The organism is Gordonia sp. (in: high G+C Gram-positive bacteria), from assembly GCF_047606305.1.
GTDB lineage: Bacteria > Actinomycetota > Actinomycetes > Mycobacteriales > Mycobacteriaceae > Gordonia.
The window spans coordinates 1-50,893 of sequence record NZ_JASGER010000048.1 but is presented as its reverse complement, the minus strand read 5'-3'; the positions used below and the strand labels follow the sequence as shown (position 1 = coordinate 50,893).

53 protein-coding genes and 1 pseudogene are annotated in these 50,893 nt (G+C 69.1%); 27 read left to right on the top strand and 27 right to left on the bottom strand.

The window, feature by feature from the left end:
- The 5 genes and pseudogenes from QM634_RS07725 to QM634_RS07705 all read right to left on the bottom strand — a co-directional run.
- Positions 1 to 225 (bottom strand): annotated as a pseudogene (locus tag QM634_RS07725) (phosphatidylserine decarboxylase family protein); the annotation flags it as partial.
- Between the two features lie 2 nt (positions 226 to 227).
- Complete coding sequence (locus tag QM634_RS07720; RefSeq protein WP_415042193.1) at positions 228 to 692, bottom strand: SRPBCC family protein; 465 nt, start codon at positions 690 to 692, stop codon at positions 228 to 230.
- A 44-nt stretch (positions 693 to 736) separates the two neighbouring features.
- A complete protein-coding gene (locus QM634_RS07715) occupies positions 737 to 1,162 on the bottom strand; it encodes a DUF350 domain-containing protein (protein WP_415042192.1) in 426 nt (141 codons plus the stop codon).
- A 4-nt stretch (positions 1,163 to 1,166) separates the two neighbouring features.
- A complete protein-coding gene (locus QM634_RS07710) occupies positions 1,167 to 2,282 on the bottom strand; it encodes an acyl-CoA dehydrogenase family protein (RefSeq protein ID WP_415042191.1) in 1,116 nt (371 codons plus the stop codon).
- Positions 2,283 to 2,294: 12 nt separating this feature from the next.
- Positions 2,295 to 3,494 carry an acyl-CoA dehydrogenase family protein gene (locus QM634_RS07705; RefSeq protein ID WP_415042190.1) on the bottom strand — a complete coding sequence of 400 codons (1,200 nt, stop codon included), beginning with the start codon at positions 3,492 to 3,494 and terminating at the stop codon, positions 2,295 to 2,297.
- A gap of 83 nt (positions 3,495 to 3,577) precedes the next feature.
- On the opposite strand from QM634_RS07705, the gene QM634_RS07700 reads away from it, so the two are divergent.
- The 7 genes from QM634_RS07700 to QM634_RS07670 all read left to right on the top strand — a co-directional run bounded on the left by QM634_RS07700 (position 3,578) and on the right by QM634_RS07670 (position 10,241).
- Positions 3,578 to 4,987, top strand: a complete 1,410-nt coding sequence (locus QM634_RS07700) for an amidase (RefSeq protein ID WP_415042189.1) — start codon at positions 3,578 to 3,580, stop codon at positions 4,985 to 4,987.
- A gap of 86 nt (positions 4,988 to 5,073) precedes the next feature.
- The gene (locus QM634_RS07695) at positions 5,074 to 5,679 is read left to right on the top strand and encodes a hypothetical protein (protein WP_415042188.1); all 606 of its coding nucleotides are present in this window, start codon (positions 5,074 to 5,076) and stop codon (positions 5,677 to 5,679) included.
- 184 nt (positions 5,680 to 5,863) lie between these two features.
- On the top strand, positions 5,864 to 7,489 hold the full coding sequence (gene groL / locus QM634_RS07690; protein WP_415042187.1) for a chaperonin GroEL: 1,626 nt from the start codon (positions 5,864 to 5,866) through the stop codon (positions 7,487 to 7,489).
- Between the two features lie 114 nt (positions 7,490 to 7,603).
- Positions 7,604 to 8,044, top strand: coding sequence for an SRPBCC family protein (locus tag QM634_RS07685; RefSeq protein ID WP_415042186.1), 441 nt, complete (start codon positions 7,604 to 7,606; stop codon positions 8,042 to 8,044).
- The gene (locus QM634_RS07680; RefSeq protein ID WP_415042185.1) at positions 8,041 to 8,550 is read left to right on the top strand and encodes a DUF6764 family protein; all 510 of its coding nucleotides are present in this window, start codon (positions 8,041 to 8,043) and stop codon (positions 8,548 to 8,550) included. The genes QM634_RS07685 and QM634_RS07680 overlap by 4 nt, the downstream gene beginning before the upstream one ends.
- A gap of 4 nt (positions 8,551 to 8,554) precedes the next feature.
- Complete coding sequence (locus tag QM634_RS07675) at positions 8,555 to 9,373, top strand: hypothetical protein (protein WP_415042184.1); 819 nt, start codon at positions 8,555 to 8,557, stop codon at positions 9,371 to 9,373.
- A gap of 52 nt (positions 9,374 to 9,425) precedes the next feature.
- A complete protein-coding gene (locus tag QM634_RS07670; RefSeq protein WP_415042183.1) occupies positions 9,426 to 10,241 on the top strand; it encodes a hypothetical protein in 816 nt (271 codons plus the stop codon).
- Here QM634_RS07670 and QM634_RS07665 read toward each other — a convergent pair.
- Positions 10,212 to 11,519: a PucR family transcriptional regulator gene (locus QM634_RS07665; protein ID WP_415042182.1), complete on the bottom strand. Its 1,308-nt coding sequence runs from the start codon at positions 11,517 to 11,519 to the stop codon at positions 10,212 to 10,214. The two genes, QM634_RS07670 and QM634_RS07665, sit on opposite strands and share 30 nt — an antisense overlap.
- A 40-nt stretch (positions 11,520 to 11,559) precedes the next feature.
- Positions 11,560 to 12,645: a hypothetical protein gene (locus QM634_RS07660; RefSeq protein ID WP_415042181.1), complete on the bottom strand. Its 1,086-nt coding sequence runs from the start codon at positions 12,643 to 12,645 to the stop codon at positions 11,560 to 11,562.
- 148 nt (positions 12,646 to 12,793) lie between these two features.
- On the opposite strand from QM634_RS07660, the gene QM634_RS07655 reads away from it, so the two are divergent.
- Positions 12,794 to 13,642 (top strand): SGNH/GDSL hydrolase family protein, encoded by an 849-nt coding sequence (locus tag QM634_RS07655; protein ID WP_415042180.1) that lies wholly within the window; start codon positions 12,794 to 12,796, stop codon positions 13,640 to 13,642.
- On the opposite strand, the gene QM634_RS07650 is transcribed toward QM634_RS07655, so the two are convergent.
- The 4 genes from QM634_RS07650 to QM634_RS07635 are packed head-to-tail and all read right to left on the bottom strand — an operon-like array spanning position 13,639 to position 18,678.
- Positions 13,639 to 15,690, bottom strand: a complete 2,052-nt coding sequence (locus tag QM634_RS07650) for a prolyl oligopeptidase family serine peptidase (RefSeq protein ID WP_415042179.1) — start codon at positions 15,688 to 15,690, stop codon at positions 13,639 to 13,641. The two genes, QM634_RS07655 and QM634_RS07650, sit on opposite strands and share 4 nt — an antisense overlap.
- A 34-nt stretch (positions 15,691 to 15,724) precedes the next feature.
- A complete protein-coding gene (locus QM634_RS07645) occupies positions 15,725 to 16,822 on the bottom strand; it encodes a linear amide C-N hydrolase (protein WP_415042178.1) in 1,098 nt (365 codons plus the stop codon).
- 46 nt (positions 16,823 to 16,868) lie between these two features.
- Positions 16,869 to 18,074 carry an NADH:flavin oxidoreductase gene (locus tag QM634_RS07640; protein WP_415042177.1) on the bottom strand — a complete coding sequence of 402 codons (1,206 nt, stop codon included), beginning with the start codon at positions 18,072 to 18,074 and terminating at the stop codon, positions 16,869 to 16,871.
- Positions 18,075 to 18,117: 43 nt separating this feature from the next.
- A complete protein-coding gene (locus tag QM634_RS07635) occupies positions 18,118 to 18,678 on the bottom strand; it encodes a TetR/AcrR family transcriptional regulator (protein WP_415042176.1) in 561 nt (186 codons plus the stop codon).
- Between the two features lie 109 nt (positions 18,679 to 18,787).
- Between QM634_RS07635 and lpdA the strand changes: the two genes are divergently transcribed.
- The 3 genes from lpdA to QM634_RS07620 all read left to right on the top strand — a co-directional run bounded on the left by lpdA (position 18,788) and on the right by QM634_RS07620 (position 21,345).
- The gene (gene lpdA, locus QM634_RS07630) at positions 18,788 to 20,173 is read left to right on the top strand and encodes a dihydrolipoyl dehydrogenase (RefSeq protein ID WP_415042175.1); all 1,386 of its coding nucleotides are present in this window, start codon (positions 18,788 to 18,790) and stop codon (positions 20,171 to 20,173) included.
- A gap of 7 nt (positions 20,174 to 20,180) precedes the next feature.
- A complete protein-coding gene (locus QM634_RS07625; protein WP_415042174.1) occupies positions 20,181 to 20,945 on the top strand; it encodes a PIG-L deacetylase family protein in 765 nt (254 codons plus the stop codon).
- 88 nt (positions 20,946 to 21,033) lie between these two features.
- A complete protein-coding gene (locus tag QM634_RS07620; RefSeq protein WP_415042173.1) occupies positions 21,034 to 21,345 on the top strand; it encodes a TMEM254 family protein in 312 nt (103 codons plus the stop codon).
- Positions 21,346 to 21,403: 58 nt separating this feature from the next.
- Here the strand turns inward: QM634_RS07620 and QM634_RS07615 are convergent, their stop codons facing one another.
- From QM634_RS07615 to QM634_RS07580, 8 genes are all read right to left on the bottom strand, one after another.
- Positions 21,404 to 22,036 carry a transcriptional regulator gene (locus tag QM634_RS07615; protein ID WP_415042172.1) on the bottom strand — a complete coding sequence of 211 codons (633 nt, stop codon included), beginning with the start codon at positions 22,034 to 22,036 and terminating at the stop codon, positions 21,404 to 21,406.
- A gap of 9 nt (positions 22,037 to 22,045) precedes the next feature.
- Complete coding sequence (locus QM634_RS07610) at positions 22,046 to 22,834, bottom strand: ABC transporter permease (protein WP_415042171.1); 789 nt, start codon at positions 22,832 to 22,834, stop codon at positions 22,046 to 22,048.
- On the bottom strand, positions 22,831 to 23,562 hold the full coding sequence (locus tag QM634_RS07605; protein WP_415042170.1) for an ABC transporter ATP-binding protein: 732 nt from the start codon (positions 23,560 to 23,562) through the stop codon (positions 22,831 to 22,833). Before QM634_RS07605 ends, QM634_RS07610 begins: the two co-directional genes overlap by 4 nt.
- A gap of 3 nt (positions 23,563 to 23,565) precedes the next feature.
- Complete coding sequence (locus QM634_RS07600) at positions 23,566 to 24,036, bottom strand: hypothetical protein (protein WP_415042169.1); 471 nt, start codon at positions 24,034 to 24,036, stop codon at positions 23,566 to 23,568.
- Positions 24,037 to 24,052: 16 nt separating this feature from the next.
- Positions 24,053 to 24,397, bottom strand: coding sequence for a cupin domain-containing protein (locus QM634_RS07595; RefSeq protein ID WP_415042168.1), 345 nt, complete (start codon positions 24,395 to 24,397; stop codon positions 24,053 to 24,055).
- A 63-nt stretch (positions 24,398 to 24,460) separates the two neighbouring features.
- The gene (locus tag QM634_RS07590) at positions 24,461 to 25,255 is read right to left on the bottom strand and encodes a class I SAM-dependent methyltransferase (protein WP_415042167.1); all 795 of its coding nucleotides are present in this window, start codon (positions 25,253 to 25,255) and stop codon (positions 24,461 to 24,463) included.
- 71 nt (positions 25,256 to 25,326) lie between these two features.
- Positions 25,327 to 25,968, bottom strand: coding sequence for a class I SAM-dependent methyltransferase (locus QM634_RS07585; protein ID WP_415042166.1), 642 nt, complete (start codon positions 25,966 to 25,968; stop codon positions 25,327 to 25,329).
- Positions 25,969 to 25,991: 23 nt separating this feature from the next.
- A complete protein-coding gene (locus QM634_RS07580; protein WP_415042165.1) occupies positions 25,992 to 26,522 on the bottom strand; it encodes a carboxymuconolactone decarboxylase family protein in 531 nt (176 codons plus the stop codon).
- 81 nt (positions 26,523 to 26,603) lie between these two features.
- Between QM634_RS07580 and QM634_RS07575 the strand changes: the two genes are divergently transcribed.
- Entirely contained in the window at positions 26,604 to 27,266 is a 663-nt protein-coding gene (locus QM634_RS07575; protein WP_415042164.1) for a hypothetical protein, read from the top strand.
- A 10-nt stretch (positions 27,267 to 27,276) separates the two neighbouring features.
- Here QM634_RS07575 and QM634_RS07570 read toward each other — a convergent pair whose 3' ends face one another.
- The 3 genes from QM634_RS07570 to QM634_RS07560 are packed head-to-tail and all read right to left on the bottom strand — an operon-like array spanning position 27,277 to position 30,628.
- Positions 27,277 to 27,630 carry a hypothetical protein gene (locus tag QM634_RS07570; protein ID WP_415042163.1) on the bottom strand — a complete coding sequence of 118 codons (354 nt, stop codon included), beginning with the start codon at positions 27,628 to 27,630 and terminating at the stop codon, positions 27,277 to 27,279.
- Between the two features lie 3 nt (positions 27,631 to 27,633).
- Positions 27,634 to 29,676: an MDR family MFS transporter gene (locus QM634_RS07565; protein WP_415042162.1), complete on the bottom strand. Its 2,043-nt coding sequence runs from the start codon at positions 29,674 to 29,676 to the stop codon at positions 27,634 to 27,636.
- Between the two features lie 37 nt (positions 29,677 to 29,713).
- Positions 29,714 to 30,628, bottom strand: coding sequence for a hypothetical protein (locus QM634_RS07560; protein WP_415042161.1), 915 nt, complete (start codon positions 30,626 to 30,628; stop codon positions 29,714 to 29,716).
- 41 nt (positions 30,629 to 30,669) lie between these two features.
- Between QM634_RS07560 and QM634_RS07555 the strand changes: the two genes are divergently transcribed.
- Positions 30,670 to 31,617 carry an alpha/beta hydrolase gene (locus QM634_RS07555; RefSeq protein ID WP_415042160.1) on the top strand — a complete coding sequence of 316 codons (948 nt, stop codon included), beginning with the start codon at positions 30,670 to 30,672 and terminating at the stop codon, positions 31,615 to 31,617.
- 10 nt (positions 31,618 to 31,627) lie between these two features.
- Here the strand turns inward: QM634_RS07555 and QM634_RS07550 are convergent, their stop codons facing one another.
- Both QM634_RS07550 and ramB read right to left on the bottom strand, forming a co-directional pair.
- Positions 31,628 to 33,031 (bottom strand): lipase family protein, encoded by a 1,404-nt coding sequence (locus QM634_RS07550; RefSeq protein WP_415042159.1) that lies wholly within the window; start codon positions 33,029 to 33,031, stop codon positions 31,628 to 31,630.
- Positions 33,032 to 33,173: 142 nt separating this feature from the next.
- The gene (gene ramB / locus QM634_RS07545; protein ID WP_415042158.1) at positions 33,174 to 34,637 is read right to left on the bottom strand and encodes an acetate metabolism transcriptional regulator RamB; all 1,464 of its coding nucleotides are present in this window, start codon (positions 34,635 to 34,637) and stop codon (positions 33,174 to 33,176) included.
- Positions 34,638 to 34,661: 24 nt separating this feature from the next.
- Between ramB and QM634_RS07540 the strand changes: the two genes are divergently transcribed.
- From QM634_RS07540 to metE, 4 genes are all read left to right on the top strand, one after another.
- Complete coding sequence (locus QM634_RS07540) at positions 34,662 to 35,444, top strand: hypothetical protein (protein WP_415042157.1); 783 nt, start codon at positions 34,662 to 34,664, stop codon at positions 35,442 to 35,444.
- 349 nt (positions 35,445 to 35,793) lie between these two features.
- Positions 35,794 to 37,086: an isocitrate lyase gene (gene aceA, locus QM634_RS07535; RefSeq protein WP_415042156.1), complete on the top strand. Its 1,293-nt coding sequence runs from the start codon at positions 35,794 to 35,796 to the stop codon at positions 37,084 to 37,086.
- Between the two features lie 158 nt (positions 37,087 to 37,244).
- Positions 37,245 to 38,126: a 3-hydroxybutyryl-CoA dehydrogenase gene (locus QM634_RS07530; RefSeq protein WP_415042155.1), complete on the top strand. Its 882-nt coding sequence runs from the start codon at positions 37,245 to 37,247 to the stop codon at positions 38,124 to 38,126.
- A gap of 10 nt (positions 38,127 to 38,136) precedes the next feature.
- The gene (gene metE, locus QM634_RS07525) at positions 38,137 to 40,437 is read left to right on the top strand and encodes a 5-methyltetrahydropteroyltriglutamate--homocysteine S-methyltransferase (protein WP_415042154.1); all 2,301 of its coding nucleotides are present in this window, start codon (positions 38,137 to 38,139) and stop codon (positions 40,435 to 40,437) included.
- 520 nt (positions 40,438 to 40,957) lie between these two features.
- Here the strand turns inward: metE and QM634_RS07520 are convergent.
- Together QM634_RS07520 and QM634_RS07515 are read right to left on the bottom strand one after the other, a co-directional pair.
- The gene (locus tag QM634_RS07520; protein ID WP_415042153.1) at positions 40,958 to 41,809 is read right to left on the bottom strand and encodes a PPK2 family polyphosphate kinase; all 852 of its coding nucleotides are present in this window, start codon (positions 41,807 to 41,809) and stop codon (positions 40,958 to 40,960) included.
- 18 nt (positions 41,810 to 41,827) lie between these two features.
- Positions 41,828 to 42,634 carry an SDR family NAD(P)-dependent oxidoreductase gene (locus tag QM634_RS07515; RefSeq protein WP_415042152.1) on the bottom strand — a complete coding sequence of 269 codons (807 nt, stop codon included), beginning with the start codon at positions 42,632 to 42,634 and terminating at the stop codon, positions 41,828 to 41,830.
- A gap of 72 nt (positions 42,635 to 42,706) precedes the next feature.
- On the opposite strand from QM634_RS07515, the gene QM634_RS07510 reads away from it, so the two are divergent.
- The 6 genes from QM634_RS07510 to QM634_RS07485 all read left to right on the top strand — a co-directional run bounded on the left by QM634_RS07510 (position 42,707) and on the right by QM634_RS07485 (position 47,714).
- Positions 42,707 to 44,047, top strand: a complete 1,341-nt coding sequence (locus QM634_RS07510) for a DUF445 domain-containing protein (RefSeq protein WP_415042151.1) — start codon at positions 42,707 to 42,709, stop codon at positions 44,045 to 44,047.
- Positions 44,048 to 44,161: 114 nt separating this feature from the next.
- Positions 44,162 to 44,602, top strand: a complete 441-nt coding sequence (locus tag QM634_RS07505) for a helix-turn-helix domain-containing protein (protein WP_415042150.1) — start codon at positions 44,162 to 44,164, stop codon at positions 44,600 to 44,602.
- Positions 44,603 to 44,638: 36 nt separating this feature from the next.
- Positions 44,639 to 45,307: a heparin-binding hemagglutinin gene (locus tag QM634_RS07500; RefSeq protein WP_415042149.1), complete on the top strand. Its 669-nt coding sequence runs from the start codon at positions 44,639 to 44,641 to the stop codon at positions 45,305 to 45,307.
- 56 nt (positions 45,308 to 45,363) lie between these two features.
- Positions 45,364 to 45,699: a DUF2516 family protein gene (locus tag QM634_RS07495; RefSeq protein WP_415042148.1), complete on the top strand. Its 336-nt coding sequence runs from the start codon at positions 45,364 to 45,366 to the stop codon at positions 45,697 to 45,699.
- Positions 45,700 to 45,714: 15 nt separating this feature from the next.
- On the top strand, positions 45,715 to 46,482 hold the full coding sequence (locus QM634_RS07490) for a MerR family transcriptional regulator (protein ID WP_415042147.1): 768 nt from the start codon (positions 45,715 to 45,717) through the stop codon (positions 46,480 to 46,482).
- Positions 46,479 to 47,714 (top strand): alpha/beta fold hydrolase, encoded by a 1,236-nt coding sequence (locus QM634_RS07485; RefSeq protein ID WP_415042146.1) that lies wholly within the window; start codon positions 46,479 to 46,481, stop codon positions 47,712 to 47,714. The genes QM634_RS07490 and QM634_RS07485 overlap by 4 nt, the downstream gene beginning before the upstream one ends.
- On the opposite strand, the gene QM634_RS07480 is transcribed toward QM634_RS07485, so the two are convergent.
- A complete protein-coding gene (locus QM634_RS07480; RefSeq protein ID WP_415042145.1) occupies positions 47,698 to 48,762 on the bottom strand; it encodes a UDP-N-acetylmuramate dehydrogenase in 1,065 nt (354 codons plus the stop codon). The two genes, QM634_RS07485 and QM634_RS07480, sit on opposite strands and share 17 nt — an antisense overlap.
- Positions 48,763 to 48,800: 38 nt before the next feature.
- On the opposite strand from QM634_RS07480, the gene QM634_RS07475 reads away from it, so the two are divergent.
- The 4 genes from QM634_RS07475 to QM634_RS07460 form a co-directional block, all read left to right on the top strand.
- Complete coding sequence (locus QM634_RS07475) at positions 48,801 to 49,295, top strand: DUF2505 domain-containing protein (RefSeq protein WP_415042144.1); 495 nt, start codon at positions 48,801 to 48,803, stop codon at positions 49,293 to 49,295.
- Between the two features lie 16 nt (positions 49,296 to 49,311).
- Positions 49,312 to 49,827, top strand: a complete 516-nt coding sequence (locus QM634_RS07470; protein ID WP_415042143.1) for a DUF2505 domain-containing protein — start codon at positions 49,312 to 49,314, stop codon at positions 49,825 to 49,827.
- 18 nt (positions 49,828 to 49,845) lie between these two features.
- A complete protein-coding gene (locus QM634_RS07465; protein ID WP_415042142.1) occupies positions 49,846 to 50,682 on the top strand; it encodes a carbon-nitrogen hydrolase family protein in 837 nt (278 codons plus the stop codon).
- A gap of 16 nt (positions 50,683 to 50,698) precedes the next feature.
- Positions 50,699 to 50,893, top strand: a 195-nt coding sequence (locus tag QM634_RS07460; protein WP_415042141.1) for a hypothetical protein, incomplete at its 3' end; no start/stop codon positions are given.

The following is a 50,893-nucleotide window of genomic DNA, read 5'->3' as shown; positions in this document are numbered from 1 at the left end:
GCGCCCGGGGTGGCGGAAGAAGGCCGCGCAGGCCGCCGTCAGCGCCCACGCGGGGCGCGCCACCCACTTGCGCCGCCGTGCCAGGACGGCAACGGCGGCGGGGGCGGCGACGAACGGGATGCCCGCCGGGTGCAGCGGTGGGATGGTCTGCTTGGCCAGGTCGGCCAGGTGCGCCAACCCGGTCGACGGGGGAGGGTCGGCGGGGTCGTGTGGACGCTTGGCCACGGTCAGGCTTCGGCGGCGCGCTTGATCTTGCCGAGGGACTCGGCCATGCCGACGCGCAGCTCGTTCTCGAAGCCCTCGCGGCCGCCCATCAGGGCGTTCACGAGGGTGCTCGAGACAGCGGTGGTCTTGCCGCCCGGCGCCTCGCGGCGCTCGGTGAGCACGACGCCCTTGCCCTTGGGCTCGATCTCGTAGGTCCACACCGTGTGGTTCTCGGCGACCCGCCAGGCGATCGCCTTGTTCGGCTCGTAACGCACGACCTTGGCCCGGGTCGGCCACACGAGAGCGCCGCGCCGGTTGATGTTGATCGTCGTGGTGCCCACGCCGATCGGGTTGCCGCGGACGATCATCTTGCGGCACTGCGGGCTCCACTCGCCCATCCGGCGCAGGTCGGACACGACCGCCCACACGGCTTCCGGGCTCGCCGAGATGTCGGTCGAGGCCTCGATCAGTTCAGTTGCTTCTGCCATGGCGGACACCCTACTAGCCGGGGCCGGGCCCGCGTGGTGCGTCGCTAGAGGACCGAACCCATCGACACGCCGAGCACGACGAACACGACGGTGGGCACCCACACGATTGCCGCGTTGCCGGTCGTGAGCAGTTCGCCCAGCTTGCCCGGGGTCAGCCAGTCGATCAGCACGAAGGTGAAGATCATCAGCGCGATGGCGACGAGTGAGTAGAGGAAGGCGAACAGGAGTCCCTGCCACAGGTACTCGGTCATCGCGCCGGCGCGCACGCTCGCCGCATAGACGACGCCCAGCGAGACCAGGAAGCCGGCGGTCAGGATCACCGCGTCGCGCTGGCTGTCGTGCCAGAGCAGGTCCCGCAGCTTGCCCGGGGTCACCACGTCCAGCGCGAGGTAACCCAGGATGAGGACGAGGATGCCGAGCAGTCCGTAGGAGGAGATCTCGGCCAGGTTGGTGAGCAGCAGACTCTTCATGTGCTCACCCTATCGACACCATGTCCCATTCGGTGATCGAGTCGGCGAGCCGGGACAAATGGGTCTGCGCGTCGCCGAGCGTGTGGGCGATCGCGGTGAGGCGGCTGACATAGTGGCCGACCGGGTACTCGGCGGTCATCCCGATGCCGCCGTGCATCTGGATCGCCTCCTGGCCGATCTGTCGCGCGGAACGGCACACCTGCAGTTTGGCGCGCGAGGCGACCGTCTGGTCGACGGTCCCGTCGGCAAGGGTGCCGGTGGCGAAGGCCGACAGGCTGCTCGCCAGCTCCAGCAGCACGTACATGTCGGCGGCACGGTGGGTGAGTGCCTCGAACGTCGACAGCGTGACGCCGAACTGCTTGCGGGTCTTGAGGTATTCGACGGTCAGCATCAGGGCGCGCTCCATGGCGCCGACGGCCTCGGCGCACAGGGCGGTCTGGGTGATCACGTCGACGCGGGTGATCACGTCGGCGGCGTCCCCGCCGCCCAGCTTCGTCGCGGTGGCGCCGTCGAATTCGATCTGCGCGCCGCGGCGCCGGTCGTGGGTGCGGAACGGGGTGCGCTTCACCCCGTCGGAGTCGGCGTCGACGAGGTAGAGCCCGATCGCCCCGGCGTCGTCGCGCGCGGACACGACGAGTTTGGCCGCGCTGTCGCCGGCCAGGACGGGGGTCTTGACGCCGGTGACCTTCCCGCCGGTCACCGTGGTGGTCACCGCCGCCGTCGGCCACCGGTCGCCCTCCTCGGTGTGGGCGAAGGCCATCAGGAGGTCGCCGGACGCCAGGCCGCCGAGCAGCTCCGAGCGCGTATCGCCATCGCCCGCGTCCGAGATGAGCGCGGCCGGTACGACGACGCCGTTCAGGTAGGGCTCGGGAGCCAGGCTGCGACCGATCTCGCCCATGACGGCGCCCAGTTCGACCGGGCCGGCGCCCATGCCGCCGTCGGCCTCGTCGATGGTGAGGCCGAGGATGCCGATGTCGGCGAGCGACTTCCACACCTTGGGGTCCCAGCCGCGTTCGGTGTCGGTGACCGTGCGCAGCGTCTCCACGTCGTAGGTCTTGGTCAGCACGTCGCGCACGGTGTCGCGCAGCATGACCTGTTCGTCGTTGAGTTCGAAGTCCATGTCGGTGTGCTCCTAGAGGCCGAGGACGGCTTTGTCGATGATCTGGCGCTGCACCTCGGAGCTGCCGCTGTAGATCGAGACCTTGCGGTAGTTGAGGTAGGTCGGCACGGCGCGCTGCGCCCACGCGGGAGCGGTGATGTCGGCGGTGCCGTTGGCGCTGTCGGGGGTGGGCGGTGCGACGGCGAGCGAGTCGGGGCCGGCGATGTCGGCGAGGATCTCGGTGGCCGCCTGCTGCAGTTCGCTGCCCCGGAGTTTGAGCAGTGACGACGCCGGGTTCGGCTTGCCGTCGGCCGAGGACGCGACGACCCGCAGCTGGGTGAGCTCCAGGGCGAACAGCTCGTTCTCAAGCTCGGCGAGGCGGGCGGCGAACAGCGGGTCGTCCAGGAGGGTGCCGGTGGCCGTCTTCGTCTGGGCGGCGAGCTTCTTGGCGCGCGAGAGCTGGACCTTGGTGTGCCCGACGCGGGCGACGCCGGTCCGCTCGTTGCCGAGCAGGAACTTGGCGTAGGACCAGCCGGCGTTCTCCTCGCCGACGAGCTGGTCGGCGGGGACGCGGACGTCGTTGAAGAAGACCTCGTTGACCTCGTAGCCGCCGTCGATCAGCTGGATCGGTCGGACCTCGATGCCCGGGGTGTTCATCTCGATGAGCAGGAAGCTGATGCCGGCCTGGCGCTTGGGGGCGTCGGGGTTGGTGCGGACCAGGGCGAAGATCCAGTCGGCGTATTGGCCGAGCGTCGTCCACGTCTTCTGTCCGTTGACGACCCAGTGGTCGCCGTCGCGCACCGCGCGCGTCTTGAGGGAGGCGAGGTCGGAACCGGCCTCGGGCTCGGAGAAGCCCTGGCACCACCAGATGTCGCAGTTGGCCGTCGGCGGCAGGAAGCGCTCCTTCTGCTCCGGCGAGCCGAACTCTGCGATGACCGGTCCGACCATCCCGGTGTTGAACGGCAGGGTGTCCGGGACCGAGGCGAGCGCGTACTCCTGGCGCCACAGGTGGTGCTGGATCGGCGTCCAGTCCCGCCCGCCCCATTCGACCGGCCAACCGGGCACGCAGAGGCCGCCCTCGTTGAGGATCTTCATGGTGGTGACGATGTCGTCGGGGTACTTCAGCTGCCCGGCGGCGGAGCGTTCGCGGATGTCGGCGGGGATCTTGGTGGTGAAGAAGGTCCGCATCTCGTCGCGGAAGGCGATTTCGTCCTCGGAGAGTTTCAGCTGCATGGCTTCCTTGATACCCCCCGAGGCTCCCGCCGGTGGGGTGAACCGTCCCGATCGCGGCGGGTTTGCCTGTAGCGTTCGCGGGCATGACCAAGGTGAGTGCGTTTACCGACGATTGTCTGGGCGAGTCGGACGCGGTGGGTGTGGCGCAGGGCATCCGGGCCGGTGACTTCTCCGCCGAGGAGGCCGCGCGGGCGGCACTGGCGCGGATCGACGCGGTGAACCCCGAGCTGAACGCCGTCGCGTTCGACGACCGCGAGCGCGGCCTGGCCCGTGCGGCGGCCGGCGACTTCCCGGCGGGCTCGCTGGCCGGCGTGCCGTCGATGATCAAGAACAACACCGGATTCGCGGGCATCCCGACGATGCACGGCTCGGCGGCGGTGCCGCCCACGCCGGCGACCGCGAACGAGAAGTTCACCGACCAGTTGCTGGCGTCGGGCATCAACATCCTGGGTGCCACGACGCTGCCGGCGTTCGGGTTGACCGCGACCACCGAATTCGTCGACCGGCCGCCCACGCGGAATCCGTGGCACACCGACTACTCGTGCGGTGCGTCGTCGGGCGGCTCGGCGGCGCTGGTCGCCGCGGGGGCGCTGCCCATCGCGCACGCCAACGACGGCGGCGGCTCCATCCGCATCCCGGCGGCCTGCTGCGGGCTCGTCGGGCTCAAGCCGACCCGCGATCGCGTCGTCGCGTCGGCGGAGGGCGAGGGCCTGCCGATCGACCTGATCTCCAACGGGGTCGTCACGCGCTCCGTGCGCGACACCGCGCACTTCCTCGCCGACATGCAGCGGTACGCGCCGGCCAAGGGCATGCCCGACCTCGGCCTCGTCGAGGGGCCGAGCGGGCGCAAGCTGCGGATCGCGCTGATCTCCGAGCCGATCACCGGCGGGCTGCTCGACCCGGAGACGTCGGTGGCGCTGGAGTCGGTCGCCGAACTGCTCGCCGCGCAGGGCCACATGATCGACCGGGTCCCGCTGCCGGTCGAGCGCAGCTACGTGCAGCAGTTCACCGACTACTGGTCGCTGTTGGCCTTCGGGCTCGACCGCTTCGGCAAGCGACTGATCGACAAGGGCTTCGACCGCTCGAAGCTCGACCCGTTCACCGCCGGCCTGTCCAAACAGTTCCTGCGGCGCTTCTGGGCGACGCCGGGCGTGCTGATGGGGCTGCGCAAGTCGACCAAGCAGTTCCGCGGACTGTTCGACAGCTTCGACGTCGTGTACTCGCCGACGCTGGGGCACGTGACCCCCAAGATCGGGTACCTCGACCCGGGCGGCGACTTCGACGAGATCTTCGAGCGCCTGGTCCAGTACGTGACGTTCACCCCGGCCAACAACACGTCGGGCACCCCCGCGATCAGCCTGCCGCTGGCGCAGACGAAGGCGGGCCTGCCGATCGGCCTGCACTTCGCCGCCGATCTCGGCCAGGAGCAGACGCTGCTCGAGTTGGCCTACGACCTGGAAGCGCAGCGCCACTTCGCCCGCATCCAGGACTAGACCCGACGATCCAACCCCGCGGGACAGATCCAACACGTTTCAGTGGTGGAAGTTGTCCCGCCGTGTTGGATCGGCATACTGGGCGGGTGGAAACCCAGTTGGAGCCGGCCGTCGAACCGGAGACCGTCCCCGCCGAGCACCCCGCACGACTGTGCACGGTCGCCGGCGTCGCGATCGGCCTGATCCTCGCCGCGGTGGCCGTCGCCGCCTACGCGGTCGCCGACGGTCCGTCGGCCGAGCAGTCCAAGCTCTTCGCCGACTGGGCCTGGCTGACGCTCGGCGTGGTCATCGGCGCCAGCGTCGCCCTGTTGGCCGCGATCATCCCCGCGATCGGTGGCTGGCACCGCATGCCGTGGCTGTTGGTCGTCGGGGCGATCGCGGCGATCGGCGTCGATGTCGTCGCGTGGAAGCACTCGTTGGTCGACGTCGACCTCGGCGTCAAGAACGCCCATCCGATCGGTGTGGTGCTCGCCGCCACGACCCTGATCGCCCTGGCCGCGGTGGTCGCCTACGCGGCCGTGCTGTGGGGCGGAATCCTGCGCGTGCGGGCCGGCGTCGACGCGCAGTCCCGCTTCCGCTGGGCCACGCTGCACCCGCAACGACTGATCCCGATCGCGCTCGCCACGGCCGTCGTCGCGGGCCTGCTCGCGGTGGGAGTCGCCTGGCTCGTCGTCGCGAACTGGGTGCACTGACCACCCACCCCACCCCGACCTTGCACTCGAAGGGGGAGAGTGCTAAAACGGTGTTGGCACTCTCCTACCCTGAGTGCTAGGTCGGGACGGTGAGATCGGTCGTTGACACGCCGGTCGTCCGTCGCGGGCACCGAGTCCGGCCATCGAAACCTAGTGTCACCCCCTATCGGAGGATCACTTACCCATGGCCAAGCAAATCGCGTTCGACGAAGAGGCCCGGCGCGGCCTCGAGCGGGGACTCAACAGCCTCGCCGACGCAGTGAAGGTGACGTTGGGACCCAAGGGTCGCAACGTCGTGTTGGAGAAGAAGTGGGGCGCCCCCACGATCACCAACGATGGTGTTTCCATCGCCAAGGAGATCGAGCTGGAGGACCCCTACGAGAAGATCGGCGCCGAGCTGGTCAAGGAAGTCGCCAAGAAGACCGACGACGTCGCCGGTGACGGCACCACCACCGCCACCGTGCTGGCCCAGGCGCTCGTCAGCGAGGGCCTGCGCAACGTTGCGGCCGGTGCGAACCCGCTGGGTCTCAAGCGCGGCATCGAGAAGGCCGTCGACACCGTCTCGGACGCTCTGCTGAAGAGCGCCAAGGAGGTCGAGACCAAGGAGCAGATCGCCCAGACCGCGGGCATCTCCGCCGGCGACCCCGCCATCGGCGAGCTCATCGCCGAGGCGATGGACAAGGTTGGCAAGGAAGGCGTCATCACCGTTGAGGAGTCGAACACCTTCGGCCTTCAGCTGGAGCTGACCGAGGGCATGCGCTTCGACAAGGGCTACATCTCGGGCTACTTCGTGACCGACCCCGACCGCCAGGAAGCCGTCCTCGAGGACCCGTACATCCTGCTCGTCTCGAGCAAGATCTCGACCGTCAAGGACCTGCTGCCCCTGCTGGAGAAGGTCATCCAGGCAGGCAAGCCGCTGCTGATCATCGCCGAGGACGTCGAGGGTGAAGCCCTCTCGACCCTGGTGGTCAACAAGATCCGCGGCACCTTCAAGTCCGTCGCCGTCAAGGCCCCGGGCTTCGGTGACCGCCGCAAGGCCATGCTCGCCGACATCGCCATCCTCACCGGTGGCGAGGTCATCAGCGAAGAGGTCGGCCTCTCCCTGGAGACCGCCGGACTCGAGCTGCTCGGCACCGCTCGCAAGGTCGTCGTCACCAAGGACGAGACCACCATCGTCGACGGTGCCGGCGACGCCGAGCAGATCGCCGGCCGCGTGGCCCAGATCCGCGGCGAGATCGAGAACAGCGACTCCGACTACGACCGCGAGAAGCTGCAGGAGCGCCTGGCCAAGCTGGCCGGCGGTGTTGCGGTCATCAAGGCGGGCGCGGCCACCGAGGTAGAGCTCAAGGAGCGCAAGCACCGCATCGAGGACGCCGTTCGCAACGCGAAGGCGGCCGTCGAAGAGGGCATCGTCCCCGGCGGTGGCACCGCGCTGCTGCAGTCCGAGGGTGCGATCGACAAGCTGAAGCTCGACGGGGACGAGGCCACCGGTGCCAACATCGTCCGCGTCGCGCTGGAGGCCCCGGCCAAGCAGATCGCCGTCAACGCGGGCCTCGAGCCCGGCGTCGTCGCCGACAAGATCCGCCACTCGAAGCAGGGCGTCGGCCTCAACGCCGCCACCGGCGAGTACGAGGACCTGCTCAAGGCCGGCATCAACGACCCGGTGAAGGTCACCCGCTCGGCGCTGCAGAACGCGGCTTCGATTGCGGCGCTGTTCCTCACCACCGAGGTCGTCGTCGCCGACAAGCCGGAGAAGAACCCGGCCCCGGCCATGCCGGGCGGCGACGAGATGGGCGGCATGGGCTTCTAAGTCCGCCGCTTCTTCGAAGCACCATCGGGGCCGGTCGTCCATCAGGACGGCCGGCCCCGATTCTTTGTGCGCGGGGACCCCACGCGCACGCGTCGGCAGGGTAGGTTGGGCCGCATGGGAGTCTCCGCGAAAACCGCCTTCGATATCGCCGTCCCACCCTCGGTGGTGATGGAAGTGCTGCAGGACGTCGAGGCCCTGCCCGAGTGGTCCGGGCCGCACAAGACGGCCGAGATCCTCGAGGAGTACGACGACGGTCTGCCCAAGCTGGTCAAGGTGAAGGTGTCGGTCGGTCCGATCACCGACGAGCAGACCCTCGCCTACACGTGGACCGACGATTCGTGCACCTGGGACCTCGTCGAGGGCACCCAGCTCTCCAAGCAGCACGGCGTCTACACGATCACCGCGAACGACAAGGGCTCGCACGTGGACTTCGTCCTCGACGTCGACCTCAAGGTGAAGCTGCCCGGCCTGATCGTGAAGCAGGGCCAGAAGACCGCCGTCGAGACCGCGAAGAAGGGCCTCACCAAGGAAGCGCTGAAGCGGGCGCAGGCATGATCGGGCGGGCCGTCGTGGCGGCCGCCCTCCTCGCCGCGGGTGCGTGGCTCTCGGTGCTCACCGGCGCCACCGCGCACGCCGCCCCCGGGGCGCTCTGCCAGGCGGCCAACGGCGGCCACCAGGAGCGGGCCCACGGTGACAGCGGCTGCGGCGCACGTGCCGGTCGCGGCAGTACCGCCCGCGCCCAGGACACCAGCGGTGCGGGCACCGCGATCGCCGTCGCCAGCAGCGGTGGACGCTCGGACGCCCGCAGCCTCGAGCCCAAGGCGGCCGCCCTCGCATCCGCCAAGCACGGTGGCAGTGCGAACTCCTTCGCCACCGGTCCCGGCGGCTTCTCCGTCGCCCAGGCCGACCGCAACGACACCGCACTCGCCATCGGCGGCTGGGGCGGCACCGCGATCTCGACGACGCACGGCGTCGCGTGTTCGGGGGGCTTCGCCCTCGCGTGGGAGTCGAACACCGGGCGCGTCTGCGTCCGGAGCGGGTCGATCGGCTACTCCAACTGATCCGATGACCGGACTGCTGACCGTCGCCGCCATCGTGGTCGCGATGGGTGCGACGATCCTGGCCCTTCCGCTGATGTGGGTGTCCCGGCGCGTCGTCGACGACCGCGGGTTCTCCGACACGGCCGCCGAGATGGCCGACCGCGACGTCGTCCGCGACTACATCGCCGACACCATCACCAAACAGATCGGCAAGGCCGCCGGATCCATCACCGGCAACCTGGCCCGCCCGCTCGCGGTGCGCTACACCCGGTCGGACGCCTTCGTCGAGGACTGCGTCGACCTGCTCGACGCCCAACACGACCGGCTGCTCGGACCGGTCCCCGCGGGAGCCGACCCGTCGGTCATGAACCTCGACCTGACCAAGATGGTCAGCCGGGTCGCTGGCCAGGTCAGCCCGCTGCTCGGCACGCAGATCAAGGGTCCGATCCTGGTCCCGGTCACGACGACGAGCCCGGCGCTGCAGGCCGGACGCTACGAGGTGCCCGGGCGGCGGATCCCCCAGTGGGCCACGATCAGCCTCATCGTCGGCGTCGTCGCCGCCCTCATCGCGCTGGTCTTCTCCGAGAGTCGCACCACGACGCTGGTCTGGCTCGGCCTGGGCGCGGTGCTCGCCGCCATCGCGGCCTGGGTGCTCGGCGGCTATGCGGGCACACGGGCCAAGGCCGCCGTCGGAGATCCCAACGCCCGACCACTCGTCTCCTCGACGGTCGACGGCCTCGTGGCGGACCTGCGCTCGTGGGCGGTCATCGTCGGGGGAGGCGGTGCTGCGCTGGCGGTCATCGGGGTGATCGGCCGGATCGCCGTCGCCGTCTTCGGCTCCTGACACGCGTCGCGCACACCGCGCCGCGGGGCGCCACGATGAGTACCCTGGCCGGATGCGCAGCTTCCTCGCCTTTCTCACCGGTCTGATCGCCATCGTCGCGATCGTCGCGGCCCTTCCCCTGACGTGGGTCAAGGAACGCGTCATCGAGGAGCGGGGCTTCCAGGCGACCGCCACCAAGATGGGCGAGAGCCCCCAAGTGCGCGAATACATGGCCAAGACCATCACCGACGAGATCACCAAGCGCACGGCCGGCGCCGCCGCCGTCGTCGTCCGACCGGCTGCCGACCGCTACACGCACTCGGCCGGATTCACCGCCGATTTCGTCGACCTGGCCAACCAGCAGCACGCGTGGTTGTTCAACGAGGCGCCGCCCGGCGCGGACACCACGGTCATGCGCCTGGACCTGACGAACATGGTGCGCCGCGTCGCGGGCCAGGTGAACCCGGTCCTCGCGCGCCAGGTGCCCGGTCCGATCCTCGTTCCGATCAGCCAGCGCGACCAGGCGCTGGAGGCCGGTCGCTATCACGTGCCCGGGCGGCAGATCTCGCAATGGGCCTATGCGAGCGTGGCCCTCGCGGCGCTGGCCGCGATGCTCGCCCTGTTCTTCGCGCGCCGCCGCAGCGGCATGCTGGCCTGGCTCGGTTTCGGCGGGCTGCTCTCGGCGGCCGTGTCCTACGCCGGTGGGTTCTTCTTCGCCGCCCGCGCCAAGGACGAGTTCACGGTGACCGACGCCGGCGTGCGCCAGGTGGCCGAGGTGACGATCGACGGACTCGTCGACAACCTGCACCAGTGGGCGATGGTCGTCGGCGGCGTCGGCGCGGCGCTGCTCGTGGTGGGCCTACTCGGCCGGGTGATCGTCGGCGACTGACCGACGGTGACCGGCCGCCAGCACGGCGCCGAGCGCGGCGACGATGTCGGCCGGCCGGTTCAGGTTGAGCCCGGTCGACTCGGACACCTTGCGCAACCGGTACTGCACCGTGTTCGGGTGCACGTGCAGCACCTCGGCGGTCATCGCCGTGCTGCAGTCGTTGTCGAGGTAGGCCTCCAACGTCTGCCACAGGACCTCGTCGTCGGCGATCGGATCGAGCCGGGCCGCGCTCAGGCGGCTCGCCCGCGTCGGGCGGCTGAGCTGGAATTCGACGGCCAGGTCGTCGAAGCGGACCACCCGCCGCCGCGGGGTGCGGCGCCGGGCGATGGTCAGCAGGTCGCGCAGTTGCGGGATGACGGTCGCGACCTCGTCGGGCGTCACCAGGTCGACCGCGCAGGTGGTCCGCGCATCCATCCGATCGGCCAGCCGTTCCAGGCGGGCGCGCAAGTCGGCGAACCGCGGGTCGTCGGCGGTGTCCGGGCCGTGCGGGGTCGGGCGGGCGGGGATCAGGGCGATGCCGCCCGACGCGGTGAGCGCGTGCATGGCCTCACCGCGGCTCGTGCTGTCCAGGAGCCGCTGGAGCCGACGCACCTTGCGGGTGGTCGCCACCGAGCGCGAGACGCGGGAGTCGGTCTCGTCGCCGCTGGTGTCGACGGCGATCGCGATTGCCCAATAGGCGGGTTCGACCTCGAGGCGGAACCGGTGGGCCACGGCGTCGTAGTCGGAGCCCTCGACGAGGGCGTCGAGGAGTTCGCGGTGGCCGGCGCGGGGGAAGTCGGGGGTCGGCGCCCCATCGGCGTCGTAGCCGGCGATCACCGCGCGGGTCGCGTCGCGCAACCACTCGAAGAGCGCCGAGCCGACGTCCACCAGGCTGCCCTCGACGAATCCGGCGCCCCGGTCGTCGAGGCCGGCCACGATGCGCCACCAGTGGCGCGCACCGTAGTGGTAGGCGTCGAGCACGTCGGAGATCGGGACCCCCTCGTCGGCGCGGTTGCGGGCCGAGGAGGTCAGCTCGGCCAGCTCGTCGGGTGAGGGTCGGGTGCCGGTGGCGAGGCTGCGCAGCAGCATCTCGTAGTTGCGGCGCACGATCCGGGTGACGTCGGTTTCCACCGTCTCGATGGGCAGCGACCGGTAGAAGTCGACTTCCGCGCAGATCTGGCGGACGGTGTCGGCGACGACGGCGGCGGTGCGTTGGGCGAGGTGGTCGACGAGGCGGATCGGGCTGCCCGCCTCCCCGTCGGACCCGCCGGTCGGCGCGGGGCCGTGCACTGCCGTCATGGGCTCAACGGTGCCACATCACCGCCGACCATGGACGACCTCACCGTTGCCGGGTGCGCACCGGCGCCGTCGGCGTCCCCTGCGGCAGTCGAGCGCGGGTTGCGGCGCGGTTGCGCAGGACCTCGTCGAAAGTCTTGTCGTGCTTGAGCGCCCAGTCGCGGCCCACGAAGACCTCGGCGGCCTGCCGGTCGCGGTAGGCCGTGTACAGGAGCCAGGCGGTGGTGACGCCGACGAACGGGTTGGTGGCCGCCGACCGCGCCACGTCGAGGTGGTGCGCCGACTTGGCGACCGCGTAGTACCCCGGAGCGGACTGCAGGTCGTTGTACTGCCACATCTTCTGCCACGCCCACGGCGGCACGACGATGTCCTTGCGGCCGCCCAGGATCAACGCCGGGACGTGCACCGTGGACCCGACCGCCAGTGGGCCGTTCTGGATGGTGAAGACGCCGACGACCCGGAAGTTCGGGATCACCGCGCGCCCGGCGTCCTGGTACACCGAGGCGGCCTGCAGCGCGCCCTGGCCGCCGGCCGAGTGGCCCGCATAGGTGACGCGGGAGAAGTCGACCTTGCGGTAGAGCGGGTCGCCGGGCCGGCCGTTGAGGTGTGCGAGCACCGCGGTGCCGAGGGTGGGCACCTCGATCATCGAGTTCCAGAAGGTGAACGGCAGCGCGACGACGAAGCCGTGACTGGCCCAGGTGCGGGCCAGCGTCGTGTACTGCCCGGCGTTGCCGGCGATACCGGGCACGAAGATCACCGGCGGGTACGGGCCCTTGGCCTTCGCGCCGACGGGTGCGAAGATCTGCACCCCCACCGGCGAGCCGAGGCCGTACGGGAAGGCGTCCGAGCACTGGGCGATCTCGAAGTTGCCCTCGGCATGCGCCTGCAGCCCCATGATCAGCCCCATGAGCGAGCGGTCGCACGGCCCCGTCGCGTAGTTGGTCCGGACCTTCAGCGGGCCGGGCTTGGCGAAATCGGCCAGCGCCGGATCGGCGGTGGCCCCGACCGGCGGAACCGGTGGGCGCGGTGCCGCCCCGGCGGTGGGCGCGGCCACGACCGTGGCGGACAGCGCGATGGATGCCGCGCAGGCGGCAGCGGCCAGCACCGGCCGCAATGTGATCCCCGTCATATGCTCATCCTCAACGGATACGACCGTTTTCCGATTGTGTCGGTACACAAAAATACGGCGTGTTCCTTGTGTCTATTCGCAATCGGTGTCGGTGGTCGGGAGCTAACCTCAGAGCCGAAATCGAACGATCACGAGAGGGGAGTGCGCGGTGCGCCTTTCACAACGGGTACTGGCGGTGGGCGCCGGAGTGCTGGCGATCGGCGGTCTCGGCCTCGCGCCGGCGCACGCCGCGCACGGGGACGAGTACGTCGCGCTCGGTGATTCCGCCGCCGCCGGGCCGCTGATCAGTCCGCAGGACCGCTCCGCGCCGGGCTGCCTGCGCTCCGAGCGCAACTATCCGGCCGTGGTCGCGGCTCGGCTCGGCCTGCACCTCGTCGATGCGACCTGTTCGTCGGCGAAGTCGCAGGACGTGTACCGGACGCAGCAGCGCACCACGTCGGGGGCGATGCCGGTGCAGACCTCGAAGCTGTCGGCGCGGACCAAGCTGGTGACCCTGACCGTCGGGCTCAACGACGTGGGCGCCTTCCCGATCGCGCTGTCCTGCGTCGACCTGCCCGGGTCCAAGCCGTGCAGTCAGCGCTACAAGCAGGGTGGGCGCGACGGATTGATGGCACGGATCGACGGCCACGGACCCAAGTGGGGCCGGATGCTCGACGCCATTCACCGGTCGGCGCCGAACGCGAAGGTCGCCGTCGTCGGCTACGGCAACTACATCCGCAAGGGCGGCTGCGCCTCACAGCCGGTCCGCCCGGCCGACGCCGACTACCTGCAGGGCGTCATCGACCGTGCCAACCGCGTCATGGCCGCCCAGGCCAAGCAGCGCGGCATGCAGTTCATCGACATCGTGCCGATCGGCCGCGGCCACGACATGTGCGCACCGGCAAACCGGCAGTACGAGTACGGGCTCGTCCCGTCGGGCGTGGGCGTGCCCATCCACCCGACCGCCCTCGGCATGGCCGCGATCGGGCGCTATGTGGCGGGATCGATCGGGCGCTAGCCGGTGAGCTGCTGCCAGAGGAACTCGTAGGCGAGGGCCGCGAGGAAGGCGGCCTGCTTGTTGTCGGCCGCGCCGCCGTGGCCGCCCTCGATGTTCTCGTAGTACCAGACGTCCCGGTGGCCGGTCTGCTCCAACCGGGCGGCGAACTTGCGCGCGTGACCGGGGTGGACGCGGTCGTCGCGCGTCGACGTCGTGATGAGGATCGGCGGGTAGGCGACGTCGGCGCAGACCTGGTGGTACGGCGAGTACGGCTCGATGAACTCCCACTCGGCGGGGTCGTCGGGGTTGCCGTACTCGGCCACCCAGGACGCGCCGGCGAGCAGGCGGTGGTAGCGGCGCATGTCGATCAACGGCACCTGACAGACGAGCGCACCGAACAGCTCCGGGTAGCGGGTCGCCATCACCCCCATCAGCAGTCCGCCGTTGGAGCCGCCCTGGGCGCCGAGCTGGGCGACGGTGGTCAACCCGTCGGCGACGAGCGCCTTGGCGACCGAGGAGAAGTCCTCGTACACCTTGTGGCGCCCGGCCTTCTGTGTCTGGGTGTGCCAGGTGGGCCCGTACTCGCCGCCGCCGCGGATGTTGGCGATGACGTAGATGCCGCCGTCGGAGATCCAGTTGCGGCCCGGTGACGCCGCATAGCCGGGCACCAGAGCGTTCTGAAAACCGCCGTAGCCGTAGAGCAGGGTCGGGCCGGATTCGACGTCGCGGCGCCGCACGACGAAATAGGGGATCCGGGTGCCGTCGTCGGAGGTGGTGAAGAACTGTTCGGCGACGACGTCGCTCGAGTCGTAGAAGGACGGCGAGTGTTTGATCGGCTCGACGCCGCCGGTGGTGGTGCCGTGCAGCAGCGTCGGCGGCGTGGTGAAGGTGCTGGTCGACAGGAAGACCTCGTCGCCGTCCTCGGGGTCCGTGTCGAGGATCGAGATGGTGGCCAGCTCGGGCAGGCCGTCGAGCGTCGCTTCGCGCCACTGTCCCAGCGTCAACAGCGACACCCGCGTCGCGACGTCGTGCAGGGTCGTCAGCACCAGGTGTGACTTCGTCAGCGAGTAGTCGGCCAGGCTCGTCGACGCATCGGGGGTGAACAGGACCGTCGCGTCCCGGCCACCGGCGAGGTAGGCGTCGTAGTCGAAGACCAGCAGCGACCCCGGCTCGTGGGTCGTCCCCTCCACCTCCCAGGGTGAGCGCGGGATGACGAAGAGCCACTGCCGGTACGGGGCGGCGTGCGCGTCGGTGGGGACGTCGATCAGCGTGAGCCGATCGTCGTCCGGGTCGAGCTGGTAGGTGAGCGAGTTGTAGAAGTCGGTGGACCGCGACGCGAAGTGCCGTTGGAATCCGGGCGTGCTGTCGTAGAAGGCGCCGGCGGACACGTCGGTGACCTCACCGGCGAACACCGTCGGCGCGTCGGCGAGATCGGTGCCGCGCGCCCAGCGCTTGGTGATGCGCGGGTAGCCGGACTCGGTGAGCGAGGGCTCGCCGTCGACCTCGCCGAAGTCGGTGCTGACGTAGACGGTGTCCGGGTCGAGCCAGCTCATCGTCGACTTCGCCTCCGGGAGGGTGAAGCCGTTCTCCTGCGGGGTCACCCAGGTGCGGGAGACGAGGTCGAACTCGCGGATCACCGTTGCGTCGGCGCCGCCGCGCGAGAGGGCCACCAGGACGTGCCGCCAGACGTCGGAGCCGTCGCGCGGGCGCAGCACCCGGGCGCTGCTCCACACCCAGTTCTCGTCCTCGTCGTCGGCCAGCCGATCGACGTCGATGAGCACGTCCCACTCGGGCTCGTCGGTCCGATAGGACTCCAGGGTGGTCCGCCGCCACAGACCGCGCGGGTTCGCCGCGTCCCGCCAGAAGTTGTAGAGGAATCCGCCGCGGCGCACGACGCCGGGGATCTTGTCGTCGTTGTCGAGGATTTGCAGGGTCTGTTCGCGGATCTTCTCGAAACGCGGCGTACCGGCGATCTCGTCGAGGGCGCGCTGATTCTGTTCGCGCACCCACGCGAGCTGGCGCTCGCCGTCGACGTCTTCGAGCCATTCGTTGGGGTCTGCGGCGGTCATCGGTCCATCATGCACGCCGGGGCGCGGCCCCTGCTCAGTCGGAGCCGACGAGGCCGGCGAACTTCTCGTCGACGACGTCCTGCACCTGCTGTGCGGCGCCCAGCGTCTTCTTGGCGGCGACGACGAGTTCGCCGAGCTTGGCCGCCTGGTCGATCGAGATGATCGGGAAGACGCGGCGCGGGGCGAACTTGCCGGTGACGTTGCCGGCCAGCCCGTTCTCGACGTCGAGCGCCTTGACCAGGTCGAGCTTGGCCGGGCCCGACCCCTCGGAGAAGTCGAGGTCCGCCAGGTCGACCCACACGATGTTCGGCCGGGTCGTCGACTCGAAGACGTAGCGCAGATTGGTCAGGTCGGTGACCGTCTGCCACAGGGTCTGGGACAGGTCCGGCTTGCCCGGTTCCGGGGCGCGGAACGGTTGGGCGGCGTTGCGGATGATGCTGAACATCGCGGCCACGGCCTGGGTCTGCGACGTCGGCGGCAGCTGCTTCTTGACGTAGTACAGGGCCCGCGCGAACCGGTCCTTGGCGTCACAGGTCCCCGGCAGGGGGTCGCTGCCACCGAGGCCCTCGACCTTCTTGACCAGCTCGATCTGCTGGTCGTAGGAGGGCGAATTGGTCATCACCAGGTAGTCCTTGGAGTGGTAGACGTCGAGTTTGCCGTCGATGTACTCGAAGACCACCGAGTCGCCCGAGGCGTCGTCGAGGGCGAGGTGGATGGCCGGGTGGCTGCCGCCGGTCGGATCGGCCATCGGGATGACCTGCGGGTTGTTGGCGCTCGTCCACTCCACGGCCTCGGCGACGGTCGCGAAGTTGTCGAGGTAGTACTGCAGCCACACCGACATCGCCAGTTGCGGTCGCGAGTCGTCGGGGTCGCCGTACTCCGACTCGGCCAGCCACAACACGTGCCCGGCCAGGCCCTTCTCGTTGACGCCGTCGGCCGAGAGCAGGTCGAAGACGCCGGCGACGACGCTGCCGTACTTGGCGGTCCAGGTGAGCTTGCCGTGGACGCGGTCGTCCCGCGCGACTCCCCGGGGGAGCTTCCACAGGTTCGTGTGCAGGTCCATGTGGAAGTCCATGTTCCGGCCGACGACGACTGCTCCGCCGGCGTCCGGCCACATCACGCGAGTGCACATGGGTGTCTGCTTTCGTTCGGGGGACGTCCGCCGACGGTACCCCGGTTCAGCGCACCACCTCACCGGTACGGATGGGGCAGCGGGTCTGCGAGTAGATGGTCGGCATGCAGAGGTTGCAGTGGATGCACCGGGACTGCACCGACGAGTCGGCGGCCATGCGCTTGGGCAGGTCCGGCTCGCGCAGGATCGCCCGACCCATCGCGACGAAGTCGAAGCCCTGCTCGAGTGCCCGGTCGATCGACGCGCGGTTGGTGATCCCGCCGAGCAGGATCAGCGGCATCGCCACCGCTTCGCGCAGCTGCCGGGCCAGCGGCAGTAGGTAAGTGTCGGTATACGGGTAGTGCTTGAGGAAGACCGGGCCGCCCGCCTTGAGTCCCATCCGCATCGCGCCGTGGAAGGCGTCGGCGAACTCCTTGCGCGGGGCCTCGCCGTGGAACAGGTACATCGGGTTCAGCAGCGAGCTGCCGGCGGTCGGCTCGATGGCGTCCAGGTGGCCGTCGGACTCGAAGAGCTGGGCGACCCGGCAGGCCTCGTCGACGTCGAAGCCGCGCAGCGGTCCGCGGCGGGGCGTGCCGTCGTACATGTTGAGCTTGGCCCAGATCGCGACGTCGGGTCCGACCGCCTCGCGCACCGCGGCGGCCACCTCGCGGGAGAAGCGCGCCCGGTTCTCCAGGGAGCCGCCGTACCGGTCCTTGCGGTGGTTCAGCAGCGGCGAGAGGAAACTCGACAACAGGTAGTTGTGGCCGTTGTGCAACTCGAGCGCGTCGAAGCCGGAGTCGACGGCGATCTTCGCGGCGGTCGCGAAGGTCCGCACGAGTTCGGCGATCTCGTCGGCGTCGGGCGAATGCGTCATCGACATCCCCATCGGCGCGGGGATGCGGCTCGCGGCCAGTGCGGGCGCGCGGTTGGAGACCGAGTTGGCCACCGGGCCGGCGTGGCCGATCTGCGCGGCGGCCAGGGCGCCTTCGTCGTGGATGGCGGCGGTGAGCCGCTGCAGGCCGTCGACGGCCTCCGGGCGCAGCCAGATCTGGTGGCGGTCGGTGCGCCCGCCCGGGGTGATCGCACAGTAGGCGACGGTGCTGATGCCCACGCCGCCGGCGGCGACCTCGCGGTGGAAGTCGATCAGGTCACCGGTGACCAGGGCGTCGGGCGTCATGCCCTCGAAGGTTGCGCACTTGATCAGGCGGTTGCGCGGTCGGAGCGGGCCGAGCCGGGCGGGTGCGAACGGGTCGGGGAGCGGTTGTGCGGTCACGGGGGCTGCTTTCGGGTGGGCTGTGGACTGTGGGCTGTCGCGGTTATGGGGAGGCGAGGCCGGCGATGACGAAGGCGCGCAGGGCGGCGATTTCGTCGGGTGAGAGCGGCCGGTGGTCGGCGCGGCCGAAGGTCGTGAGGATGAGGTCGAAGGCCAGCGCCCACCGCGCGCGGGCCGTCTTCGCGTCGAGGTGGGGCAGCGTGCCGCCCCACTGGCGCAGCGAGGTCCAGCCGCCGGGCCACTGCGTCTGCGGGGCGTCGGCGACGAGGCGGGACAGCAGCCGCAGATGGGTGCGACCCAGCTCCTCGGATTGGATCCGGGTGAACGGGTGCAGGACCGCATCGACGAGTTCGGGGACCGGTGCGCCGGGGGTGAGGGATTCCAGCGCGGTCGCCCAGCGGGGCACGAGACGGTCGCCCAGGAGCGCGACGACCAGGTCTTCCTTGGTGCCGAAGTGGTAGTGGACCGCGGCGACGTTGGCGTCGGCGGCGGCGCAGATGGCGCGCACCGAGACGGTGTCGTAGGGCGCCTTGGCGAAGAGTTCCTCGGCGCAGTCGAGGAGTCGCTCGCGTGTAGGCGTCGGGGTCGTGGCGTGCACCGGCATGCGACCAGTGCACCACATTTCAATCAATGATTCAATCAATGATTGAAAGCTACCCGCCAGTACGGATGGGGCCCTGCAGCGGCGAATCGCGGGCGCTAGGCTGAGGGTCGTGTCAGAACACTTTGAAACCGTTGTCCTGGGTGCAGGACCGGGTGGGTATGTGGCCGTGATCCGGTCAGCCCAGCTCGGCAAGTCCACCGCCGTCATCGAGGAGAAGTGGTGGGGGGGTGTCTGCCTGAACGTCGGGTGTATCCCGTCCAAGGCGCTGCTGCGCAACGCCGAGCTGGCCCACATCTTCAACCACCAGGCGAAGACCTTCGGGATGAGTGGCGACGTCAGTTTCGACTTCGGCTCGGCCTTCGACCGCAGCCGCCAGGTGTCCGACGGCATCGTCAAGGGCGTCCACTTCTTGATGAAGAAGAACAAGATTACCGAGATCGACGGTTATGGGGTGTTCAAGGACGCCAAGACCATCACCGTCGGTGACCGCGAGATCACCTTCGACAACGTCATCATCGACACCGGCTCCGAGGTGCGGTTGCTGCCCGGCGTCGAACTGTCGGAGAACGTCGTCACCTACGAGACGCAGATCATGAGCCGCGACCTGCCAAAGTCGATCGCCATCGTCGGCGCCGGTGCCATCGGCATGGAGTTCGGCTACGTCCTGGCCAACTACGGCGTCGACGTCACGATCATCGAGTTCATGGACCGCGTGCTGCCCAACGAGGACGCCGACGTGTCCAAGGAGATCGAGAAGCAGTACAAGAAGCTGGGCGTGAAGCTGCTGACCTCCACCGGGGTCAAGACCGTCACCGACAACGGCTCGTCGGTCACCGTCACCTATGCCGACAAGAAGGACCAGGCCGGCGAGCTGACCGTCGACCGCGTCCTCATGTCCGTCGGCTTCGCCCCGCGCGTCACGGGCTACGGCCTGGAGAACACGGGCGTCGCGCTGACCGACCGCGGTGCCATCGCGATCGACGACAACATGCGCACCAACGTGCCCGGCGTGTACGCGATCGGCGACGTCACCGCGAAGCTGCAGCTGGCGCACGTCGCCGAGGCGCAGGGCGTCGTGGCCGCCGAGACCATCGCCGGTGCCGAGACCATGACGCTGGGCGACTACCGCATGATGCCGCGCGCCACCTTCTGCCAGCCGCAGGTGGCCTCCTTCGGGCTCACCGAGGCGCAGGCCAAGGACGAAGGCTACGCCGTCAAGGTCACCAAGTTCCCGTTCTCCGCCAACGGCAAGGCGCAGGGGCTGGCCGAGACCGCCGGTTTCGTCAAGCTCATCACCGACACCACGCACGACGAGCTGCTCGGCGCGCACCTCGTCGGCGACAACGTGTCGGAGTTCCTGCCGGAGCTGACGCTGGCCCAGAAGTGGGACCTGACCGCCAAGGAGTTGGCGCGCAACGTGCACACGCACCCGACGATGTCGGAGGCGCTGCAGGAGGTCTTCCACGGTGCCATCGGGCACATGATCAACCTGTAGGACCACGGTGGCGACGGTCGTCGTTTTCCACGCCCACCCCGATGACGAGGTCATCCTGACCGGGGGGACGATCGCGCGGCTGGCCGCCGAGGGTCACCGGGTGGTGGTCGTGGTCGCGACCGACGGCAAGGTCGAGGGACCCGAGCCGCACCCCGTCGACGACGCGGACCGCATCGCCGAACTGCGCGCGAGTGCCGCCGAGCTGGGCGCGCACCGCGTCGAGGCGCTGGGGTATGCCGACAGCGGTCACGGCCCGGAGTTCTACCCCGACCCGCCCGGACGGGTCCGGTTCGCGCGGGCCGACACCGAGCAGGCGGCCGGTCGACTGGCGGAGATCCTGCGCGACGAGCGGGCCGACGTGCTCCTGAGCTATGAGGCCAACGGCGGCTACGGGCATCGCGACCATGTGAAGGTGCACCCCGTCGGGGAGCGTGCCGCCGAACTCGCGGGCACGCCGCGCGTGCTCTACGCGACGATGCCGCGGGAGACGCTCATGCGCGGTCTGCGACGGTCGCAGCGGCTGCACCTGCCGTACATCTACGGCCCCGACGTCGTGCCGACCGCGTACAGCCCGGAGGCGACGATTACCCATCGGATCGACGTGCGGCCCTATGCCCGGGTGAAGAAGCGGGCGGCGCTCTGCCATGCCTCGCAGGTCCCGGGTGCGGCGAGGTTCGTGCCGACGGCGCTGTTTCGGATCGTCGGCGGGCGGGAGTGGTTCGTCGAGCGCGGCGTCGAGCCCGGGGGTGAGCCGAAGGACTGGCTCTTCTGAGAGTCGCGCGGGCCGACGTCGCTGATCTCCCGACGGGTGCCCCGCAGGTCCGTACGCTGTGCATCACCAACTGACAGTGGGGAATTCCATGAGCAAGAAGTCATCCGGCGGGGTTCGCCCGCTGCCGTTCCTGTTGGCCGTGCCGCTGTACGCGGTCCTCGCGGTGCTCGCGTTCAGCAAACCCGCCGCCGAGCGTCTGGGCGACCAGGGGCAGCGGATCGCGCAGGCGTCGCTCGGCGCGCTGTTGGCCACCCACGCCGGGGAGGCGGCGCTCATCTCTCGCCGCGTGCGCAAGCGCGGTTACCCGGACCAGGCGGGCAAGTGGGCACGGTCGACGCTGCTGTGGGGGTTCCCGAACCACCTGCGGGTCGGCAAGCTGGAGCCGGCGTCGGCGGAATAGCGGCTACCTGCCGAGGTCTGCTGTCGACATATCGCAGTAAACCTCGGCAAGTGCGACGTCAGCGCGCCGGTGTGAGGCGCAGCGCGATCGTGCAGTCGGTGCCGGCGGGATCGGGGGCGACGCTCACGTCGTATTGACCGTCGAGAGCGGGACTGGCCGAGAGCGCCTGTCGCAGGGCGCCTTCGACGATCCCGCGCGACACCGCCGGATCGGCCCGGGTGATGTCGCGCAGCGGGCAGGAGCAGATCGAGAGCTCGTGCTGGCCGAACACACTGGCCGCGCTCTGCACCTGGAAACCCAGCTTGGTCAGGACCGCTTCGACGACCGTCACCGGGTCGGGCAGGTCCGACGACTGTTCCTCGATGATCGGCGCTGCCCATCGGCGACCGATCTCGACGGCGGCGGCGGCGCGGGCCGCCTCGTCGTCGCCGAGGGTCTCCACGAGCAGGCCGATCAATCGGATCTCCGGCTTGGCGACCGTCGACGAGTAGCCGGTGCGCGGGCGCCCGACCGTCGTCGCGGGCAGGGCCACCGCTTGGATCAGTCCGTCGTCGATGAGCTTGTTGAGGTGGAAGCGCGCCGTGCTGACGTGGACGTCGAGGGCTTCGGCGACGTATGAGGCGTCGACCGGCTCGCTCGCGGCTTCGATGGTGGCCAGCACGTGGTCGCGCTGTCGGGCGCGGGTTGCCATGGGACGAGTCTAGTTCTTGCGCCGGCGCACGGCCGTCGCGGCGATACCGGCGACGACGAAAGTCCCGGCGATCGCCGCGAAGTAGACCAGCGCACCGTTCGGCCCCCACGGGGGCGTCAGCGCCAACCACTGTCCGGTGCCGTAGATCCCGTTGAGGAAGGGCATGAACTGTTGGACCTTCATCCCGTTCGGGATCAGCGCGATGGCGTCCTCCACGACGCCGGCCCACAGCAACAGCAGGGCGATCGCGGCGAGCCCGGAGTTGGTCAGTGCCGCCAGGCCCGTGCCCAGCGACACGGCGCAGAAGGCGAGCACCGGCACCGCCCAACAGAAGCGGAGACCGGCCGGCGAGCCGAGGTCGACGTTGCCGTAGACGACGGGGAACAGGTGCGGCAACGAGGTCATCAGCACCACGACGAGCGCGAGTGTCACCGCGGCGGAGATGACGCCGTAGAACAGCGATCGGGCCGCGATCATCGTCGACGGTGAGCCGAACAGGTAGCGCTCGGTATCGGCGGTCGCACCGCGGGTGGCCGACGATTGTGCGTGCGCCGCGCCGACGGCCAGGATCAGGACGCCGAGGTTGATCACCCAGTAGACGGAGTTGTTCGACTCGACCGCGTTCACGGTGATCGACGTCGTCTTGATCGTCGCGAACCGCTCGGAAACGGCGGCGATGGCGTAGGTGATCAGCAGGGGGAGCGCGACGGCGAGCGGGACGGCGACCAGCCACCACGGGCTGCGGCGGCCACCGGAGCGGACTGCCTCGGTGGCGACGGCACGGGTCAGGGTGGTCATGCGGCGTACTCGGGCAGATCGGGGTCGCCGACCGCGCGCAGGTAGGCGTGCTCGAGGTCGGGGGAGTCGCCGAGGAAGTCGTCCAGGTAGTCGTCGGCGACGAGTCTTCCGCCGCGCAGCACGAGGATGCGGTCGGCGTTGCGCCGCACTTCGTCGAGCAGGTGGGAGGCGACCAGGACCGACCGTCCGTCGTCGGCGAGTCGGCGCAACAGGGTGCGCAGCCAGATGATGCCGGCGATGTCCAGGCCGTTGAGCGGTTCGTCGAACAGGAGGACCGGCGGATCGCCGAGGAGTGCGCCGGCGATGCCGACGCGTTGGCGCATGCCGAGGGAGTAGTCGCCGATCGGCCGGTCGGCGACGGTGTCGAGGGAGACCGTCTCGAGCACCTCGTCGACACGGTCGTCGCCGATCCCCGCGGAGCGGGCGAGCCAGCGCAGGTGTCGTCGCGCGGTGTGCCGCGGAGCGAAGGCGTCGTGGTCGAGGTGGATGCCGAGCTCGGTGAGCGGCCGGTGCGGGCGGCCTCCGGCGTGCGACCACGGCCGACCGTCGATCTCGATGGATCCACGATCGGCCGTGGCCACGCCGCCGAGGCAGCGGAGCAGCGTCGACTTGCCGGCGCCGTTGAGCCCGAGCAGGTAGGTCAGCGAACCGGACGCCACCTCGAAGGAGATGTCATCCAGGACGGTCCGCCGACCGTATGCCTTGCCCAGGCCCTCGACGCGCAGCACGGATCAGGCGTTGCAGTAGATCGGCAGGCCGACGGTCTTGACGCCCTTGCACATCGAGTTCGCCGCCAGCTTCCAGTTGCCCTGGTAGACGAAGTCGATCGGCATGTTGATGTCGGGCCGTCCGGCCGAGCGGGCGTGCATGTCCACGGTGGCGCGGTTGCCCTTGCGTTTGATCGGGCCGGTCACGTTGGCCGAGCCGCGCGGCGCGCGGAACAGGCCCAGGTTGTAGACGGTGCGCGGCACGACGACGGCGTCGCGGCCGCCCTCGACGTTGGCGGCCTTGGCCTCGTCGGACGCGGGGGTCGCGACGAGGAAGGTGACGATGTTGTTCAGGTCGCCGACCGACGGGTTGGCCTTGGTCACCTTGAAGTTCGCCGGCAGGGCCGACGCCTCGGAGGTGATGCCGACGGTGCCGACCAGGGCGGTCGAGGCCGCGACGGCGGCGATGAATGCGGAGCGGAAGACGGTCTTCATGGGGGATTCCTTTCGGTTATTTCTTGTGATGGGGGGTGAGAACAATCAGGGAGAGCGCGGAGTCCTCGGTGGCGGCCAGGGCATGCGTGACGTCGGCTTCGACGTGGATCGCCGAGCCGGGCGTCAGCACGGTGGTCTGGCCGCCGACGGTGAACTCCACCCGCCCGGCCTGGCTGATCACGAGGATCGGCCACCGGGCGGTGTGCTCGGCCATCGACTGGCCGGCACGGAAGCTGAGTCGGACGACGGTCGCACCGTTGAGGTGGGCGAGCGCCTTGATGTCCGGTCCGGTCGAGTCCGGACTGCTCAGCGCGGTGTCGGCGAGACCGGTGATGGCGGTCTCGGTGGGGGTTGCGGGCATTTCTCCACTCCTTCGATCACGCCGCACGGTCGTGCGGCGCGGGGCTGATCGGCAGGGGCCTGGTTACCGGTTGCGGACGGCGATGATCTCGATGGCCGCCAGGTTGTCGCGGTACTTGTTGAACGTCTTGCGCATGCCGAGCACCCGGCGCCGGGCGTCGCCGTTGCGGATGACGTTGCCGGCGAACTTGAGTGCGCCGCCGAGGCCCTCGTCGGCGATGATGCGGCGCGGCTGCAGCAGCGCCATCGGTGCGAAGCGGACCTGTTCGACGGTGAAGCCGGCCCTGGTCAGCAGGTCGCGCCATTCGGACTCGGTCAGCGGTCGGGCGTTGACCTTGATCGAGCGGGCGAGGGACTTGCGGATCTCGGTCTTCTGCTCGTCGGTCAGGGTGTCGGGCTCCAGGGCCAGTTCGTGGATCGCGTAGCGGCCGCCCGGGCGCAGGACGCGGTTCGCCTCGGCGACGATCTGGTCCTTCACCTTGTCCGACTGCATGGTCAGCATGGCCTCGCCGATGGCGACGTCGACGCTCTCGTCGCCCAGTCCGGTGGCCTGCGCCTCGCCGGTGGTGATGGTGCCCCGGTCGCCGACGACGTCGCCGGCAAGTTTGGCGGCCGCCTCGTCGGATTCGACGCCGCGGTAGCTCCGCGGGTTCCGCGCGAGGATCTCGACCGCGGTGCGGCCCAGGCCCGGGGCGATCTCCAGGACGTCGGTGTCGGTGAGGTTCGCGTCGGCGAGGAGCTGTTCGGTCAGTTCACGACCGCCCGGTCGGAGGACTCGCTTGCCGAGCTTGGCGAGGAGCCAGTGCCCGGGCATGTCCTCCTCGGGACGGTTGGCGTACGGCAGATCGGTGGTGGCCATCGGGCTCACTCTCCTTCATTTAGAGGATGAGCCTACGGTAAATTAAGCAACCCTAATTTGGCTAGCCTGACTTAACCTTGGTCCTTGTGGGCAAGGACGAATTGCCCTTGGTCGACGATCGCCTGCTCGACCCGCGCGATGCCCGCCCGGTGGAGTCGGTCGGGGATCTCGTGCGGTTTGAAGAAGTGGTAGCCGGTGATGGCGCCGATCGCCTGCACGGTGTGGAGTTTGGAGAACTGGGTCTCGACCGAGGTGAAGATGGCGATCTCGCCGCCCGGCCTGGTGACCCGGACGAGCTCGTCGACGACCGGCAGCGGGTCAGGGATCAGGTAGAGCGCCGCGAAGCAGGTCACGGTGTCGAAGGAGTCGTCGGGGAAGGGCAGCCGGTGGGCGTCGCCGCGGACGTACGCGGTGCGCGGGTGGGGCCCTCTGGCCGCCCGGTCGAGCATCGCCTTGGAGAAGTCGATGCCGATGACTCGTCCGTCGCCGGTGAGGTTCTCGGCGAGCCGCCGCGTGTAGAGGCCCGGTCCGCAGGCGACGTCGAGGATCTGCCGGTCACCCGACCGTGCGAGGTACGCGGTGAAGGCACGGTCGTACTCGGCGGTCCCCGGTCCGCCGAAGCTGAACAACCGGGTGAACACCGGCCGCCACACGCGCTCGTAGACGGCCGAGACGACCGGGTTGCCCATCATGATCTGTGCGAGCGTCGGCATCGGCCGGCCGTGCTTCCTCGGTGTTAGACGTCGCGCTGCACGCGCAGGACGCCCAGGGTCGTGGCGAGTGAGTCGTACTGCGAGATCAACAGGACGAAGGAGATCAGCTCGGCGTTGTCGAGGTGGCGGGCGAGTGCCGCCCACGTCTGGTCGGAGATGTCGCGGGAACCGACCATCTCGTCGACGGCGAGCAGCATCGACCGCTCCCGATCACCCCACCCGGCGTCGGGGCCCTCGATGATGCGCCCGATCATCGCCTCGTCGATCCCGGCGCGCTTGCCGAGTTTGCGGTGGTGGTCCATCTCGTAGTCGCAGGAGCGCAGATGTGCGACACGGATGATGATCATCTCGGTGTCCTTGCGCGACAGCTTGCCGAACGGCATCATCCGCGCCGAGTAGTACAGCCAGCCGCGGAACAGCCCCTTGGACTGGCCGAGTGTGGAGAAGATGTGCGCGTCCTGGACGCCCTGCGTCTTGGACGCCGCGCGGGAGAAGGCCCAGTTGAACAGGCCGAGCTGTCGGAGACCGCCGGGTTCGATACGAGGTGTGGTCATGGGGGTCAACGGTAGCGACGTCGACGCGTTTGCGGGGTGAGTGGGGCGAAGCGGCTGCCGACCGGACTCTAGGCTTTTCGCATGTCGACCATCGCGCTGGCGTACGCGGATGCAGCGGACCGCCCCGATCCGGTGCCGGTTGTCCTGGCGGGGTTGTTCGTGGTGCTGGGTGTGTTTGCGGTCGTCGCGGTCGTCAACGGGCGACTGGCCACCAACCCGGAAACGGGATCGCGGAACCTCTACCGGGCGTGGCGGTCGATGTACTGGATCCTGCAGGCGGGCATCGTGCTGTATGTCAGCGGCGTGGTGCTGGTCTGCACTGGCAATCCGGCGATCGTCGCCGTTGTACTGCTCGGCTATTCCGCTGCGATTGCCGTGATCACGATGGTCCACACGCCGTTCGGTCGACCGGGTGACGATGGAATCCTCGCCCGGCGACCGGGATATGGCTACGCCTTCGCCATCGGGGAGGCGGTCGTGGTGGTCAGCGCGATGACGACGCTGTTCCTCCCCCAGGGCGGCTTTGCGGCGGCGATGGTCTTCGCCTGGTGGATGCTGGCCATGGTCGAGAGTGCAAAGTTGATCGACCGGAAAAAGTACTTGGCCGCTTTCATCGGCTTCGTCGTTGGTGTGGTGCCGTTCATGCTCGCTGCTGTCATCGCAGGTGAGGATGCTCGCCTAGTGGCCCTTGCAGCGCTCGGTATCGCCGCGGTGCAGTGGTTGCGCGAACGGATGTACGCCTAACGCTCGACCGTCAGGGATCCCAGTTCGACCAGTCCGACAGGTCCATCCCGATGAAGAAGGTGCCGACCAGACCGCCGAGGAAGAGGAACCCCAACAGGTATCCGACGCCCAGCAGTCGTACCTGTCGCGATGCGACTAGGAGTAGACCGGGTAGCGCGACAAGGAGAGCGGCAACGACCCACTGCAGTGCGAAACCGACCAACGGGCCCTTGTCGTCGCCGACCGGATTCGGCTGCGGGACGTCGAAGGTTCGTTCCACGAGGCCGGACAGGGGCACGAGGAGGAACACGCCTGCCGCGCCGCCGATGAGCGACCCGATGCCCAGCGCCTCGGGTGCTCCCCAGCGTGATGAATCGGGCTCCATCGCCTACTGCCGCAACGCGTGCCGACCGCTGGGGAGTTCGGACTCTTCGAGCGCGCGCTGGCCGATGCGGGTGAGGGCGGCGGTGACGTCGGCCTTGACCTTGGCGTCGTCGACCTCGTCGGGCAGCCATTCGTGCACCTGGGAGACCAGCCAGTCGCGCCAGGCCTGCATGATCGAGCGGATCTCCTTCTCACCGGCGGCCGTCGGGACGAGTAGTTCGCCGTCGCGCTTGAGATATCCGTCGTTGACGATCCCGTTGTAGAACGACGTCAGCACGCCGTCGGGGATGCCGATGCGCTGCTCGATGGCGCCCTGGCTGAGCGCGGTGCCCAAGTACTGCGGCGGCAGGCCGGCTCGCATGAGGCCCCACGCGGTCGGGATGTCGAGCTTGGACCCCGACGCGGTGAGCGCCTGCTGGAAGGCGTCGCGACGGTTGTGGCCGGCGAGCACGCGTCCGATGATCGTCTCGAGCACGGTGTCCGAGGTGGTGGAGTCGGGGACGGCGAACCCCTCGGAGGCACCGGTCGCGCTCTCCTTGGCGGCTTGGCGCATCGGCCGCTGCGGCAGGAACCAGGACACGACGAAGGCCACGAGCGCCACCGGAACGACCCAGAGGAAGACGTTCTGGAGGGTGTCGGCGAAGGCGTGCACGAGTGGCTGGCGCTGGTCGTCGGCCAGGGCGTGCACCTTGGCCGGGGTGTCGACGTCGGCGGGGTTGACGATGTGCGCCTGCATCATCGCCGCGGGCATGTTGGATTTGAGGAGGTTGGCGTAGATCGTGCCCATCACCGCCGCGCCGAACGACATGCCCAGGGTGCGGAAGAAGGTGATCGCCGACGTTGCCGTGCCCAGGTCCTCGTAGTTGGCGGTGTTCTGCACGACGAGCACCAGGATCTGCATGATCAGGCCGATGCCCAGACCCAGCACGAAGATGTAGATCGACGTCACCAGGATCGACGTGTGCTCGTCCATCGTCGACAACAGGTACAGGCCCAGGGCGATGACCGCCGAGCCGATGATCGGGAAGGGTTTGTACTTGCCGGTGCGGCCGACGATCGTGCCGGAGGTGATCGACGTCAGCAGCAGACCGATGACCATCGGCAGCATGCGCACGCCCGACTCGGTCGCCGACGTGCCCTGGACGTATTGCAGGAAGCTCGGCAGGAAGGTCATCGAGCCGAGCATCGCGAAGCCGACGATGAACGACAGGATCGACGCGACCGAGAACACCCGGTTGCGGAACAGGTGCATCGGCAGGATCGGCTCGACGGCCCGCAGTTCGACGAACACGAACACGATGAACGCGACGACGGAGCCGACGAACAGTCCGATGATCGTCGGCGATCCCCACGCGTACTCCGAGCCGCCCCACGACAGCCCCAGCGTCAGCCCGACCGCACCCAGTGCGACGAACACGATGCCGAGGTAGTCGATCTTGGTCTTGACCCGCTCGGACAGCCCCGGGATGGTCTTGAGGGCCAGCGCGACGACGATGACCGCGATCGGCACGTTGACGTAGAACGCCCAACGCCACGACAGGTGGTCGGTGAACAGGCCGCCCATCAGCGGGCCGACGACCGTCGTCACGCCGAAGACCGCGCCCATCGCGCCCTGGTACTTGCCGCGCTCGCGCAGCGGGATCACGTCGGCGATGAGTGCTGTGGCAGTCACCGTGATGCCGCCGGCGCCGATGCCCTGGATCGCGCGGAACGCGATCAGCATGACCATGTTCTCCGACAGCCCGCAGAAGAACGAGCCGACGATGAACACGACGATCGAGATGATCAGGATGTTCTTGCGGCCCCACAGATCACCGAACTTGCCGGCGAGGACCACCGACACCGTTTCGGCCAGCATGTACGAGGTGACGACCCAACTCATGTGGCCGCCGCCGCCGAGATCGCCGACGATGGTCGGCAGGGCGGTCGACACGATGGTCTGGTCGAGGGCGGCCAGGAGCATCGCGATCATGATCGTCACGAAGATCCAATTGCGCCGGGTCACCGAGATCGAGTTCGGGCCCGCAGTCGGGGTGGCGGTGGTCATCGGTCTCCGTCTGTCGCAGATCGGCAGGTCGTTCGGGTCAGCGTACGGGTGGTTCCGGCGTTCTGCCCGAGTTCGGCCCATCGAGGCCCGCGACGGCCCGCGCGGATAGAAAAACCGGCGCGCCAGGCGCGTGGACGTAGACGTCGTCGATCCGGGATTCGAAATGGTCGTCGCCGTGTGGGGCCGTCGATACGGTCACCACGTCGGGGCGGTAGGAATCGACGATCGCCATGGCGATGGCCGTCATCGACTCGTCGTCGATCGTCATTTCCAGATTGATTGTCACGCTGGCTTCGCCGTATGCCTCAGGGCAGAACCTGACGATCAATTCGATCGTGCCGTGGCGGGACGCAGCGGCGCCGTCGTCGTTGGCGACGTGTATCACTCGGTCGCAAAGCGGATCGTCGAAAACGTAGCCGTTGTTCAAGGAGCGAAAGACTCGCTCGACGTCGCCCACGGTGGCCAGCGGATACGACTCACGCCAATCGGTAACGCAGACCCAACCCTTGACCGAGCGGAAGGGTTCGCGGGCCGCCAGAGCGGCAAGTAGGTCGGTAATCCGTTGGTATTCGGCAGCGTCTGTGGATTCCTCGACGTTGATCGCCCGCGCGTTGATCGACGCGACCCCGGCAATGGTCTCGTCGAGGGGGTGTTGGTGTTCGGCGTAGAAGTCGCGCTCGCGGGTGATGCGACTCTCGGGCAGGACATCGTCGTAGGCGTCGGGCTCATTGCCGACGATGTAGCCGGCGAGCCAGCCGGCCGCGAAGTCGTTGGCGGGGACGACGTCCCTCGGGAAGGCGGTGACACTGAGGCCGTCGCGCAGGCTGTAGAGGCCGAGCCGGCCCGGGTAGGTATGTGGGTTGTGGTCGATGACCAGATACTCGTCGTCGCCCTCGAGTTGCACGACCAGGCGCGGGTCGGCCCAATCGGGCAGTGGTCCGGTGTAGTCCACGGTGTCCAGCTTCGCACGTGGCGCGCCTAGAGTTGGTCACCATGGCAGTCGAGAACCGTCCCGCGCGGCGCGACATCGAGATCGCGTGCGACGACCACGTGCTCGCCGGATGGCACTACCCGCCGTCACCCTCGCCGGAACTGGTCGACGCGGACGGTCGATCGCCGGTCGTCGTGCTTGCGCACGGCTACAGCCTGACCCGCGACAGCGGCCTCGCGCGGTATGCCGAACGCTTCGCCGACGCCGGCTTCCACGCCGTGGTCTTCGACTACTCGGGTTTCGGCGACAGCGAGGGCGAGCCGCGCGAGGTCGTGAGTGTGACCCGCCAGCTGCGTGACTGGGAGGCGGCGATTGCCGCTGCCCGCGCGCTGGACGCGGCCGATCCGCGGCGCGTCGCACTGTGGGGGACGTCGTATTCCGGTGGGTTGGTCGTCGCCGCGGCGACCAAGGATGGCGGCGTGGGTGCGGTCGTCGCGCAGGTGCCCAACCTGGACAACCTCGCGACGCTGCGCTTCATCGTCAAGAACACGTCGCCGACGATGCAGGCATGGCTGGTCGCGAGTGTCTCGCGGGACGTCGCGCACGCGATCCTTCGTCGCAAGCCGTACTACGTACAGGCCGTCGGACCGGCCGGCGCGAAGGCGGCGTACGCGTCGGACGAATCCTGGGCGCAGCTGAGCCAGATCGCCGGACCGGAGTGGAAGAACCGGGTCGGGCTGCGGGACTTCGCGACGCTGCCGGTCTTCCGGGCGGTTTCGCATCTGGACGGGCTGCCGTGCCGCATCCAGTTCTGGGCGTGCGACCGTGACGACCTGACGCCGGTGCAGCCGACCCTCGACGCCGCGTCAAAGCTCGGGGACAGGGCCGAACTCCACCGCATGCCCACCGGTCACTTCGGGATCTACCTCGACCCGTATTTCGACGTCGCCATCGGCGAGCAGACCAGGTTTCTCACTCAGGAATTGCGCGTGGGTGCGGGCCCGTCGTGACGAGCCGCCGTTAGGAACAGTGGCGGATCACGCGGGGGATCGGCGACGGCGTGAACCGCGTGCCGCGGACGCGGGAGTCGAGCCACGTCAGGGCGTCGGGGAAGCCGACGAAGGCGCTGGTCCAATGCTCGGCGCCGAACTCGTGGAAGGTCACCGGTACCCCGATACGGCACTGGTCGTCGACGAATCCACGCGCGCCGGCGGCGGGGACCCACCAGTCGAACCGCCCGTGGTAAACGAAGAGTGGTGTGCCCGCGGGCCGACCGCGCATCGCGGTGACGCGGTACAGGTCCGTGGCCAGCTTCGAGTGGAAGGGGTCGCCGGACCGGGACATGAGCTGCATCGGCCACAGCGTCGGTCCCAGCATTCCCGCCGGCGTGGTGCACGAGTCCTTGATCGGGGACATCGCCATCCACTGCGCAAAGTCGTTGGCGTCGGCGAGGAGCTCGGGCCGTTCCCTGATGATGCCGAGCGTTGCGACGTGTAGGACGCCGGTCGCCCAGGTCGCGTTCATCGAGCCGGGCAGCAGTGCGAAGTCCGCCGGCATGCCGCCGAGCGCGGTGCCCCTGATCAGCGGCTTGAGGTCGGGCGCGTAGTCGTCGAGCTGCTTGACCGCACCGTGCGTCGCGATGGCACCACCGGAGAAGCCGGACATGACCAACGGTGCGTCGACGACGTGCAGTCGTTGCGTTTGGCGGTCGAGGCCGCGCATCGCACGGATCGAATCCAGGACGACGCGGCCGCCGGCGATCGGTTCGGCGTAGGCCATGCGCGCGCCCTGATGGTCGGGGACCAGGACCTTGAAGCCACGGTCGAGTGCCCACTGGATGGTCGGCGGCACGCGGTCGGGGTCGTTGGTGCCGCCATCGCGCACGTGCGACATCGCGTATCCGGGTGTGCAGCGCGCGCCGAGGGAATCAATCGCGACGTCGTCGACGAGCACCGGAGTCGGACCGCGCCCGGACCAGCGGGCAGTCGGGTAGAGCAGCGTCGCCGTGCCGAAGGAGGGCGCGTCGTGGGAGTCGCGCGTCGCAAACTTGAGGAGGACCGCTCGCCGGACAGGTTGACCGAGGACCGCGCCGGCGGTCGGGGTGACGCGCCGCGCCGCGATGACCGTTCCGGGGGAGAGTGCGCCCAGGTTCGACGGCCAGTGGTCGAAGAAGCGGTCGCCGGTGGGGGAGGGGAGCAATGCCGCCCGCAGATCTTGGGTTCGTCGATCCAAGGTCGGGTCGGCGGCCCGCGGGTCGAGGCGGCGGGGGTGGGGAATCGGCGGCGGCGGCGCCACATGGTTCATGAAGTCGCGCACTGCTGGAGGTGCCGGAGCGGTGTTGAACGGTTCGGCCCGAGCGGCCGGTGCGCACAGCGAGGCACCGATCGTCGTCGCAGCGACGAGCGCCCAGACAAGTCTCGCCATGTCCTGCCCCCCATGCGCAGTCGTGAAGCGTGCGTACAGGATAGGGCCGGTGCGACGACGGGCGTGTGCAGATTGAGGGCGCAGTCGGTGAGAATCTGGGCGCAGTCGCCGAGAATCTGGGCACGGTTGGCGGAAGGTCGGGTCAGGTGCCGTAAGGGGAAATGCTGCTGCGGTGCTCGTCGATGTGGAGCGGGACACCGAGCGGGGGGAAGGCGCGCTGCGGGCACTGCGTCCGCTCGCACACACGACAGCCCGAACCGATCGGCGTGACGCGCGCCTGGGGGCCGATCTCCAGTCCGTCGGAGTAGATCACCCGGCCGGCGTGCCGGAGTTCGCAGCCCAGGCCGATGGCGAAGGTCTTGCCCGGCTGGCCGAAGCGGGCGGCCCGTCGCTCGACCGTGCGCGCCACCCAGAAGTAGTCGCGTCCGTCGGGCATCTGGGCCACCTGGGTGAGGATCTTGCCGGGCGAGCCGAAGGTCTCGTACACGTTCCACAGCGGGCAGGTGCCGCCGCTGGCGGAGAAGTGGAAGCCGGTCGCCGACTGCCGCTTGGACATGTTGCCGGCGCGGTCGACGCGCACGAACGACCACGGGATGCCGCGCAGGTTCGGTCGCTGCAGCGTCGACAGGCGGTGGCAGATCGTCTCGTAGGAGAGCGCGTAGAACGCCGAGAGGCGCTCGATGTCGTAGCGGAAGTCCTCGGCGGCGCCGTGGAACTGCTCGTAGGGCATCACCGCGGCGGCGGCGAAGTAGTTCGCCAGCCCCGACATCGCGAGGGAGCGCGCGTCGTCGGAGGTGAAGTTGGCCTCGTCGACGATCTGCCGCATGAGGTCGCCGTATTCGAAGTAGGCGAGTTCGGAGGCGAGCTTGAAGGTGCGCTGGCCCGGGCCGAGCGCCGCCGACACCTCGAGTTGGTGGGTGCCGGGGTCGTAGCGGTGCAGCACGTCGTCGCCGAGGTCGACCCGTCGCACGATGTTGACCCCGTGCACGGTCTCCAGCCGGTTGGCGATCTCCGCGCGGACGTCGCCGGAGTGCATGCGCATCCGGGTGACCATCTCCTCGGCGGCGACGTCGAGGTCGTGGAAGTAGTTGTGGTGCGCGGAGAAGAAGTCGCGGACCTCTTCGTGCGGGGCGCTGATGGATCCGCGCATGCTGCTGTCGCCGCGCTCGTCGGTGAAGGCCGCCAGCTGATCGGTCGCGACGCGGTAGCGGCGGTGCAGGTTGACGACCGCCTCGGCGATCGCCGGGTGCGCCGCGACCATGTCGGCCAGCTCCTGCGGGGCGGTGGCCGACTCGGGTGCCTCGACGTGCTCCTCGATCAGCGCCTCGCGCAGCTCGGCGACGAGGCGGATGTCGTCCTGCGGGTCGAAGAACTGGGCGTCGACGCCGAACACCTCGGAGATGCGGCCCAGGACCGCGGCGGTGAGCGGCCGGGTGTCGTGCTCGATCTGGTTCAGATACGACGGCGAGATGCCCAGGTCCGCGGCGAGGCGCACCTGCGACAGGCCGCGCTCGGAGCGCAGCTGCTTGAGTCGTGAACCCACGTATTGCGGGCCCGACTTCTTCGCGTCGGCATCGGCTTTGGCGCGCACGGGTGTGTCGGTCATCGTCGGCCCGGTACGGTGTCGCGCATGGGTTCTCCAAGAGCATGGTCGGCGGTCGCCGTGGCATTCGTGATCGCCGGGCTGGTGGGCTGTTCCTCCACGGTAAACCTGACGCCCCCCGAGCCGGGCGCGATGCTGCTCGCGCCGACGGACCTGCCGAGCGGCTTCAACCCGGTGCCGACGACCGTGGCCGGCCTCAAGTCGGGCAACGACGAGCTGTTGGCCCTGGCGGCCAAGGCCACCGTCGCGCCGGCCGAGTGCCGACCCACCGCCGATGCCGACATGAACAAGCGGCTTACGCAGGACAACGCCGCCGCGCTGACCGCGCGCAGCATGGACGCGACGCTGGCCAACGTCGTTTTCGAGGGCGCCCGTGACCTGACCGCCGACGAGCGCGAGCGCACCGGCAAGTGCGCGACGACGAAGACGACCATCGTCGGGGGCACCCGCGACGGTGCCGTGATCACCGCCGACCAGCGCAAGCTCGTCGCGCCGGTGCTCGACGGCAAGGGGCCCGGACAGCTCGGCCAGGTCGGCCGACTGTCGATCACCCAGATGCTGGTGGTCCGCACCGACACCACGACGACCATGCCCGACGGCGCGACGTCGCGGGCGGTGTCTTTCGCCGGATACGCCGCGACCCACAGCCCCGGCAAGGACTCGTCCAAGAACCGCTTCACGATCGTGCTGACCGTCGCCGGCCAGGCGACCCCGTTTGCCAAGCCCTTCCCCGACGTCTCGCCGCCGATGTCGGACAAGGAGTTCGTCGAAGTGTTCAGCAAGGCGCTCGTGGCGGCCGGCAAGGCGTGAGCCACCCGCCGGGCCGTCGCCGCCCGGTGTGAGCCCGGACACAGCCCGCGGTCGCGTCGCACCCCGGCGCGGGCCGATCGGGCGGCAGCCGGGCGACGGCAGGCACGGGCACACCCGGAAGAAATCCCAGTACGCGCGTACTTTTTTTCCGCTGGCCACCGAACTTTCACACCACCAGTTTCGCAAACTTTGCAAAATTCGGCCAAAAGATAGCCCGAATTTGCACGCTACAACGATTGGACCTGCGGGTTTGTTGTGTGGCACCCTGGCTGCAGGCACCGCCTAGAGGCATCGGATTATTTGCAATCCCGATCGGCCTTTGTCGTAAGTAGAGAAAGCGAACGCACTAATGAGCAACGTCGGAAAGCCCCGTACCGCCGCTGAGATCAAGAAGGATTGGGACACCAATCCTCGCTGGAAGGGCATCACGCGCGACTACACCGCCGAGCAGGTCGTCGAGCTGCAGGGCACCGTGGTCGAGGACCACACCCTCGCCCGCCGCGGCGCCGAGATCCTGTGGGAAGGCGTCACCAAGGGTGACGACAGCTACATCAACGCCCTGGGCGCCCTCACCGGCAACATGGCCGTGCAGCAGGTGCGCGCCGGCCTGAAGGCCATCTACCTCTCGGGTTGGCAGGTCGCCGGTGACGCGAACCTCTCGGGCCACACCTACCCCGACCAGTCGCTGTACCCGGCCAACTCGGTGCCGGCCGTCGTGCGTCGCATCAACAACGCCCTGATGCGCGCCGACGAGATCGCGGCCGTCGAGGGTGACAAGTCCGTCGACAACTGGCTCGTCCCGATCGTCGCCGACGGTGAGGCCGGCTTCGGTGGCGCCCTCAACGTCTACGAGCTCCAGAAGGCGATGATCGCCGCGGGTGCCGCCGGCACCCACTGGGAGGACCAGCTCGCGTCGGAGAAGAAGTGTGGCCACCTCGGTGGCAAGGTGCTGATCCCGACCCAGCAGCACATCCGCACGCTGACCTCGGCCCGTCTGGCCGCCGACGTCGCCAACACCCCGACCGTCGTCATCGCCCGCACCGACGCCGAGGCCGCCACGCTGCTGACCTCCGACGTCGACGAGCGCGACCGCCCGTTCCTGGACGGCACCCGCACCTCGGAGGGCTTCTACGGCATCAAGAACGGCATCGACCCCTGCATCGCCCGTGCGAAGGCCTACGCCCCGTACGCGGACCTGATCTGGATGGAGACCGGCAAGCCGGACCTCGAGGTCGCCAAGAAGTTCGCCGAGGCCGTCAAGAGCGAGTTCCCGGACCAGCTGCTGGCCTACAACTGCAGCCCGTCCTTCAACTGGAAGCAGCACCTGGACGACGACACCATCGCCAAGTTCCAGAACGAGCTGGGCGCCATGGGCTTCAAGTTCCAGTTCATCACCCTGGCCGGCTTCCACGCCCTCAACTACTCGATGTTCGACCTGGCCCACGGCTACGCCCGCGAGCAGATGAAGGCGTACGTCGACCTGCAGGAGCGCGAGTTCGCTGCCGAGGAGCGCGGCTACACCGCCACCAAGCACCAGCGCGAGGTCGGTGCCGGCTACTTCGACAAGATCGCCACCACCGTCGACCCGAACACGTCCACCGCGGCGCTGAAGGGTTCGACCGAGGAGGGCCAGTTCCACTAGGAACTGCCCTTCGGGGCGGGCTCGCCCGCCCTGCTTGAAGAGCACTGCACGAGCAGCCGGGGCGGTGACGGTCCGCCGTCACCGCCCCGGCTGTCTTCTTCCCCCACAACTTCACTCCTAGATCTCCACCCCACCCAGCTTTTTTGAGGAGCCGTCCCATGGCAAGCCAGAAGATCACTCGAGTCGGTGTCATCGGTGCCGGCCAAATGGGCGCCGGTATCGCCGAGGTGTGTGCGCGCGCCTCCGTCGACGTCCTCGTCTACGAATCCACCCGTGAACTGGCCGCCGCCGGTCGCGCCCGCATCATGCGGTCGCTCGATCGCGGCGTCTCCAGCGGGAAGCTGACCGAGCGCGAGCGCGAGCAGGCCGCCTGGCGCCTGCGGTTCACCTCGGACCTGGGTGACTTCGCCGACCGGCAGCTCGTCATCGAGGCCGTGCTCGAGGACGAGGCGGTCAAGACCGCGCTCTTCGCCGAGCTGGACAAGGTCGTCACCGACCCGAACGCCGTGCTCGCGTCGAACACCTCGTCGATCCCGATCATGAAGCTGGGCATGGCGACCCAGAACGCCGCCCGCGTCGTGGGCATGCACTTCTTCAACCCGGTGCCGGTGCTCCCGCTCGTCGAGCTGGTGACGACGCTGATGACCAGCCCGGAGGTGTCCGAGCGCGCCGAGACCTTCGCCCGCGACGTGCTGGGCAAGCAGGTCGTGCGCTCGGCCGACCGCTCCGGCTTCGTCGTCAACGCCCTGCTGGTGCCCTACCTGCTCTCGGCCATCCGCATGGTGGAGTCCGGCTTCGCGACGGTCGAGGACATCGACAAGGCGATGGTGCTGGGCTGTGCCCACCCCATGGGGCCGCTGAAGCTCACCGACCTCGTCGGCCTGGACACCGTCAAGGCGATCGCCGACAAGATGTACGAGGAGTTCAAGGAGCCGCTGTACTCGCCGCCGCCGCTGCTGCTGCGCATGGTCGAGGCCGGGCGGATCGGCAAGAAGTCCGGTCACGGCTTCTACCAGTACGACGCCAACAACAAGAAGTAGCCTGCAGGCCATGACGAGCCCGGACGGCATCGAATACGGTTCGTCGATCCTGGGATACCCCCGAATCGGCGCCCGGCGCGAGCTCAAGCACGTGCTCGAGGGGTACTGGCACGGCAGTGTCGGTCGCGACGAGTTGCTCGCGACCGGGCGCGAGCTCGCCGACAGCACCTGGCGCGAGCTGGCCGCGACCGGCCTGGAGCAGGTGCCCGGCAACACCTTCTCGTACTACGACCACGTGCTCGATTCCGCGGTTGTCTTCGGGGCGGTCCCGCCGCGCTTCGCCGATCTGGCCGACGAGCTCGAGCCGATCGACTTCTACTTCGCGATGGCGCGCGGCAAGCCCGGGCACCCGCCGCTCGAGCTGATCAAGTTCTTCAACACGAACTACTTCTACCGCCAGCCCGAGATCTCCCCGAACATGGCGTTCTCGCTGCACGCGGAGGCGCTGCTCGACGAGCACAAGCGCGCCAAGGCCGAGGGGATCGAGCTGCGACCGGTGCTGCTCGGCCCGACGTCGCTGCTGCTGCTGTCGAAGGCGGCGCCCGGCTCGATTGAGGGGTTCGCGCCGATCGACCGCCTCGACGACCTGCTGAAGGTGTACGTCGAGCTGCTGGAGAAGCTGGCCAAACAGGGCGCCAAGTGCGTCCAGTTCGACGAGCCGTGCTTCACCAGCGACCGCACCGCCGACGACCTCGAGTCGCTGCGCCACGCGTACACCAAGCTCAGCGCAGGATCGGTGCGCCCGCGCATTCTGGTCACCGGACCGTATGGCGACCTCGGCGAGGCCCTGCCGATCCTGGCGTCGACCGACGTCGAGGCCATCGGCGTCGACCTTGTCAGCGAGCCGATGACCGCGGCCGAGCTGGCGGCGGTCCCCGGTCTCAAGCGCAAGCGCCTCTACGCCGGCGTGATCGACGGTCGGAACGTGTGGAAGGCCGCCAAGGGCGGCAAGCTCGACTTCCTGCTGGAGATCAAGGAGCACATCCCCGACTTGGTCGTGTCGTCGTCGTGCTCGCTCATGCACGTGCCCGTCGACGTCCTCATCGAGCCGGATCTGCCCGGGGAGGTCGCCGACCGGTTGTCCTTCGCCAAGCAGAAGGTCGCCGAGGTCGTCGCACTGGCCAAGGCGATCACCCACGGGGCGCCGGAGCACTGGTACACCCGTCCGGCGACCGTCCACTTCAAGCTCAAGCACGACGTGCGCCAGCGCGTCGCCAACATCCGGCCCGACCAGCGTCAGCGCATGCCGTACGCCGAGCGCAAGGCGCTGCAGGACAAGGAGCTCGGGCTGCCGCCGGTGCCGACGACGACGCTCGGGTCCTTCCCGCAGACCGAGGAGGTCCGCCGGGCGCGGTACTACTACGGCCAGGGGCGGCTGACCTGGGAGGAGTACGCCGACCGGCTGCGCGAGGAGATCAAGCGCGTCATCGAGCTGCAGGAGGACATCGGGCTCGACGTCCTGGTGCACGGCGAGGCCGAGCGCAACGATATGGTCCAGTACTTCGCCGAGCTGATGGACGGGTACGTCGCGACCCACCAGGGCTGGGTGCAGATCTACGGCTCCCGCTGCGCGCGGCCGCCGATCATCTACGGCGACATCAAGCGCAAGCACCCGATGACCATCGAGTGGACGTCGTACGCGCAGTCGCTGACCGACAAGCCGGTCAAGGGGATCCTGACCGGGCCCGTCACGATGCTGGCGCGCTCCTTCGTGCGGCAGGACCAGCCGCTGTACGAGACCGCCGAGCAGCTCGCGCTCGCCGTGCGCGACGAGATCGCCGACCTGGAGAAGGCCGGCATCAAAATAATCCAGGTCGACGAGCCGTCGATCCGCGAACTGCTGCCGTTGCGCGAGCGCGGTCGGCAGGGATACCTGGACTGGGCCGTCAACGCCTTCCGGCTGGCGGTCGGGGGCGCGAAGCCGCAGACGCAGATCCACACGCACCTGGGGTACTCGTCGATCGGGCGGGTCGTCGAGGCCTTCGAGTCGATGGACGCCGACGTCGTGTCGATCGTCGCGACGCGCAACATCGACTGGGTCTTCAAGCAGCTCGCCGAACACGGCACGGCGCTGTCACACGGCGTCGGACCGGGCGTCTACGAGAGTCGCAGCGCGCTCATCCCCGACATCGACGAGATCGACGAGCGGATCCAGCGCGCGACGAAGGCGATCGACCCCGACCGGCTGTGGGTGAACCCCGACGGTGGGCTCAAGACGCGCCACTACTGGCAGCTCGAACCGTCGCTGCGGAACATGGTCGCGGCCGCGCGTCGGGAACGTCGTCGGATCGCCTCTCGCGACGACGACTGACCCAATTCTCGCCGAGTGGGCGCCAATTCTCGCCGAGTGGGCGGTGATCTAACGCCGAGTGGGCGGTAATACCCAGGTGGGTCATCCGTCGCGAGCTGCACGGCGATGTCGCCGCCATTCGCGGTGTCGTCGCTCAGGCATTCGCCGATGCCACGTCGGGTGATGAACCCGTCGAGACTGGGCTTGTCGACGACCTCCGTGCCGACCTTGGGCGGATTCCGGAGCTGTCGCTGACCGCCGTCGTCGACGGTCGCGTCGTCGGGCACGCTGCTGGGCGACCTCGGATACTACGGGCGACTCGGCTTCGTGCCCGCATCGACGCTGAGAATCGTCGCGCCCGACGCGGAGTGGGGCGACCACTTCCAGGTGCGGACGCTAACCGCCTACGACGGGGGAGCACGGAACATTCGCCTACGCGACGCCGTTCGACCGATTGTGACCGCCCACTCGGCGAGATTGACCGCCCACTCGGCGGAAAACTGGGCACGCTCGGCGGAAAACTGGGCACGCTCGGCGGATATCAGCAGTCGGCCACGCGCCGCTGTTCGTGCTCGAGGTCGAAGGTCGGCGCCGGCCAGCTCAGATCCAGGCGCTCGAGCGCGTCGATGAGCAGCTCGCACACCGCCAGGCGGGAGAACCACTTGCGGTCGGCGCCGATCAGATACCACGGTGCGTGGTCGTTGTCGGTGCGGTCGAAGATCGCCTGGTAGGCCTGCAGGTAGTCCTCCCAGTAGCCGCGCTCGTCGATGTCGGCCGGGTTGTACTTCCAGTACTTCGTCGGATTGTCGAGCCGCTCGGTCAACCGCTTCTTCTGCTCGTCCTTGGACACCACCAGCGCGACCTTCAGCACGGTCGTCCCGGCGTCGACGAGTTCGCGCTCGAACTGGTTGATGATGTCGTAGCGCTGCGACCACACCGACTCGGGCACGAGGTTGTGCACGCGCACCGGCAGGACGTCCTCGTAGTGGCTGCGGTCGAAGATGCCGATCTTCCCCGCCGGCGGCAGCGCCTTGTGGATGCGCCACAGGAAGTCGTGGGAGAGCTCCTCGGGCGTCGGCTTACCGAATCCGGTGATGGCCAACCCCTGGGGGTCGCACAGCCCGCCGACGTGCGCCACGATGCCGCCCTTCCCGGCGGTGTCCATCCCCTGGACGACCAGCAACACGTTGCGATGGTCACCGGAGCGACCGTTGGCGAACAGCTTCTCCTGCAGGTCGGCCAGCACCGCGCCGCGCTCGACCAGCGCCTTGGCGCCGGAGTCCTTGTCGCCGGAGTACCCCGGCGTCGACGACGGGTCGTAGTCGGCGATCGGCCCGACCACTGAGGCGCGCAGGGCCTCGCGCGGCGGGGCGGTCCAGTCGGACTTGCTCATCGGTGACTCCTCAATCCGTCAGTCGGTCGCGGGTGGGAAGAGCGGTCCGCCGCCGAAGGCCGCGCGATGCGGATCGGGGACGGTCGTCCCGTCGTTGTTGGTCAGGCCGTGGGCGGCACCGTACTCGGCCGTCACAACGGTGTGGCCGTTCAGAGACGGCAGTTCCGGGTCGTCGGCCAAGGCGGCCACCACGCGCCCGACGAACTCGGGATCCTCGGCCTTGTCGACGGAGAAGCCGGCGAACTCGGTCAGGCCGCTGCTCAACAGCAGCTTGGTGCGGATCAGCCCGAGCCACAGCGAGACCGCGGTGACGCCGGTGCCCTCGAGTTCGTGGCCCATGTCGAAGGCCATCTTGTCCAGCCCGGTCTTCCCGATGCCGTAGAGCACCGAGTGCAGGTGTCCGCGGCTGCCGAAGGACGACGTCGACGCGATGAGACCGCTGCCCTGCGGGACCATCACCTGTGCGGCGTGCACGGCCGCGACGTAGTGGGCGCGCAGGCCGATGCCGATCAGCGAATCCCAATCCGACACGGGGCGCTCGTAGAACTTCTCGGTGAACCCGGCGAACCCCGGCGGGGAGGCCCACACGTTGTTCACCAGCAGGTCGAGTCGACCGGTCTCGTCGGCGATGCGCGCGAAGACGGCCGCCACCGCCTCGTCGTCGGCGTGGTCGACCTCCAGTGCGACCGTCCCCTCGGGGCCGGTACCGCGGCGGGAGGTTCCGTACACCTGCCACCCGGCGTCGCGCAGGGCGGTGGCGACGCCCGCGCCGACCCCGCGGCTGGCTCCGGTGACAAGGGCGATGCGTTTCTCGTCGGACGACATCTGCCCACCCTAAGCCAGGCGCCGCGCGAGTTACGTGGCTAGTCGCGGGACCGGTAGGTAAGACTGGTGGGTATGAGTTCGCCAGTGGTCCACGACGATACGGCTCCCGTCGCGCCCCGCCCGCCGTCCGCTCCCGCGTTGAGCGTGCTGGGCGAGGAGGCCGACGAGCAGCGCCGGCGCGACCTGCGGAAGATGAAGATGGTCGCCACCGGCTTCCTGGTCTTCGCCGCTGCGGTCTACCTCTTCACCCGCTACCTGGAGGCGAAGGCCGCGCCGGGCAGCGCCGCCGCATGGGTGGGGTACGTGCGCGCCGCCTCCGAGGCCGGAATGGTCGGCGCCCTCGCGGACTGGTTTGCCGTCACGGCGCTCTTCCGCCACCCGCTGGGCATCCCGATCCCGCACACCGCGCTGATCAAGCGCAAGAAGGACCAGATCGGCGACCAACTCGGCGGCTTCATCGAAGAGAACTTCATGGTCCCGCAGCTCATCGAGGACCGGGCGACCAGCCTCGAGCTGCCGCGCCGCGTCTCGACGTGGTTCGCCGACCCGGTCAACGCGCCGCGGGTGGCCGACGAGGCGTCGCGCCTGCTGAACCTGGCGTCGGAGATGCTCGACGACGAGGACGTCGAACAGTTCCTGATGGCCGCGGTGAAGTGGGCCGCCGAGCCCGAGTGGTCGCAGCCGGTGGGCCGCATCCTGCAGCAGCTCGTCGAGGAGAACCGGCTCGAGCCGATGCTGCAGCTGGGTGCCGACCGTGCGCACGAATGGGCGCTGGGCAGCCTGGACCTGATCGACCGGCTCATCGACCGCGACGGTCCGCAGTGGATGCCGAAGTTCGCCGCGAACTTCGTCGGCGACAAGATCTACAAGGAGCTCGTCGAGTTCACCGCCAAGGTGGCCGGCGACTCCGACCACGAACTGCGCCGGGCGGTGATCGGTGCGATCACCCAGTTCGCGAACGACCTGCAGTACGACCCGGAGACGATCGCGAAGTTCGAGGGCCTCAAGACCGAGCTCGTCGGCCGCGACGAGGTGACCGGCGCGGCGTCGTCGGCGTGGAAGGCGGGCAAGGGCGTCATCGAGAAGATGCTCGACGACCCCAACAACACGCTGCGCAACTCGATCACCAACGCGGTCATCCAGGTCGCCGAGCGGGTCCGCGACGACGAGCCGCTGCAGCAGAAGATGAACAGCTGGGTGGGGCGCGGGGCCAACCACGTCGCGACGAACTACGCGTCGGAGATCATCTCGGTCATCACCGAGACCGTCCGCGGGTGGGACGCCCAGGAGACGAGCGACAAGATCGAGCTCCAGGTCGGCCGCGACCTTCAGTTCATTCGGATCAACGGCACGGTCGTGGGTGCGCTCGCCGGGTTGGCCATCTACACGATTTCGGTGCTGATCTTCCACTGACCTGCGGGTTCACCAGGCTTTCTGAAGCCAGTGTGGCCTTGCTAACAACGTGCTTGCATTTGCTAGCAGGGTGGGCGATACTTGGTCGGTCGACCGAAAGCGGGTGGATCGCCAATGACAAACGACACGGCTGAAACGTCGCCGGCATCGCCGGATGACAACGCCACCACCATCGACGCGGTGGCGAGTGCGGCAACCGATGCGGTGGCCAATGCCGCGTCCGACATCGGTGGGTTCATCCGATCCCAGCGGGTCGCCGCGCAGGTGTCCCTGCGACAGCTCGCGGAGCGCGCAGGGGTGAGCAACCCGTACCTCAGCCAGATCGAGCGCGGGCTGCGCAAACCGTCGGCCGACGTGCTCGCACAGATCGCCAAGGGGCTCCGCGTCTCCGCGGAGGTCCTCTATGTGCGGGCGGGGATCCTCGAAGAGCGGCCGGCCTCGCCGGTGCGCGACGCGCTGATCGCCGACGAGTCGATCAACGAGCGGCAGCGCCAGATGCTGCTGGAGATCTACGAGTCCTTCCGTAACGAGAACCAGGCCAACCACGCCGAATAAGACCTCCGAGCAACCGAAAGAACCAGGAGAACCGACATGACCGAGAACCCCTTCAACAACGCCGTCGCGCAGGCCACCGCCGTGCTGAACCAGCTCCGCGAGCGCAGCGAGGCCACCCTCGAGCAGGCGCAGAGCCGCCTGGAGGACACCCGCGGCACCGCGCAGAACCGCTTCGACGAGACCTGGGAGCAGGCCGTCGCCCGCTTCAACGAGGCCAAGGAGCGCCTGTCGGCCCTGCCCGTCGAGCTGCCCACCGACCTGGACGAGCTGCGCGCCAAGTTCAGCCCCGAGGAGCTGCGCAAGGTCGCCGAGAGCTACCTGGCCGTCGCCGCCGGTGTGCTGAACTCGCTCACCGAGCGTCGCGGCGAGGTCGTCGACAAGTTGAAGGAGTACCCGCTCGTTGAGGAGAACCTCCCCAAGCTGGAGAAGGTCTACAACGACGCCCGCGGTCTGACCGAAGAGGCACTGGGCACCATCTCCGACCAGTCCAAGACCGTCGGTGAGCGTGCCGCCGCGCTGGTCAACCTGCCGGGTGAGCAGGCCAAGAAGGTCGCCGAGGCCGAGCAGGCCGCCGCCAAGAAGGCCACCGCCAAGAAGGCTCCGGCGAAGAAGACCGCTGCCAAGAAGGCTCCGGCGAAGAAGGCCGCCGCCAAGAAGGCTCCGGCCAAGAAGGCCGCCGCCAAGAAGGCCGCGCCGAAGAAGTAGGGCCACCCGGCCGAGTCTGACGAAGTCCACGCCCCGCTCTCGCATAGAGTTGGGGCGTGGATTTCGTCAAGGCCATGGGCACCGCCCAGGAGTACGTGCTGTACGCGCTGTGGATCATCGCCGCCCTGGGGGCGGTCCTCGCGCTGGTGCACGCCGCCGTCCAGCGCCCCGACGCCTTCACCGCCGTCGACCGCCAGTCCAAGGCGTTCTGGGTCGGGATCCTCGCCCTGGCAACGCTGTTCCTCGGCCTGTTCGGCGTCGCCGGCGGCCTCGGCGGCCCGATCGTCGGGATGATCTGCCTGGTCGGCCTGGTGGCCGTGCTCGTCTACCTGGTGGACGTGCGCCCGAAGGTCGACGAGGTCCAGAATCGACGCTGGTTCCGGAAACTCTAGGAATCTGACGTCACCGTGGCCGACTACCGCATCAACGACCTCGCCCAAGCGTCGGGCGTGTCGGTCCGCAACATCCGCGTCTACCAGGACCGCGGGCTGTTGCCGCCGCCGGAGATCAAGGGGCGGACCGGCTGGTACCACGACGAGCACCTGGTCCGGTTGAACCTCATCTCCCGGATGCTCGAGCGCGGGTACACCTTCGCGACGATCAGCGAGCTGCTCAACGCCGCCCACCACGGCATGACCGTCGAGCACGTGTTGCGCGGCAGCACCCGACGCAGCCGATTCCAGAACATCAAGCGCGTCGCGACCATCACCATGACCGAGCTGCGCAAGTCGTTGAACGCCAGCGACCGCACCATCGCGGTCAGCCAGAAGCTCGGGCTGCTGGCCAGGCACGGCGGCGAGTTCGTGGTGAAGAACCCCGAGCTGCTCGACGGTGCGGAGGCCCTCGTCAAGGGCGGTGTGGACATCGACGTCCTGCTCGACGTCTGGGAACGCGTCCAGAAGGACCTCGACGACGTGGCCCACAGCTTCGTCTCCATCATCACCGACCGGTTTATCGACGAGAAGATCCTCGACCTCGACGATTCGCAGGTCGACAAGATCTCCGAGCTGATCCGCCAGGTGCGCCCGCTCGCCCACGAGATCGTCGACAGCTCGTTCACCCAGGCCCTCGACCGCGAGATCTCCGGTGCCCTCGGCGAGGTCACCAGGATCCTCGAATCCGACAACCCCGCAAGCAGCGCCGTCGACGGCGCGGAGCAGGATGGACAGCCATGAAACTATCGCGAGTATTGGCAGCAGCGGCCCTCGTCGGTGGTGGGGGAACGGCGGCAGGGGTGCTCCGCCTCCTCGGCGGCACCCTGGCCGAGGGGATGCGCGGACCGGCCATCGCCCCCGACGGACCCGACCCGGCCCTCGCGCCGCCCGCTGCCGCAGCGCGCCGCACCCACGTCCACACCGCCGACGGCGCCGAGCTGAACGTCCTGACCTACCCGGCCGACGATCCCGACGACGACTCCGACATCGTCGTCTTCATCCACGGCTGGACGTGCAACACCAACTACTGGAACCCGCAGGTCAACCACCTGCTCGGCAAGCGCACCATCGTCGTCTACGACCAGCGCGGGCACGGTGAGTCCCGTCTCGGGCGCGCCCGGCCGTCGCCGGAACTGCTGGGATCGGACCTGGAGGCCGTTCTCGCCGCGACGGTGCCGACGGGCCGCAAAGCGATCCTGGTCGGCCACAGCCTCGGCGGCATGACGATCCAGGCGTGGGCCGATCAGCACCCCGACGAGGTGAACGAGCGGATCGCCGCGGTCATCCTGGAGTCCACCGCCGCCACCGACATCCTCGGCCGGCACAAGCTGTTCGTCGAACCGGTCCCGGCCTACGCCAAGCCGTTCGAGCACCTCACCGGCGTGTTGTTCGCCAGCACGCCCGTTCCGTTGCCGCGGACGCGCGCGGGCGCGAAGGTGATCCGCTACATCACGATGACCGACGACGCGCGCGGCTCGCACGTGGCGTTCGTCGACGACATGGCGAGTTCCTGTCCGCCGGTGGCCCGCGGCCTGTTGGGCAACGGCATGGTCGGCATGGACCTGCGCACCGGAACCGCCGCGTTGACCGTGCCGACGACCGTCATCAACGGCAGCGACGACCGGCTGCTGCCGCCGGTGCACTCGCAGGAGATCGCCGACATCATCGCCCGCGTCGGTTCGTTGCACCGCCACGTCGTGCTCGACGACATCGGCCACATGCTCAGCATCGAGGCGTCCGAGGCCTTCAACGAGGTCCTCGACGAGGTGATCGGGCTCGCCGCGCCGGTCGCGAAGAAGGCGGTCGCCAAGAAGGCTCCGGCGACCAAGACCGCCGCCAAGAAGAGCCCCGCCAAGAAGACGGCTGCCAAGAAGACGGCTGCGAAGAAGACCCCCGCCAAGAAGACGGCTGCGAAGAAGACCGCCGCAAAGAAGACCGCGCCGAAGAAGAGCGGCCCTACAGCCGGCAGTTGACGAAGACCGGTTCGGGGGTGAGCGTCACCCCGAACCTCGCCCGCACCCCGTCGCGCACGTCGCGCGCGAGGGCGATCAGGTCGGCGGTGCTCGCCGATCCCCGGTTGGTCAGCGCCAGCGTGTGCTTGGTGGACAGGCGCACCGGGGCGTCGGCTCCCGGGTACCCCTTGGCGAACCCGGCGCGCTCGATGAGCCAGCCCGCCGACAGCTTGGTGTCCGTGCCGTCGTCGCCGGCGGGGAACTGCGGGATCACGACGTCGGGGCCCACCACGACGGCGATCTGCGCGAGGACCGCGGCCGCCTCCGTCGCGGACACGATCGGGTTGGTGAAGAACGACCCCGCGCTGTAGGTGTCCGGGTCGTCGGCATCCAAGACCATCCCCTTGGAGCGGCGCAGTCCCACCACCGTCTCGCGCACCCGGGCGGCGTCGGCGGTCTGCCCCTCGGCGCGGCCGAGGGCACGGGCCAGCTCGCGGTAGGCCAGCGGCGCCGACTCGCCGCCGGGGCGCAGCCACAGCGACACGCGAGTGACGATCCGCTCGTCCCGGTGCTTGAGGTTGGAGTGGCGGTAGCGCAGGTCGAGGTCGGCGGGGGCCACCCGTTCCAGCGTGCGCGACCGGCGGTCGTAGACCTCGACCTCCCGCAGCACGTCGGCGATCTCGACGCCGTAGGCGCCGACGTTCTGGACCGGCGTCGCGCCGGTCGAGCCGGGGATCCCGGACAGACACTCCAGGCCGCCGTAGCCCTCGGCGACGGTGCGCGCCACCAGCGCGTCCCACTCGACCCCGGCGTCGGCCGTCACCACCGGCCGCCCGTCGACGGTGGAGAACTCCACCCCCGACGAGGCGATGCGGACGACCGCGCCGTCGAAGCCGGCGTCGGCGACCACGAGGTTCGACCCGCCGCCGATGACCAGCACCCGTTCGCCGGCATCGGCGAACCGATCGAGCGCGGCGATCAGCGCGTCGGTGTCGGCGGCCTCGACGAATTCACGGGCCGGGCCGCCCAGGCGCAGCGTGGTCAGATCGGCGATCGTCGGGGAGGTCACGGCTAATGACGCTAGCGCACATGTGCTTCGATGGATTCATGGCAACGAACATGGAGCACACCGTCTCCTACCCGTTCAGCACCGACCGCCTCTGGGCGGTCGTGACCACCGAGCAGTATTGGCGCGACCTGCTCGCGGCGATCAACGGGGACAAGGGCGTCCTGGAGTCCTTCTCCCGCGACGGCGACACCGTCACGGTCGTCTGCAAGCAGGTCGTCGACGAGGAGAAGCTGCCGTCGGTCGTCACCAAGATCCGCAGCGGCGACCTGGTCATCCCGCGTCGGACCGTGCTGCGCCGCAACGGTGCCGACGTCGACGGCGACCTGGAGGCCAGTGTCGACGGCGCCCCCGCGTCGATCAAGGGCACCCAGGTCAGCAGTGGTGACCCGTCGTCCACGCGCTACTCGGCCGCCGTGTCCGTCGGCATCCCGCTGGTGGGCGGGAAGATCGAGAGCGCGATCGGCGAACAGCTCTACAAGCTGCTCGACGCCGAGCGCGACGCGACGGTGGATTGGGAGGCCGGCAACCGGTAACGGTAGCCTGACCGACATGGCACGACGGCTCAGCTATTCGGCCCGCTACCCCCAGCCCGCCGAAAAGCTCTACGAAGCGCAGATGCAGCTCAAGTACTGGGAAGACATGATGGCGGGGTTCCAGATGATCTCGCCGCACTGCGAGGTCGGCGACTTCACCGCGGATCCGTCCGTCGGGTACCGCGTCGTGCTGCACCAGACCCTCGGTCGCGACCAGCTGCCACCGATCGCGCAGACCGTGATGATGAAGGACATGATCATCACGCGGGAGGAGTCCTTCGGCGTCTTCCACCCCGACGACGTGACCAGCGGCAGCTACAAGGCGTCGATCCCGGCCGGCCCGGGGTCGCTCACCGGCGTGCAGGAGCTGTTTGCCACCGACACCGGCTGCACCATCCGCAAGACCACCGAGGTCAAGGTGTTCGTGCCGTTCATCAACGGCAAGCTCGAGCAGCTGATGCTGGTCAACCTGGTCGACCTGTTCCGCGCCGAGGCCGAGTACACCAAAGACTGGATCGACAAGAACCTGTAGCGGCCTAGGCTGGGCGTCATGCGCGTCGCGATGGCCCAGATCACGGCTGGCACCGATCCGTCGGCCAACCTCGACACGGTCGCCGAGCAGGTGGGCCGGGCCGCCGGGGGTGGCGCCGACCTCGTCGTCTTCCCCGAGGCCACGATGTGCCGCTTCGGGGTCCCGCTGGGCGACGTCGCCCAGCCAGTCGACGGCCCGTGGGCCTCGAGCGTCCGCGACCTCGCCGTCGACCACGGCCTCGCCGTCGCCGTCGGCATGTTCACCCCCGGCACCGACGGCCGGATCCGCAACACCGTCCTGCTCGTCGACCGCGACGGGCGGACGTCGGGCTACGACAAGATCCACTGCTACGACGCCTTCGGCTTTGCCGAGTCGGCCACCGTGGAGCCCGGATCGCAGGCCCTCGTCGTCGACCTGCCCCTGGCCGACGGGTCGACGGCGCGGCTCGGCGTCGCCACCTGTTACGACCTGCGCTTCCCGGAGCTCTTCGGGACCCTCGCCGACGCCGGGGCCCAGGTGATCGCCGTGCCGACGTCGTGGGGCGCGGGACCGGGGAAGGTCGAGCAGTGGCGCACGCTCACCGCCGCGCGGGCGCTCGACTCGGGTGCGTTCATCGTGGCGGTCGACCAGGCGCCGCCGCCCGACGCGGCCGGGCACCGCGCGCCGACGGGCGTCGGTCGCAGCCGGATCGTCGACCCGTTCGGTACCTTGGTGGACGACGAGTACGGCGAGACGCCGGCGACGGGGATCCACCGGATCGACCTCGCCGGTGCTGCGCAGGCTCGGGAGACGCTGGGGATGCGCGCCAATCGGCGCACCTTCGCGTCGCCCGTGCCGACGACCCCGCACGATTGATAGGAGACCGGGGCCAGTGAGCAACGACGACGAGTGGACTTCGGCCGACGAGCCGCTGACCAAGGCCACACCGGCCGTGACCCCCACCGAGAAGATCCCGGTGGGCGACCCCTCGATCGGCGCCACGCCGGCGGGGGAGAGCGCATGGCCGGCCGACGGCTCTGCGCCGCCCCAGCCGACCGCGCCGGTGTCCGAGCGCCCCACGCCGCAG

What these genes read in the sequence shown, in the direction of transcription:
- QM634_RS07720 (WP_415042193.1), bottom strand. Translation starts at nt 692, where the DNA reads ATGGCAGAAGCAACTGAACTGATCGAGGCCTCGACCGACATCTCGGCG.
- QM634_RS07715 (WP_415042192.1), bottom strand. Translation starts at nt 1,162, where the DNA reads ATGAAGAGTCTGCTGCTCACCAACCTGGCCGAGATCTCCTCCTACGGA.
- QM634_RS07710 (WP_415042191.1), bottom strand. Translation starts at nt 2,282, where the DNA reads ATGGACTTCGAACTCAACGACGAACAGGTCATGCTGCGCGACACCGTG.
- QM634_RS07705 (WP_415042190.1), bottom strand. Translation starts at nt 3,494, where the DNA reads ATGCAGCTGAAACTCTCCGAGGACGAAATCGCCTTCCGCGACGAGATG.
- QM634_RS07700 (WP_415042189.1), top strand. Translation starts at nt 3,578, where the DNA reads ATGACCAAGGTGAGTGCGTTTACCGACGATTGTCTGGGCGAGTCGGAC.
- groL (WP_415042187.1), top strand. Translation starts at nt 5,864, where the DNA reads ATGGCCAAGCAAATCGCGTTCGACGAAGAGGCCCGGCGCGGCCTCGAG.
- QM634_RS07685 (WP_415042186.1), top strand. Translation starts at nt 7,604, where the DNA reads ATGGGAGTCTCCGCGAAAACCGCCTTCGATATCGCCGTCCCACCCTCG.
- QM634_RS07680 (WP_415042185.1), top strand. Translation starts at nt 8,041, where the DNA reads ATGATCGGGCGGGCCGTCGTGGCGGCCGCCCTCCTCGCCGCGGGTGCG.
- QM634_RS07675 (WP_415042184.1), top strand. Translation starts at nt 8,555, where the DNA reads ATGACCGGACTGCTGACCGTCGCCGCCATCGTGGTCGCGATGGGTGCG.
- QM634_RS07670 (WP_415042183.1), top strand. Translation starts at nt 9,426, where the DNA reads ATGCGCAGCTTCCTCGCCTTTCTCACCGGTCTGATCGCCATCGTCGCG.
- QM634_RS07665 (WP_415042182.1), bottom strand. Translation starts at nt 11,519, where the DNA reads ATGACGGCAGTGCACGGCCCCGCGCCGACCGGCGGGTCCGACGGGGAG.
- QM634_RS07660 (WP_415042181.1), bottom strand. Translation starts at nt 12,645, where the DNA reads ATGACGGGGATCACATTGCGGCCGGTGCTGGCCGCTGCCGCCTGCGCG.
- QM634_RS07650 (WP_415042179.1), bottom strand. Translation starts at nt 15,690, where the DNA reads ATGACCGCCGCAGACCCCAACGAATGGCTCGAAGACGTCGACGGCGAG.
- QM634_RS07645 (WP_415042178.1), bottom strand. Translation starts at nt 16,822, where the DNA reads ATGTGCACTCGCGTGATGTGGCCGGACGCCGGCGGAGCAGTCGTCGTC.
- QM634_RS07635 (WP_415042176.1), bottom strand. Translation starts at nt 18,678, where the DNA reads ATGCCGGTGCACGCCACGACCCCGACGCCTACACGCGAGCGACTCCTC.
- QM634_RS07620 (WP_415042173.1), top strand. Translation starts at nt 21,034, where the DNA reads ATGAGCAAGAAGTCATCCGGCGGGGTTCGCCCGCTGCCGTTCCTGTTG.
- QM634_RS07615 (WP_415042172.1), bottom strand. Translation starts at nt 22,036, where the DNA reads ATGGCAACCCGCGCCCGACAGCGCGACCACGTGCTGGCCACCATCGAA.
- QM634_RS07610 (WP_415042171.1), bottom strand. Translation starts at nt 22,834, where the DNA reads ATGACCACCCTGACCCGTGCCGTCGCCACCGAGGCAGTCCGCTCCGGT.
- QM634_RS07600 (WP_415042169.1), bottom strand. Translation starts at nt 24,036, where the DNA reads ATGAAGACCGTCTTCCGCTCCGCATTCATCGCCGCCGTCGCGGCCTCG.
- QM634_RS07595 (WP_415042168.1), bottom strand. Translation starts at nt 24,397, where the DNA reads ATGCCCGCAACCCCCACCGAGACCGCCATCACCGGTCTCGCCGACACC.
- QM634_RS07590 (WP_415042167.1), bottom strand. Translation starts at nt 25,255, where the DNA reads ATGGCCACCACCGATCTGCCGTACGCCAACCGTCCCGAGGAGGACATG.
- QM634_RS07585 (WP_415042166.1), bottom strand. Translation starts at nt 25,968, where the DNA reads ATGCCGACGCTCGCACAGATCATGATGGGCAACCCGGTCGTCTCGGCC.
- QM634_RS07580 (WP_415042165.1), bottom strand. Translation starts at nt 26,522, where the DNA reads ATGACCACACCTCGTATCGAACCCGGCGGTCTCCGACAGCTCGGCCTG.
- QM634_RS07575 (WP_415042164.1), top strand. Translation starts at nt 26,604, where the DNA reads ATGTCGACCATCGCGCTGGCGTACGCGGATGCAGCGGACCGCCCCGAT.
- QM634_RS07570 (WP_415042163.1), bottom strand. Translation starts at nt 27,630, where the DNA reads ATGGAGCCCGATTCATCACGCTGGGGAGCACCCGAGGCGCTGGGCATC.
- QM634_RS07565 (WP_415042162.1), bottom strand. Translation starts at nt 29,676, where the DNA reads ATGACCACCGCCACCCCGACTGCGGGCCCGAACTCGATCTCGGTGACC.
- QM634_RS07555 (WP_415042160.1), top strand. Translation starts at nt 30,670, where the DNA reads ATGGCAGTCGAGAACCGTCCCGCGCGGCGCGACATCGAGATCGCGTGC.
- QM634_RS07550 (WP_415042159.1), bottom strand. Translation starts at nt 33,031, where the DNA reads ATGGCGAGACTTGTCTGGGCGCTCGTCGCTGCGACGACGATCGGTGCC.
- ramB (WP_415042158.1), bottom strand. Translation starts at nt 34,637, where the DNA reads ATGACCGACACACCCGTGCGCGCCAAAGCCGATGCCGACGCGAAGAAG.
- QM634_RS07540 (WP_415042157.1), top strand. Translation starts at nt 34,662, where the DNA reads ATGGGTTCTCCAAGAGCATGGTCGGCGGTCGCCGTGGCATTCGTGATC.
- aceA (WP_415042156.1), top strand. Translation starts at nt 35,794, where the DNA reads ATGAGCAACGTCGGAAAGCCCCGTACCGCCGCTGAGATCAAGAAGGAT.
- QM634_RS07530 (WP_415042155.1), top strand. Translation starts at nt 37,245, where the DNA reads ATGGCAAGCCAGAAGATCACTCGAGTCGGTGTCATCGGTGCCGGCCAA.
- metE (WP_415042154.1), top strand. Translation starts at nt 38,137, where the DNA reads ATGACGAGCCCGGACGGCATCGAATACGGTTCGTCGATCCTGGGATAC.
- QM634_RS07520 (WP_415042153.1), bottom strand. Translation starts at nt 41,809, where the DNA reads ATGAGCAAGTCCGACTGGACCGCCCCGCCGCGCGAGGCCCTGCGCGCC.
- QM634_RS07515 (WP_415042152.1), bottom strand. Translation starts at nt 42,634, where the DNA reads ATGTCGTCCGACGAGAAACGCATCGCCCTTGTCACCGGAGCCAGCCGC.
- QM634_RS07510 (WP_415042151.1), top strand. Translation starts at nt 42,707, where the DNA reads ATGAGTTCGCCAGTGGTCCACGACGATACGGCTCCCGTCGCGCCCCGC.
- QM634_RS07505 (WP_415042150.1), top strand. Translation starts at nt 44,162, where the DNA reads ATGACAAACGACACGGCTGAAACGTCGCCGGCATCGCCGGATGACAAC.
- QM634_RS07500 (WP_415042149.1), top strand. Translation starts at nt 44,639, where the DNA reads ATGACCGAGAACCCCTTCAACAACGCCGTCGCGCAGGCCACCGCCGTG.
- QM634_RS07485 (WP_415042146.1), top strand. Translation starts at nt 46,479, where the DNA reads ATGAAACTATCGCGAGTATTGGCAGCAGCGGCCCTCGTCGGTGGTGGG.
- QM634_RS07475 (WP_415042144.1), top strand. Translation starts at nt 48,801, where the DNA reads ATGGCAACGAACATGGAGCACACCGTCTCCTACCCGTTCAGCACCGAC.
- QM634_RS07470 (WP_415042143.1), top strand. Translation starts at nt 49,312, where the DNA reads ATGGCACGACGGCTCAGCTATTCGGCCCGCTACCCCCAGCCCGCCGAA.
- QM634_RS07465 (WP_415042142.1), top strand. Translation starts at nt 49,846, where the DNA reads ATGCGCGTCGCGATGGCCCAGATCACGGCTGGCACCGATCCGTCGGCC.